General features: G+C 47.3%; 46 protein-coding genes and 1 other RNA gene (1 of these 47 running past the window's edge). 35 read left to right on the top strand and 12 right to left on the bottom strand.

Going from position 1 to position 57,671, the window contains the following annotated elements; all coding sequences use genetic code 11:
• Window positions 1-801 carry the final stretch of a sulfatase gene (locus CBE68_RS15480; protein WP_087507007.1) on the top strand. It extends 849 nt beyond the left edge of the window, so the window shows 801 of its 1,650 coding nt (coding positions 850-1,650); the start codon falls outside the window, past its left edge; its stop codon occupies window positions 799-801.
• A gap of 127 nt (window positions 802-928) precedes the next feature.
• The gene (locus CBE68_RS15475) at window positions 929-1,369 is read left to right on the top strand and encodes a hypothetical protein (protein ID WP_143824591.1); all 441 of its coding nucleotides are present in this window, start codon (window positions 929-931) and stop codon (window positions 1,367-1,369) included.
• 113 nt (window positions 1,370-1,482) lie between these two features.
• Here the strand turns inward: CBE68_RS15475 and CBE68_RS15470 are convergent, their stop codons facing one another.
• Window positions 1,483-2,943 carry a sulfatase-like hydrolase/transferase gene (locus CBE68_RS15470; RefSeq protein ID WP_087507005.1) on the bottom strand — a complete coding sequence of 487 codons (1,461 nt, stop codon included), beginning with the start codon at window positions 2,941-2,943 and terminating at the stop codon, window positions 1,483-1,485.
• 257 nt (window positions 2,944-3,200) lie between these two features.
• Complete coding sequence (locus CBE68_RS15465) at window positions 3,201-5,276, bottom strand: multiheme c-type cytochrome (protein ID WP_087507004.1); 2,076 nt, start codon at window positions 5,274-5,276, stop codon at window positions 3,201-3,203.
• Window positions 5,277-5,487: 211 nt separating this feature from the next.
• On the opposite strand from CBE68_RS15465, the gene CBE68_RS15460 reads away from it, so the two are divergent.
• The 4 genes from CBE68_RS15460 to CBE68_RS15445 all read left to right on the top strand — a co-directional run bounded on the left by CBE68_RS15460 (window position 5,488) and on the right by CBE68_RS15445 (window position 10,285).
• On the top strand, window positions 5,488-6,534 hold the full coding sequence (locus CBE68_RS15460; RefSeq protein ID WP_087507003.1) for a UDP-glucose--hexose-1-phosphate uridylyltransferase: 1,047 nt from the start codon (window positions 5,488-5,490) through the stop codon (window positions 6,532-6,534).
• A gap of 8 nt (window positions 6,535-6,542) precedes the next feature.
• Window positions 6,543-7,706, top strand: coding sequence for a galactokinase (gene galK, locus CBE68_RS15455; protein WP_087507002.1), 1,164 nt, complete (start codon window positions 6,543-6,545; stop codon window positions 7,704-7,706).
• A 10-nt stretch (window positions 7,707-7,716) separates the two neighbouring features.
• Window positions 7,717-8,736 (top strand): UDP-glucose 4-epimerase GalE, encoded by a 1,020-nt coding sequence (gene galE, locus CBE68_RS15450; protein ID WP_087507001.1) that lies wholly within the window; start codon window positions 7,717-7,719, stop codon window positions 8,734-8,736.
• A 100-nt stretch (window positions 8,737-8,836) separates the two neighbouring features.
• Complete coding sequence (locus CBE68_RS15445; RefSeq protein ID WP_087507000.1) at window positions 8,837-10,285, top strand: sulfatase; 1,449 nt, start codon at window positions 8,837-8,839, stop codon at window positions 10,283-10,285.
• Window positions 10,286-10,350: 65 nt separating this feature from the next.
• Here CBE68_RS15445 and CBE68_RS15440 read toward each other — a convergent pair whose 3' ends face one another.
• Entirely contained in the window at window positions 10,351-12,630 is a 2,280-nt protein-coding gene (locus CBE68_RS15440; RefSeq protein WP_087506999.1) for an FdhF/YdeP family oxidoreductase, read from the bottom strand.
• On the bottom strand, window positions 12,620-13,357 hold the full coding sequence (locus CBE68_RS15435; RefSeq protein ID WP_229744776.1) for a formate dehydrogenase accessory sulfurtransferase FdhD: 738 nt from the start codon (window positions 13,355-13,357) through the stop codon (window positions 12,620-12,622). The genes CBE68_RS15440 and CBE68_RS15435 overlap by 11 nt, the downstream gene beginning before the upstream one ends.
• A gap of 368 nt (window positions 13,358-13,725) precedes the next feature.
• Here CBE68_RS15435 and CBE68_RS15430 point away from each other — a divergent pair, with 368 nt between their 5' ends.
• A complete protein-coding gene (locus CBE68_RS15430; protein WP_087506997.1) occupies window positions 13,726-15,309 on the top strand; it encodes a sugar porter family MFS transporter in 1,584 nt (527 codons plus the stop codon).
• Between the two features lie 53 nt (window positions 15,310-15,362).
• Here the strand turns inward: CBE68_RS15430 and yghU are convergent, their stop codons facing one another.
• Entirely contained in the window at window positions 15,363-16,205 is an 843-nt protein-coding gene (yghU, locus tag CBE68_RS15425; RefSeq protein WP_087506996.1) for a glutathione-dependent disulfide-bond oxidoreductase, read from the bottom strand.
• Between the two features lie 280 nt (window positions 16,206-16,485).
• Between yghU and CBE68_RS15420 the strand changes: the two genes are divergently transcribed.
• Genes CBE68_RS15420 through CBE68_RS15390 form a run of 7 tightly spaced genes read left to right on the top strand, consistent with a single transcriptional unit; the run spans window position 16,486 to window position 22,195 of the window.
• Complete coding sequence (locus tag CBE68_RS15420) at window positions 16,486-16,632, top strand: TIGR02808 family protein (protein ID WP_087506995.1); 147 nt, start codon at window positions 16,486-16,488, stop codon at window positions 16,630-16,632.
• A gap of 3 nt (window positions 16,633-16,635) precedes the next feature.
• Window positions 16,636-16,935, top strand: coding sequence for a chaperone NapD (locus CBE68_RS15415; protein ID WP_087506994.1), 300 nt, complete (start codon window positions 16,636-16,638; stop codon window positions 16,933-16,935).
• Window positions 16,932-19,454, top strand: coding sequence for a nitrate reductase catalytic subunit NapA (gene napA, locus CBE68_RS15410; protein ID WP_087506993.1), 2,523 nt, complete (start codon window positions 16,932-16,934; stop codon window positions 19,452-19,454). Before CBE68_RS15415 ends, napA begins: the two co-directional genes overlap by 4 nt.
• A gap of 19 nt (window positions 19,455-19,473) precedes the next feature.
• Window positions 19,474-20,226 carry a ferredoxin-type protein NapG gene (napG, locus tag CBE68_RS15405; protein ID WP_087506992.1) on the top strand — a complete coding sequence of 251 codons (753 nt, stop codon included), beginning with the start codon at window positions 19,474-19,476 and terminating at the stop codon, window positions 20,224-20,226.
• Window positions 20,227-20,228: 2 nt separating this feature from the next.
• Entirely contained in the window at window positions 20,229-21,104 is an 876-nt protein-coding gene (napH, locus tag CBE68_RS15400) for a quinol dehydrogenase ferredoxin subunit NapH (protein WP_087506991.1), read from the top strand.
• On the top strand, window positions 21,105-21,590 hold the full coding sequence (locus CBE68_RS15395) for a nitrate reductase cytochrome c-type subunit (RefSeq protein ID WP_087506990.1): 486 nt from the start codon (window positions 21,105-21,107) through the stop codon (window positions 21,588-21,590).
• 14 nt (window positions 21,591-21,604) lie between these two features.
• Complete coding sequence (locus tag CBE68_RS15390) at window positions 21,605-22,195, top strand: NapC/NirT family cytochrome c (protein WP_087506989.1); 591 nt, start codon at window positions 21,605-21,607, stop codon at window positions 22,193-22,195.
• Window positions 22,196-22,238: 43 nt separating this feature from the next.
• On the opposite strand, the gene CBE68_RS15385 is transcribed toward CBE68_RS15390, so the two are convergent.
• A complete protein-coding gene (locus tag CBE68_RS15385; RefSeq protein ID WP_087506988.1) occupies window positions 22,239-24,098 on the bottom strand; it encodes a GGDEF domain-containing protein in 1,860 nt (619 codons plus the stop codon).
• A gap of 130 nt (window positions 24,099-24,228) precedes the next feature.
• Here CBE68_RS15385 and CBE68_RS15380 point away from each other — a divergent pair, with 130 nt between their 5' ends.
• Entirely contained in the window at window positions 24,229-24,459 is a 231-nt protein-coding gene (locus CBE68_RS15380) for a DUF3820 family protein (RefSeq protein WP_087506987.1), read from the top strand.
• Between the two features lie 29 nt (window positions 24,460-24,488).
• Here CBE68_RS15380 and CBE68_RS15375 read toward each other — a convergent pair whose 3' ends face one another.
• On the bottom strand, window positions 24,489-27,407 hold the full coding sequence (locus CBE68_RS15375) for a putative bifunctional diguanylate cyclase/phosphodiesterase (RefSeq protein WP_143824590.1): 2,919 nt from the start codon (window positions 27,405-27,407) through the stop codon (window positions 24,489-24,491).
• Between the two features lie 179 nt (window positions 27,408-27,586).
• Here CBE68_RS15375 and CBE68_RS15370 point away from each other — a divergent pair, with 179 nt between their 5' ends.
• From CBE68_RS15370 to CBE68_RS15355, 4 genes are all read left to right on the top strand, one after another.
• Window positions 27,587-28,420 (top strand): CvfB family protein, encoded by an 834-nt coding sequence (locus CBE68_RS15370; protein WP_143824589.1) that lies wholly within the window; start codon window positions 27,587-27,589, stop codon window positions 28,418-28,420.
• A 27-nt stretch (window positions 28,421-28,447) separates the two neighbouring features.
• Window positions 28,448-30,244, top strand: a complete 1,797-nt coding sequence (locus CBE68_RS15365; RefSeq protein ID WP_229744775.1) for a DUF885 domain-containing protein — start codon at window positions 28,448-28,450, stop codon at window positions 30,242-30,244.
• Window positions 30,241-31,440 (top strand): BaiN/RdsA family NAD(P)/FAD-dependent oxidoreductase, encoded by a 1,200-nt coding sequence (locus CBE68_RS15360; RefSeq protein WP_087506983.1) that lies wholly within the window; start codon window positions 30,241-30,243, stop codon window positions 31,438-31,440. Before CBE68_RS15365 ends, CBE68_RS15360 begins: the two co-directional genes overlap by 4 nt.
• A 112-nt stretch (window positions 31,441-31,552) precedes the next feature.
• Entirely contained in the window at window positions 31,553-32,911 is a 1,359-nt protein-coding gene (locus CBE68_RS15355) for a class II 3-deoxy-7-phosphoheptulonate synthase (RefSeq protein ID WP_229744774.1), read from the top strand.
• 52 nt (window positions 32,912-32,963) lie between these two features.
• On the opposite strand, the gene CBE68_RS15350 is transcribed toward CBE68_RS15355, so the two are convergent.
• The gene (locus CBE68_RS15350; protein ID WP_087506981.1) at window positions 32,964-33,290 is read right to left on the bottom strand and encodes a hypothetical protein; all 327 of its coding nucleotides are present in this window, start codon (window positions 33,288-33,290) and stop codon (window positions 32,964-32,966) included.
• Between the two features lie 115 nt (window positions 33,291-33,405).
• Between CBE68_RS15350 and CBE68_RS15345 the strand changes: the two genes are divergently transcribed.
• The 5 genes from CBE68_RS15345 (at window position 33,406) to CBE68_RS15325 (ending at window position 39,092) form a co-directional block, all read left to right on the top strand.
• Window positions 33,406-35,238 carry an AsmA family protein gene (locus CBE68_RS15345; protein WP_158100634.1) on the top strand — a complete coding sequence of 611 codons (1,833 nt, stop codon included), beginning with the start codon at window positions 33,406-33,408 and terminating at the stop codon, window positions 35,236-35,238.
• Between the two features lie 77 nt (window positions 35,239-35,315).
• Window positions 35,316-35,412, top strand: an RNA gene (gene ffs / locus CBE68_RS15340) — signal recognition particle sRNA small type.
• A gap of 120 nt (window positions 35,413-35,532) precedes the next feature.
• Window positions 35,533-36,156, top strand: a complete 624-nt coding sequence (locus tag CBE68_RS15335) for a TnsA endonuclease N-terminal domain-containing protein (protein ID WP_087506979.1) — start codon at window positions 35,533-35,535, stop codon at window positions 36,154-36,156.
• 21 nt (window positions 36,157-36,177) lie between these two features.
• On the top strand, window positions 36,178-38,028 hold the full coding sequence (locus CBE68_RS15330; RefSeq protein ID WP_158100633.1) for a Mu transposase C-terminal domain-containing protein: 1,851 nt from the start codon (window positions 36,178-36,180) through the stop codon (window positions 38,026-38,028).
• A gap of 2 nt (window positions 38,029-38,030) precedes the next feature.
• Complete coding sequence (locus CBE68_RS15325) at window positions 38,031-39,092, top strand: TniB family NTP-binding protein (RefSeq protein WP_143824588.1); 1,062 nt, start codon at window positions 38,031-38,033, stop codon at window positions 39,090-39,092.
• Here the strand turns inward: CBE68_RS15325 and CBE68_RS15320 are convergent.
• A complete protein-coding gene (locus CBE68_RS15320) occupies window positions 39,089-39,400 on the bottom strand; it encodes a helix-turn-helix domain-containing protein (RefSeq protein ID WP_087506977.1) in 312 nt (103 codons plus the stop codon). The genes CBE68_RS15325 and CBE68_RS15320 overlap by 4 nt on opposite strands.
• A 101-nt stretch (window positions 39,401-39,501) precedes the next feature.
• Here CBE68_RS15320 and CBE68_RS15315 point away from each other — a divergent pair, with 101 nt between their 5' ends.
• The 9 genes from CBE68_RS15315 (at window position 39,502) to cas6f (ending at window position 49,764) form a co-directional block, all read left to right on the top strand.
• Window positions 39,502-40,035: a hypothetical protein gene (locus tag CBE68_RS15315; protein WP_087506976.1), complete on the top strand. Its 534-nt coding sequence runs from the start codon at window positions 39,502-39,504 to the stop codon at window positions 40,033-40,035.
• On the top strand, window positions 40,029-41,408 hold the full coding sequence (locus tag CBE68_RS15310; protein WP_087506975.1) for a DEAD/DEAH box helicase: 1,380 nt from the start codon (window positions 40,029-40,031) through the stop codon (window positions 41,406-41,408). Before CBE68_RS15315 ends, CBE68_RS15310 begins: the two co-directional genes overlap by 7 nt.
• Before the next feature lie 165 nt (window positions 41,409-41,573).
• Window positions 41,574-42,221 (top strand): hypothetical protein, encoded by a 648-nt coding sequence (locus CBE68_RS15305; protein WP_087506974.1) that lies wholly within the window; start codon window positions 41,574-41,576, stop codon window positions 42,219-42,221.
• Window positions 42,196-43,419 carry a DUF3644 domain-containing protein gene (locus CBE68_RS15300; protein WP_233143592.1) on the top strand — a complete coding sequence of 408 codons (1,224 nt, stop codon included), beginning with the start codon at window positions 42,196-42,198 and terminating at the stop codon, window positions 43,417-43,419. The genes CBE68_RS15305 and CBE68_RS15300 overlap by 26 nt, the downstream gene beginning before the upstream one ends.
• 2 nt (window positions 43,420-43,421) lie before the next feature.
• Entirely contained in the window at window positions 43,422-44,624 is a 1,203-nt protein-coding gene (locus CBE68_RS15295; protein ID WP_087506973.1) for a toll/interleukin-1 receptor domain-containing protein, read from the top strand.
• A gap of 246 nt (window positions 44,625-44,870) precedes the next feature.
• On the top strand, window positions 44,871-46,079 hold the full coding sequence (locus CBE68_RS15290; RefSeq protein WP_087506972.1) for a TniQ family protein: 1,209 nt from the start codon (window positions 44,871-44,873) through the stop codon (window positions 46,077-46,079).
• Window positions 46,076-48,112, top strand: coding sequence for a type I-F CRISPR-associated protein Csy2 (locus CBE68_RS15285; protein ID WP_087506971.1), 2,037 nt, complete (start codon window positions 46,076-46,078; stop codon window positions 48,110-48,112). Before CBE68_RS15290 ends, CBE68_RS15285 begins: the two co-directional genes overlap by 4 nt.
• A 6-nt stretch (window positions 48,113-48,118) precedes the next feature.
• Window positions 48,119-49,159 (top strand): type I-F CRISPR-associated protein Csy3, encoded by a 1,041-nt coding sequence (gene csy3, locus CBE68_RS15280; protein WP_087506970.1) that lies wholly within the window; start codon window positions 48,119-48,121, stop codon window positions 49,157-49,159.
• Window positions 49,156-49,764, top strand: coding sequence for a type I-F CRISPR-associated endoribonuclease Cas6/Csy4 (gene cas6f, locus CBE68_RS15275; RefSeq protein ID WP_087506969.1), 609 nt, complete (start codon window positions 49,156-49,158; stop codon window positions 49,762-49,764). Before csy3 ends, cas6f begins: the two co-directional genes overlap by 4 nt.
• Before the next feature lie 603 nt (window positions 49,765-50,367).
• Here the strand turns inward: cas6f and CBE68_RS15270 are convergent.
• The 3 genes from CBE68_RS15270 to CBE68_RS15260 form a co-directional block, all read right to left on the bottom strand.
• Entirely contained in the window at window positions 50,368-51,330 is a 963-nt protein-coding gene (locus tag CBE68_RS15270) for a magnesium transporter CorA family protein (RefSeq protein WP_087506968.1), read from the bottom strand.
• A gap of 41 nt (window positions 51,331-51,371) precedes the next feature.
• The gene (locus tag CBE68_RS15265; RefSeq protein WP_158100632.1) at window positions 51,372-52,184 is read right to left on the bottom strand and encodes a mechanosensitive ion channel family protein; all 813 of its coding nucleotides are present in this window, start codon (window positions 52,182-52,184) and stop codon (window positions 51,372-51,374) included.
• Between the two features lie 81 nt (window positions 52,185-52,265).
• Window positions 52,266-53,939: a diguanylate cyclase gene (locus CBE68_RS15260; protein ID WP_158100631.1), complete on the bottom strand. Its 1,674-nt coding sequence runs from the start codon at window positions 53,937-53,939 to the stop codon at window positions 52,266-52,268.
• Between the two features lie 171 nt (window positions 53,940-54,110).
• On the opposite strand from CBE68_RS15260, the gene CBE68_RS15255 reads away from it, so the two are divergent.
• Together CBE68_RS15255 and CBE68_RS15250 are read left to right on the top strand one after the other, a co-directional pair.
• Window positions 54,111-55,607 (top strand): GGDEF domain-containing protein, encoded by a 1,497-nt coding sequence (locus CBE68_RS15255; protein ID WP_143824587.1) that lies wholly within the window; start codon window positions 54,111-54,113, stop codon window positions 55,605-55,607.
• A gap of 122 nt (window positions 55,608-55,729) precedes the next feature.
• Window positions 55,730-57,583: a GGDEF domain-containing protein gene (locus CBE68_RS15250; RefSeq protein WP_087506964.1), complete on the top strand. Its 1,854-nt coding sequence runs from the start codon at window positions 55,730-55,732 to the stop codon at window positions 57,581-57,583.
• Window positions 57,584-57,671: the final 88 nt, after the last annotated feature.

The following is a 57,671-nucleotide window of genomic DNA, read 5'->3' as shown; positions in this document are numbered from 1 at the left end:
CGAACCTTTTACGGCATTCCAAAACAAGGGCCACTGGATGATGAACTGGCGAGGACCCTCAAACACGCTTATCTGGCAAGCATCAGTTATGTTGATGCCCAGATTGGCCGCATGATCGAAGCGATCGACAAGGCGGGTATCGCTGATAACACCATCATCATGATTTGGAGTGATCACGGCTGGCATCTGGGGGATATGGGCGTGTGGGGCAAGGCAACCAATTATGAGATTGCCACTCGAGTACCATTGATCGTGGTCACCCCCGATATGACAGCTAGCGTCACAGGCACATCGTCCAAAGCGCTGGTCGAGCTGGTGGATATGTACCCGACCTTAACAGAACTTGCTGGGCTGCCGCTGCCCGAGCACCTCGAGGGGCAAAGCTTTGTACCACTGCTGTCGCAACCTGATCAGCCTTGGAAGGCTGCGGTATTTAGCCAGTTTCCCAACTCTGCACTCAGAGAGTGGGGCGCTTTTCCACTTCGGCCGGGGATGCGCGAAACCTACTTTGGTCCGTTGATCACCGAAGTTGAAGGGCGCATTCAGCAGCAGTTTCCTGAGCGCTGGGACCGTGAGCTGTTTGAACACTATCTAATGGGCTATGCCATGCGCACGGAGCGCTATCGCCTTATTGTTTACCTTGATACGCGTGATGAGCAGCAGCAACCGTTGTTTGTTGAGTTGTACGATCATCAAACCGATCCCAATGAAACGATCAATATCGCTGAACAAAAGCCGAAATTAACCGCAAGACTGATTAAGCAGTTTCAAGCTGGCTGGCAAGGAAATTTGGCAAAGTAGCAAGCAAACAAAACAGTCAGATCTCTTGATTTTTCGAGGGATGTGAAAGGTTAAGTGGACGTTGAGTCTTGGCTTGAAAGTCCGAGGCTTTGAATGTCGTGAAGTATCAAAATAAAAGGAGCTTACGTTGAAAATATCAAACGCTATATTGGCCGTGGGATGTTGTTTATTCCTTGGGACTAAAGCAACTGTTGCAGAGGTTTCACAGGACACTGCAATCGATGCCGCTGTCAATGATTTCCTGGCCATACAGGAGACAGAAGGAAACCAAGTAGCAATAGAACAGTTGCTTCAATGCTACGCATCGGCAGTTGAAAATACTAACGAAGGCAAGCTCAAATACTGTATCGCTTTTGATTCTGCTCTGATTGAGTACTCATACGGTATCTATCTGGCGCTTGGCGACCTTGATTTGCAGCCTGAGCTGTCTCGAAGAGAAGTTGGCGCCAGCCGAATGATTGCCAATGCTAGAGCGGCTCATGTCGATAACCCAAGCCAATATGCCCAAGGCATATACAACCTAGCTGCGCAACGCCTTTTGGCGACTGTTAAAGCCAAATATCAATAAGTTAAGTGTTTGATAGTTATATTTTCTTGCTTGTCGTAAGGAGGTAACTTGCTTTTCGATAGTTAACCCCGCAAGAAGGCATTTGGACCTTTCTTGCGGAGTAACCATTGGCATTACTTTTCTTTCAATTCAAAGGTTTGATCAAATCGAGGCATGCCGTTAAGGCGCCATTGAGCAGCACTTTTGTGATTGTAGAAGAACGCTGGCTGTTGGTGTGACCAGCTCCATACTGACATTTTCGACACCATTTCGCGGATTGTGTCTGGGTACTGTTTGCTCAAGTCATGATCTTCTGCTGGATCGGCATCAACATCATACAAGCGCCATGGACCATTGTCGGTGCGAATGACCTTCAGGTTGTCACGGCGAGCGGCGACGTTGGTGTGGGCGTCCCAGTGGACCATGACATACAGGACATCACCAGGGCGAGCGCTGACGTCTTGTTGCACCGCAGGCAGAATGTCGACGCCATCGAGATCTTTGTCTTCGGCGATTTTAGCCCCTGCGAGTGTTGCCAAAGTTGGGAACATATCGAGCGATGACACCGGATGTTTGTATGTCTTGCCAGCTTTGAGCTGGGCAGGCCAGTGCATGAACATCGGGGTGCGGTAACCGCCTTCCTGAACACTGTTTTTGCCTTCTTTTAACGGGTAGTTGCTGGCACCCTGGTCGGTGCGGCCACCGTTATCGCTCATAAAGACAATCAAGGTATTGTCGTATTGCCCTGTCTCTTTGAGGGTTTTGACGACGTTGCTGATACCTCTATCAAGCGCCCAAACCATTCCCGCATAAGTTTTACGCTTCTTGTCTTTAATCTCAGGGAATAACGCCATGTCTTCTTCTTTCGCTTCTAACGGCGTGTGAGGTGCGTTGTAAGCAAGGTATAAGAAGAACGGCTCATCCTTTTTGCTGGCCTTTTCGATGAAGCTAGAGGCCTCACGCGATAATGCATCGGTTAGATACTCAGTTTCTCGGATCTCTTTGCCGTTGTACTGCATCGGGGCAAGGTATTGCCAAATGGCGCTATCAAGACCACGGTCTCGCGCCGCTTGGTACTTCTTGCGGTACTGTTCTGGGAAGTAGCTGTGGCCGCCAAACAAGAAGCCAAAGAATTCATCAAAGCCTCGTTGATTGGGGTGGTGTTCGTGCATTTCACCTAAGTGCCATTTACCGACGATACCTGTGTAGTAACCGGCATCTTGCAACACTTCACTGATGTAGCTTTCATCGGTCGGCAAACCCAAACCACCCGAATCTTTGGTCGCTGGCAGGTTAAACTGGGAGCCAAATTTGTGCGGGTAACGGCCGGTCATTAAGCCAGCTCGGCTTGGCCCGCAATAGGGGTGAACCACATAGGCAGAGGTAAAGACGGTGCCGTTTTCAGCCAATTCATCAATTGACGGTGTTTTTAAATCGGTTGCGCCGTTAAAGCCAACATCGGCATAACCTTGGTCGTCAGTCAGAATAAAAAGAATGTTCGGTCTTGAATCGGCTTGCCCTGCAACAGCTAGGTTTATACCGCATGACAGCAAACTGAACATGGCCAATAAGCCGAGTGACAAATGGTTTTTCATTAGAACTCCAAAAGTGATTCAGTGACAGCGCTTAAAACTGGAATCAATGTTGATGCAGTGTTGGTGAATGCAAGTTACACCGAGCTGACATCTATTTCAGTGATCATTGTAGATATTATTAATTTAAACATATGATGTTTTGTTTTGGCAACAGCGGGTGTCGTTACTCGATGTTATTTGTCGCGATGAAAATGTTACTCGTTAAAACAACAAAAGCCTCGAATGAGGCTTTTGTAAGGGCTAATTGTTGCTGTTGACTACTGCGCCATAAACCAATTGTAACTGGCTCGGTCACTGACCTTTCTCGACAGGTACAAGCCAAGCTCTTTCAATTGTTGGCTGTTGCGGTAGTTGCTTAAGGTCTGTTTCAACTGACTGAGTGCCTGCTGAGTCTGGCCGACGCTATCGAGTGCGACGTAATAGACGTAACCGAACTGACTATTGTCTGGCTCTAACTCATTGGCGCGCTGCAAATAGCGCAGCGCTTGTTGTTTTTGCTGCACCCGAATCAGCGACAGACCATAGCTGTAATGCAGCAATGCCGACGTTGGATTGGCCTTGATGCCGTTAATGTAGGTGTTCTTCTCTAGCCCAGTGTTGCCAGCGTTGCGATACAGATCAGCCAGGTTGACATAGGAGCCGTCAAAGTAAGGGTCGACCTGAATCGCTTGGGTAAGGGCATCGATTGCTGGCTGAAGTTGGCCAAGCTGCAAGTGGACCAAGCTCGCATTGAGACCGCCTTCACCGCGCCAGCGGCTTACATCATTGGCAGTATTAAGTTCATCGACTGCTTTTTTCAGCGCCGGTTGCTTGCTGATGTCCTTGTGTAGCATTTGCATCGCGGCTTTTACCCGAACCGCTTTGTATTCATCCTCAATCAACGCCGCATAGCTTTTCTCGCGATCAGCTTCAGAGAGCAAGAAGCCGACTTGCGCTGTGGCCAAGCGAATTAATGGATAGCGCGATTCAACCCACGGTTTGATCGTGGCGTCGTCGAGCGTGCGAGTGGTGTTTGGCAGCAGCGCAAGGGCGCTGGCGCGCTTGAGCTCCGGTAATGTTTGGTCATTGATAATGGCAAGGTGCATGGGGAGCGGCAAGCTTAAGCTATGCTGCAGTTCGATGTAGGCCTTTTCGTTAGGAGTTAATGGTCGCTTATTCGGGTAATGATTGGCGACTTGCTCGACTGCCCATTCGGCACTCTCATCTTGGTGACAGCGATTACAGCTATTTGGAATGCCGTATTGCACCGTTAGCTCAGGCCGTGGCACCCGCATGCTGTGATCGCGTCGTGGGTCGACTCCCATGTATGTGGTGTTCGGCATATGACATTCAACGCATTCACTGCCACTGGTACCTGGCTCGTGCATCAAGTGCTGTTTGGTCTCGTATTGGCTAGGCGCATGACACTGGTGACATAGACCGTTGGTTCTGTCGATGATTTTGTAGGTATGTTTGTCGTGGCAGTTAAAGCAAGTCACGCCAAGCTGGTGCATCTTGCTTTGCTGGAATGAGCCATAGACATATACCTCTTCCTTGATTTGGCCATCGGCGTAATAAAGCGGTTGCTGCAGCATCGATGGTGAAAATTGATCAAGAAACGGCTTGGTTGGATCGTAGCCATCGGTTAGTGGCGAGCGCAGCGCGTGGCAGGCGTAGCAACCATCAATTGATTGCAAATTTGCTTTGCTGGTGTGCCAGTCACTGGCCGCTAGGCTATTGGGTTCTTTGTACTCTGCTTTGGCGTGATCTTGGGCCATTTCACCATGGCAAGACTGGCAGCCGACATTGATATGGTCCCAGCCGGTATTAAAGTGATCGGTTTGATGATCAAAACCGCGAACCAGACCATCTGAATGGCAGTCGGCACACATACCATTCCAGTTTTGTGAGGGCTGCAGCCAGTGCAGCCGATCAGCAGGCTTAATGTCTTCGTTGGCATAATTGTGATACCAGCGCTGACCGCCTTGCTCTTTGGGGTGGGCATCCCAAGCATAAGGGAAAAGCTGCAAACGACCTTTGCCGGTATCAACTAAATACTGTTGCAGTGGCCGGTAGCCAAAGGTGTACTGTAGATGATACTCAGTGGTTTCACCGGCTTCGGTCAATGCCGCGTAATAATTACCATCGCGAGTGTAAAAGCGCACCTGTTGACTAAAGTGGCTGAACTCGGCATTGTCAAAGTCACCGATGACTGATTCTGGTGTTGCAACATCCATTGACCGGTAATGGTCTGACTGTTGCCAGTGGTCATTTTCTTGTTGGTGGCAATCGACGCAGTTTTCATTCGAATGGCTGCGAGGCCGATCTTTGGCTTGGACCAGTGTTGCTGCCATTACAAATGGTAGGCATAACACAATCAATTTAAGCTTTTCGACGAGTCTGAACGAATACAACAGCTTTCTCCCAATTAGTTGGCGCACCAACACTACTTCATTCTGCGACCATTAGATAACAACTTGCGATAAAGATTTTGCTTGCGATCAAGTGTTAAAACATTTACCTTTTTATGTAAACATATGATGTATGCAAAGATGAGACAATGCTGTGATCAATGTCACCAATCAATTCGACCCAAAGGAACACCCGCATCGTCGCTTCAACCCTATGACGCGAGAATGGGTGCTGGTGTCTCCACACCGAGCTAAACGTCCCTGGCAAGGGCAGGAAGAATCACCCGATCTGAGTGAGAAACCTGCTTACGATGAATCCTGTTATTTGTGTAAAGGCAACACCCGCGTAAACGGTGAAATCAATCCCGAATACGAAGGGACGTTTGTGTTTACCAATGACTTTGCTGCTTTAAATGAGCAAACACCGGCATTTGAACAAAATGATCCGCTGTTTACTCTGGCCTCAGAACAGGGCACCAGCCGAGTCATTTGCTTTTCGCCTGACCATGGAAGGTCTCTCCCTGAGTTAACTCAGCAGGAGGTTCTCGGTGTGATCGATACCTGGCAAGAGCAGTGCGCAGATCTTGCCCAGCACTACCGTTGGATTCAGGTATTCGAAAACAAAGGCGCAGTGATGGGATGTTCAAACCCCCATCCTCACGGCCAAATTTGGGCACAGAATCAATTGCCCACTCTGGTTCAGAAAAAGCAAGACAGCTTCAGTGCTTACCTAGCCGAGCAGGGCAGTACGCTATTGCTCGACTATGCCAAGCGCGAGTCTGCTGACGGCAGTCGCACTGTTGTCGAAAACGACGACTGGATTGTTGTCGTGCCGTTTTGGGCAGCATGGCCGTTTGAAACATTGCTGCTGCCAAAATTTGCCATTGCCCGTATGACTGAGCTGACTCAGGCACACAAGGACACGTTAGCTGACGCGCTGCGCCGCATCACTGCCAAGTATGACAACTTGTTCCAGTGTTCTTTTCCATACTCGATGGGGTGGCATGGTGCGCCTTACGATGGCGATATTCACGACGAGTGGCAATTGCACGCCCATTTCTTCCCACCACTGTTGCGCTCTGCGACCGTGAAAAAATTCATGGTGGGTTACGAAATGATGGCTGAAGCCCAGCGAGATCTCACTCCAGAACAAGCCGCAGAACGACTGGCTGCGTTGTCGGATGTTCACTATAAAGCGTAGGTAAGACAATGACCCAGCAAGAAAAAGTTACAAGCGGCTTTGAAGTCGCATTTGGCCACCAACCTGATTTTATTGTCCGTGCACCTGGTCGGGTAAATTTGATTGGTGAGCACACCGATTACAACGATGGTTTTGTTCTGCCTTGCGCCATTCAGTATGCAACGTTAGTGGCAGTATCGGCGCGAGCGGATGATAAAGTGGTGGTTTCGGCATTGGATTATGATGGCCAAACCGATGAGTTCGTTTTATCCGAACAAATTGTCCCGCAAGAAAACAAACTTTGGGCCAATTATGTCCGTGGCGTGGTCACCGAACTACAAAAGCGTGGTCATCAACTGAAAGGCTGCAACTTGGCGATCACCGGCAATGTGCCACAAGGTGCCGGCTTGAGTTCTTCAGCTGCGTTGGAAGTGGGTATTGGATATGCCTTTGACCAGCTGTGTCAGCTGAATATCGACAAAGCCGATATCGCCCTGATTGGCCAAGCGGCAGAGAACAACTTTGTCGGTTGCGCTTGCGGCATTATGGATCAGCTCATTTCTGCTTGCGGTCGCGAGCAAATGGCCATTGGTATTGATTGCCGAACGCTTGGCTTGACCGAAGTCAGCATTCCATCTGGCATGACCATCATGATGATTAACTCCAACGTTAAACGTGGCTTGGTTGATAGCGAGTACAACACACGTCGTGCTCAATGTGAGCAGGCCGCAGCCCACTTTGGTGTTTCTCACTTGCGTGATGTCACTGTCGCTGTGTTCGAAATGAAGAAAGACCAGCTGGATCCTGTGGTTGCCAAGCGCGCAGAGCACGTGGTGTATGAAAACAAACGTACCGTCGATGCCATGAAAGCCTTCAACAAGGGTGACATCGTCAAGATTAGCCAGCTGATGGCTGCCAGCCACGCGTCAATGCGCGACCTGTTTGAGATCACTACCAAAGAGATTGATTACTTGGTTGAGCTCATTGATGGTGTGTTGCAAGACAAGGGCGGTGTGCGCATGACCGGCGGCGGTTTTGGTGGCTGTGTGGTTGCGCTGGTACCAGAAGCAATGGTTGATGAGATCAGCAAGCTGATCGAAGACAACTATCAGGCTGACACCGGCTTGAAAGAAACGATTTACATCAGCGGCCCAATGGCTGGTGTCGATACTCTTGCTTTAGAAATGGCCTAGGAGTTATCACATGACCAACGTTCTGGTTACCGGCGGTGCAGGTTACATCGGCAGTCATACTGTACTGGCGTTGTTAAATGCTGGCTACGGCGTGGTGGTTGTCGACAACCTTTGTAATTCCTCGAAAGAATCGTTAGTACGGGTAGAACAACTGGCGGGGAAGTCGGTGACGTTTTACGAAGCTGACATTCTCGACAAGCAAGCGATGGCTTGTGTATTCGTCCGCGAAAGCATCGATGCTGTGATTCATTTTGCTGGCCTCAAAGCTGTCGGCGAGTCGGTGCAAAAGCCATTGGCATACTACAAAAACAATGTTCAGGGGACCGTCGCGTTAGTTGAAGTGATGCTAGAACATGGCGTTAACTCGCTGGTCTTTAGCTCATCAGCGACTGTTTATGGTGAAGCCAATGAGCCGCCATACGTTGAAACTCAGCCGCTTGGCAATCCAGCCAGCCCTTATGGCCAAACGAAGGCCATGGTGGAAAAAATTCTGATGGATGTTGCCCGCGCTAATCCTAGTTTTCAGGTTGCGAACCTGCGTTACTTCAACCCGATTGGCGCCGATGTCAGCGGCAACATCGGTGAAGACCCCAACGGCATTCCCAATAACCTGATGCCGTTTGTCGCTCAAGTTGCTGTCGGTAAACGCGATAAGTTGGCAATTTTTGGTGATGACTACCCAACTAAAGATGGCACTTGTCAGCGCGACTACATCCATGTCACCGACTTGGCTGACGGCCACCTTGATGCCTTGAGCTGGTTACTCAAACAGCCAAGCGGTTGTGCCGAGGCATTTAATTTGGGCACTGGCGATCCTTTGTCAGTGCTCGATATTGTCAATGGCTTTCAGTTGCATTCAGGCCAATCGGTGCCGTTTGAAATCGCTCCCCGGCGCGAAGGTGATTTGCCAGCGTTTTGGGCCAATGCCGATAAAGCGCGACAAACCTTGGGATGGCAACCAAACAAAACACTTGAAGATATGATGGTCGACACCTGGCGTTGGCAATCACAAAACCCCAATGGCTATTAAACAGGGGCGCGGCTTATTAATTTAGCGAACAAGGCTTCATATTGGTTCGCATATAACACCAGAAAACTTTCAATTTCGATTGATATAACAGGACAAAACAATGATAAAACAATCGGTTATTTGTGCTTTGTTAGCAGCGGTCAGCTTAACTGCCTGCGCTCAAAACAAAGCCGACAGCACGGCGTCAGCGCCGGCTGAAAAACCAAACGTTATTTTGATTTTTGCCGATGATGCCGGCTACAACGATTTCGGTTTCCAAGGCAGTCCAACCATGGTCACGCCAAATCTCGACAAAATCGCCGCTCAAGGTGTGGTGTTCAAGCAAGGCTACGTCTCTGATCCTGTGTGTGGTCCATCGCGAGCCGGTTTGATGACTGGCCGTTACCAACAAAAGTTCGGCTACGAAGAAATCAATGTGGTTGGTTTTATGAGCCCTAACTCCGCGTTGTTGGGCGAAGACATGGGGTTGCCGGTGGATGAAGTCACCATGGCCGATTACATGAAATCGCAGGGCTACAAAACTGCTGTCTATGGTAAGTGGCATCTAGGTAACGCCGATCGTTATCACCCTCTTAATCGCGGTTTTGACGAGTTTCTCGGTTTCCGTGGCGGCGACCGCAGCTACTTCCCATACAAGGATGCAGACGAGATTGCTGCTAACCCAATGGTTTCTGATAAATTGTTAGAGCGCGGCATGGGCCACATGGAAGAACATGATGGTTATCTTACTGACGTGTTAGGTGACGAGACGGTCAAGTTCATTGAAAACAACCAAGACTCGCCGTTCTTTATCTATCTTGCATTCAATGCCGTTCACACGCCAATGGAAGCGCTGGAATCAGACAAAGCTAAATTCCCTCACTTAACTGGCAAACGTCAGGAAGTGGCAGCAATGACCTTGGCAATGGACCGCGCCATTGGCCGCGTCACTGACAAGCTTGAAGAGCTCAATTTGGCTGACAACACTATTATCGTGTTTACCAACGATAACGGTGGTCCAACGGATAAGAATGCCTCGAACAACTGGCCTCTAGCTGGTACCAAGTCCAACCATCTTGAAGGTGGAATTCGCATTCCGTACATCATGAGTTGGCCTGCTAAGATCCCTGCTGGTACCGTGTATGACTTGCCGGTCAGCACCATGGATCTATTGCCGACCTTCTACGAAGCTGCTGGTGGTACTGAATACAAGTCAGAAGTTGATGGCGTGAACCTGTTGCCTTATGTACTAGGTGAGAACAAATCGCGCCCACACCAAACCATGTACTGGAAAAAAGATGTACGTGGAGCGATCCGTGACGGTGACTGGAAGCTGATTCGATTTGCTGACCGTCCCGCTGAGTTGTACAACATTGCTGATGATATTGCCGAGCAGAACAATCTCGCCGACAAATATCCGGAACGTGTTCGCGCCATGTACAAGCAGTACTTTGCGTGGGAAATGACCTTGGAGCGTCCACTATGGTTGTTACAACGAAAGTACGAGCAATACGATATTGATCGTATGGATAAGTACCGCGTTCCAACGCCACCAGAGCAAGCGCAGTAATAGCTCATTCATCACTTACATAAAAAAACCGCTGACTTGTCAGCGGTTTTTTTTATCCTCTTCGGCTAGGAGGTTACCAGCGGTATTTTGCTGGTGCTCTTGCTGATTTGAATTGCAATTGATTTCGATGTTGGTGTAAAGGACAAGTCGCCATAGCTATCGATAGGCACTAGTGGGTTGGTTTCAGGGTAGTAGGCTGCGGCATTTCCTTTGGGGATGTCGTAGAACACGACTTGGAAACCGTCGACCTGTCGTTGAGTCTGATCGGGCCATAGTGAAGTGATTTGCACCCAATCTCCTTCTGATAACCCTTGTTGTTCGGCATCCGACTGGTTGATGAACAATACCTGACGCTGATTCTCAATACCCCGATAGCGGTCATTCATGCCGTAAATGGTGGTGTTGTATTGATCGTGCGAACGTAAGGTTTGCAAGGTCAGTGTCGGTTGCTCGCTGGTTGCCAGCTGAGCCGAAAGTGATTGCGGGAAAATGTCCGCAGGTAAGTCAACGGCGTGAAACTGAGCTTTGCCTGAGCGGGTGTTCCATTGCAGCAAGGCCGCTGAGTTCGCTAAGTGGAAGCCGCCTTGCTGTTTAATCTTGTCATTAAAATTGGCAAACGCCGGCAGCACGTCACCGATTAGTGTCCGAATCAAACTGTAATCCTGAGCATAGTCAAGCCAGTTGACTGGCACTGGGCCCAGTGTTGCAGCGGCTATTTCTGCAACGATTCGGGTTTCCGATAAGCAATCGGCACCAACCGGCTCATTGCCGCCCGCGGAAGCGTGAACCATAGAAAAGGTATCTTCAACGGTTATTTGTTGTGGGCCTTTACTAGTTTGGTCAATTTCAGTGCGGCCAAGGCAAGGCAAAATCAGTGCATCTTGACCAACCAACAAGTGCGAGCGATTGAGCTTGGTGCTGATCTGCACGTTCAATTTGGCGTTGGCTATGGCGCGGTAAGTGAACTCAGTATCTGGTGCTGCTGCTGCTAAATTGCCCCCCAAACACACCAGTACTTTGGCTTGCCCTTGATGCAAAGCCTGCAAGGCTTGGTTGACGTTGTGGCCATGGGCGGTTGGTGGTTTAAAGTCCAGTCGTTGCTGCAAGGCGTCGAGAAACGCCTTCGGTGGCTTTTCATTGATCCCCATGGTCCGATTGCCCTGCACATTGCTGTGTCCGCGCACCGGACACAGGCCAGCGCCGGGTCTGCCAATTTGGCCGAACAGCAGGTGCAGATTAACCAGCTCACGAATCGTGTCGACCGAGTGCTTGTGTTGAGTCAGCCCCATGGCCCAAGTACTGATGGCTTGCTTGGATTGAACAAACAACTGAGCCGCTTGTTCAATCTCGCTTTTGTTGACGCCCGATTGCTGCTCGATATCCTGCCAACTGGTCTGTGAAACACGATTTAAATAAGCCTCGGAGTCGACGGTATGGCGGTTGATAAATTGTTGATTGAATGTCGCTCCAGATTGTTGCAGGGCTTTGACCATACCGCGGACGAATGCCATATCGCCGCCGAGCTTTGGCGTGATGTAAAGGCTCGATATTTGGGTTGCGGCAGGGGTCAGTAGTTCGACTGGATCTTGCGGGCTGGCAAAGCGATTGAGCGCCACTTCTTTTAGGTTGTTAATGGCGACAATGGTACAACCGCGTTTGGCTGCTTTTTTTAACGCATTCATCATTCTAGGATGATTAGTACCGGGGTTTTGGCCGTAGACGAAAATAGTATCGGCCTGTTCAAAATCACTCAGCACTACTGTGCCTTTGCCGACACCAACCGATTGGGTCAGTGCCAGACCACTGGCTTCATGGCACATATTGGAGCAATCAGGAAAGTTGTTGGTGCCAAATGCGCGGCCAAACAGCTGGTATAAAAAGCTCGCTTCATTACTGGCTCGACCTGAAGTGTAAAATTCGGCTTCATCGGCCGATGCCAGCGCCTGCAAATGAGTTGCAATCAGGCTAAAGGCGTCTGCCCAGCTTACTGGTTCATAATGGTCGGTTTGGTGGTTGTAGCGCATCGGTTCGGTCAAACGACCTTGAAACTCTAACCAATGATCGGTTTGCTTCATCAACTGAGTAACTGAGTGCTCGGCAAAAAAGCGACGGTCGACAGTGCGAGCCGTCGACTCCCAAGCAACCGCTTTGGCACCATTTTCACAGAACTGGAAGGCGCCATCTTTGCTGTCGCCCCAAGCGCAACCAGGGCAGTCAAAACCGCCATCTTTGTTGACTCGCATGAGGTTCTTAAAGTTGTCTTTGGCGCGCTGAGAGCGAAGTACTTCGTTGAGCGTTGAGCGCAACGATGCTAAGCCGCCCGCTTTATGGGATTTAGAACTCATGCGACTCTCCTTGATAACTAATGGGCGCATCGAATTTGGGAATGTGGATCAGTTGCAAGCCATGTGCTTGGGCGAGGTGAACGGCTTGTTGGCTTGGCGATGCCAGTGAGATCAGACAAGGGCAGTTGATGAGAATCGCTTTTTGCACTAACTCAATGCCGCAACGACTGGTAATGACAATGGCAAACGATTCCGGCCGTTGGTTGTGTCGCAACAAGTGGCCGAGCAACTTGTCCAGTGCGTTGTGGCGGCCAATATCTTCGCGAGCGGCGGCGATACGACCACCCGGTAACAATAAAAATGCGCCGTGCAGGGCACCGGTTTGGGCCGATTTCACTTGTCGGCTCGATACCGCTTGGCGAATGCAATCGAGCTTGGCGTCGCGGTAGTTAAATGTGCTACTGATTTGAGGTAGTGGTGGAAATGCTTGTTCCAGCGCGCTAATGCCGCACAGCCCACACGATGCGGAAGTGCGCACCGAGCGCGCTTGTTGAGAGACTTTTGCTAGACAGCGATTTGCCAGCTGAATGTTGATTTGCCATTGGTCGTCTGATGCAACAATGTCGATGTCGTGGACATCGTGGTTGTGGCTGATGAGTTGTTCAGAGTACAAAAAGCCAACAACGAAGTCGTCGATATCGAAAGGGCTGGCTAGCATCACGGCATAATTAATACCATTGATGTTGAGCGCCAGAGCCACTTCTTCGGGTAAATGTGATAGCTGCATTTGGCGGCTTTTCATTGGTTCAACTGTAATCAAAAAAATGTCTCGAAATGAATGTAAACCTGTCGCCAACAACCGGCGAGATGACACCGTGAATTGACAGCTCAGTATTGAATCTCACTCCAATGTGATTCAATAGCCAAGCGCTGAAGTAATGGAAAAAATCAACGAAGTTTGAACTTACGCACTGTTTTGATAATCAGTTCGATTTTCATGTCTTACCGCTAATTGATGTGTTTTTACCATTGTTTTCATATTGTTAATGATATTTGTTTGCATTGGCTTGGCGCATTGTCAAGATTCATTGCTAGCTTTGACGGAAGCGATTCGTTAGGGTGATTGTATGTTGTTAACAATGAATTGTGTTGTTTATGGATAAGTACACGCTCAGAGCATTCGGCTATGCAGCGATTGTGACCATCGGTGGTTTTGTCTTTGGCCTCGATGCAGCCGTGATTAGTGGAACGCTGAGGTACATCACCCTTGAGTTTGGTCTGACTGATCTGCAAGTTGGAACTGTGGTTAGTGCGCCAGCGTTGGGCGTGCTCATTGCCTTGGTGATCACAGGTGCTATTTGCGACTCGATTGGCCGTAAAAAAACTTTACTGCTTATCGCCATTCTCTACATCCTCTCTGCAGTAGGCTCTGCGTGGGCGACTAGTTATGAAATGCTGGTTGGTGCCCGTTTTATCGGCGGCTTGGCATTTACATCGCTGTCGTTGGCGTCAATGTATATCGGTGAAATTGCGCCTCCAGCCCAGCGTGGCAAGTTGGTGTCGATGAACCAGTTAATGATTGTGTTAGGTCTAACCGCTGCCTATTTCTCTAACTATTGGTTAGTGGGTTTGCTTGAAAGCAATACGGCATGGGTTATCGAATACAACTTGCTGCAGGATATTTGGCGCTGGATGCTGGGTGTTGAAATTATCCCCGCCGTGATTTGGGCGTTGTTGCTGTTGTTGGTGCCATTGAGTCCTCGCTGGTTGGTCGCTAAAGGCCGATATGATGAGGCCAAAGTGTCATTGGCGAAGTTGATGCCGGCGGAGAAAATCGATGATGAGCTGGCAGCTATCATTGAAAGCTCGCAACAAGAGCATCAAAAGCCGATGAAATTGACTGAGCAGTTTCAGGTGATGTTCGAAAAACGCTTTCGCTTAGCCATTATGATTGGCGTGATTTTCGCTGCGGTGCAGCCGCTTACAGGGGTCAATCCGATCTTGTTTTACGCCCCCATGGTGTTCGAACAAACAGGGATTGGCACCAATGCTGCCTTTGCCCAAACCTTGATTATTGGTGTGGTCAGTTTTGTCTTCACTGCTTTGGCTATCGTCTTGGTCGATAGGCTGGGCAGGCGGCCATTGGTCAACTTTGGCCTGATTGCATCCATTGTTTGTTTGGTGTTGTGCGTGACCGCATTTAAACAAGCTAGTTATACCCTGACGGCGGATGATGTCGTGCAAATAGAAACAACCCTTGATAGCGATGTAGCCGAGCAGTTGCAACCGTTAGTCGGGCAAACGTTTGATTCCGATACGGGTTACAAAAACGCGTTGATAGCAGCGATTGGCCAAGATAGTTACAAAGCCCACGAAAGTGAGCTAATTCAAGCGGCGGTTAGTATTAATGCGATGTTGGTGTTGATTGGCATCGTTGGCTTTATTGCTGCCTTTCACGTTTCGATAGGGCCCTTGATGTGGGTGGTATTTTCAGAAATTGTGCCGACCCAAATTCGCGGTGTGGCGATTCCTGGATTTGCCCTGATTTCGAGTGTGATTAGTTACTTCATGCAGAAGTTCTTCCCGTGGCAGCTGGCAAACTTCGGCGCTGCTGACATTTTCACTAGTTATGCAGTTGCAGGACTCATTGGCCTTGTGCTGCTCTACCGTTACTTGCCTGAAACGAAGAATAAATCGATTGAAGAAGTGGAACGTTTACTCAATCCACAAACGGCTTGATAGTTGTTCTCGAAAACCAGAAAGGCGTGCGTAAGCACGCCTTTTTTGGTGATTTAATCTAAATCGCTGGCGTCGTGACGCTCGGCCACTTGTTCTGATTCATCACCCCAAGTGCGGTTCACTTTGCGGCCGCGAATAACAGCAGGGCGCTGATCAATTTCCTCTGCCCAGCGAATAACATGAGGGTATTCGTCGACTGACAGAAATTCAGCGGCGTCATACAAACGACCTAGCACTAATGCTCCATACCAAGGCCAAATCGCGATATCGGCAATGGTGTATTGATCGCCGGCCATGTAGCGACGAGTCGCCAAGTTGCGATTCAGCACATCTAACTGTCGCTTGGTTTCCATAGTGAAGCGATTGATTGGGTATTCAAACTTCTCGGGTGCATAGGCATAAAAATGACCGAAGCCGCCGCCTAAATAGGGTGCTGAGCCCATTTGCCAGAACAGCCAATTCATCGTTTCAGTCTTGCTTGCTGGGTCTTGGGGCAGCAATTGACCGTGTTTTTCTGCCAGATAAAGCAATATTGAAGCAGATTCGAAAACTCGGGTCGGCGGTGTGGTCGAGTGATCAACTAGGGCTGGAATTTTTGAGTTGGGATTGATTTCGACAAAGCCTGATGAAAACTGATCGCCTTCTTGAATTCGAATCAGCCAAGCATCGTATTCGGCCTCGTTAATACCAAGTGCTAACAACTCTTCGAGCATCACCGTGACCTTCACCCCATTTGGGGTTGCCAAAGAGTAAAGTTGCAGGGGGTGCTCGCCAGTGGGCAGTTCCTTGTCATGGGTTGAGCCAGCGATTGGGCGATTGATATTGGCAAATTGACCGCCGCTGGGTTGTTGCCACGTCCAAACTTTAGGTGGCAGATAATCTGACTGTTCGCTCATCTTTGGTATCTCCAAAATTACCGGTAAGAAGTTACGAATTAACTGACCGCATACGTAACCAATCTATTTCAGATCTCAATATGTTGCTTTTCAAATGATAAATATCGTTATTGTCACATTTGTATCAGAAACTCTCGACTATACTCTGCTGACACAAAAAGGACTCGCAAAGAGTTGTAGTTGACTGTAGTAGCTAGATGTAACTCTCTAGTTTTCAACTAGTATTTAAAAATTATAAACGTCAGCGTGACGAAACGTTGGCCAGAATTACGAGATTACTATGAGTCAATTAGAGTCTGTCATTTGGCATGTGCTGGGCTATGCAGCAATGCCTACTATTTTTATATTCGGCTTTATCGGCGTGGCGATAGGCTGCTTACTACTCCTTAATTGGATGGGCGTCGAAACGATCGACACGGACGCTTAGACCATGACTTCTCTACCGCAAAACTCAACTCCAGATTTGGTTAAGCTGGCGGGTGTGCTCGTCCGTTGCCAGCCGTCAAGACGCGCTGTAGTGATCGAACAAATAGAGGCACAAGCTGGTGCTTCGGTCGAGCCAGAAAGCAGTGAAGATGCTTTGATTGTGATTATCGAAGAAACGCCAACCACGCTTTACCTAACTGAACAAATCACTCGAATTCAAAATATTCAAGGTGTGTTGTCTGCTGCCTTGATTTACCACCACAACGATACTGCCGAAACCGGCAACAAGGAGATGGCGTCGTGAAATTAAATCGTCGTGACTTCATTAAAACCCAAGCTGTTGCAGCCACTGCTGCTGCGGCAGGTCTCAGTGCGCCAGTTTTGGCAACCAATGTTGCAACCCAACGAAGCCAGACTCAAGTTGATTGGGATAAGGCTCCCTGTCGTTTTTGCGGTACCGGCTGTAGCGTGTTAGTTGGTACGCAAAACGGTCGCGTAGTGGCTACTCAAGGTGATCCAGATGCGCCTGTGAATAAAGGCTTGAACTGCATTAAGGGCTACTTCCTATCAAAAATTATGTATGGCGAGGATCGCCTCACACAACCGCTGTTGCGGATGAAAAATGGTAAGTACGACAAACAGGGTGACTTCCAGCCGGTGAGCTGGGATCAAGCATTCGACATCATGGCTGAAAAATGGAAAACAGCTATCAAAGCCGACAATGAACGCAATGCCGGTAAGGCGGTGACAGATATCACCTCATCGGTGGGCATGTTTGGTTCTGGCCAGTGGACCGTTTGGGAAGGCTATGCCGCTTCTAAACTGTTTAAAGCCGGCTTCCGCTCCAACAACATCGACCCTAATGCGCGCCATTGCATGGCTTCTGCGGTAGTCGGTTTTGCCCGTACCTTTGGTATGGATGAGCCCATGGGTTGTTATGATGATTTGGAAAATGCCGACGCATTTGTGCTCTGGGGCGCTAACATGGCGGAAATGCATCCCATTCTGTGGTCGCGATTGACCGATCGTCGGTTGAGTGCACCAGATGTGCAAGTGCATGTGCTGTCTACTTTTGAGCATCGCAGCTTTGAGTTAGCCGACAACTCGATCATCTTCACCCCGCAAACCGATCTGGCCATTCTCAACTACATTGCCAATTACATTATTCAGAACGACAAAGTGAACAAAGACTTTGTTGCTAAGCACGTTAACTTCCGCAAAGGTGATACCGATATTGGTTATGGTTTGCGACCAACTCACCCGCTGGAAAAGCAAGCTAAAAATGCTGGCTCAGGTGGTTCTGCGCCCATTAGCATGGACGAGTTTGCCAAGTTCGTGAGTACCTACACCTTAGATTACACCGCCGAGCTGACCGGTGTGCCAAAGGACAACCTGCTGCGCTTGGCCGAAGCTTATGCCGATCCGGACAAGAAAATCGTGTCGTACTGGACGATGGGCTTCAACCAGCACACCCGTGGTGTTTGGGCTAACAATTTGGTTTACAACATTCACCTGCTCACCGGCAAAATTTCTGAACCAGGCAATGGTCCGTTCTCGCTCACAGGTCAACCTTCGGCCTGTGGTACTGCTCGTGAGGTCGGAACCTTCGCCCATCGTCTGCCAGCGGACATGGTTGTGGCGAACAAAAAGCATCGTGATTTTGCTGAAAACGTGTGGAAGGTTCCAGAGGGTACTATTCCTGGCAAAGTCGGGTATCACGCAGTGTTACAAGACCGAATGCTCAAAGATGGCAAGCTCAATGCTTATTGGGTGATGTGTAATAACAATATGCAGGCTGGCCCCAACATTAATGAAGAGCGATTACCGGGCTATCGTGATCCGCGCAACTTTATCGTTGTTTCTGACCCGTACCCAACAGTGACCGCACAGGCTGCGGATTTGATTCTACCAACCGCCATGTGGGTTGAAAAAGAGGGCGCCTACGGCAACGCCGAACGCCGCACCCAATTTTGGCACCAACAAGTATTACCGCCGGGCGAGGCTAAATCGGACCTCTGGCAATTGATGGAATTTTCCAAGCGTTTCAAAGTGGAAGAAGTTTGGCCAGCAGACTTGATTGCGAAAGCGCCAGAGCTGAAAGGCAAAACCTTGTTTGAAGTGCTGTATCAGAACGGCAATGTCGACAAGTTCGAGACTGCTGAGTGCAAAGGCAAGATGAACCTCGAGTCGGAAGATTTTGGCTTCTACTGCCAGAAAGGCTTGTTTGAAGAATATGCTGTGTTTGGTCGTGGCCATCACCATGACTTGGCCGACTTCGATGCTTATCACGCTGCGCGGGGCTTGCGTTGGCCTGTGGTAGACGGCAAAGAAACGTTGTGGCGCTACAAAGAAGGCTATGACCCTTATGTCAAAGCCGGAGCCGATTGGGAGTTTTACGGCAAGCCAGATGGCAAAGCGGTTATTTTTGCTCTGCCTTATGAGCCTGCGGCTGAATCACCAGACGATGAATATCCGTTGTGGCTAAGTACTGGCCGAGTGCTGGAACATTGGCATACCGGCACCATGACGCGTCGCGTTCCAGAGCTGTATCGAGCTTACCCAGATGCGCTGATTTTCTTGCACCCTGCCGATGCCAAAGAATTAGGTGTTCGCCGGGGTGATGAGGTCGTGGTTGAGTCTCGTCGTGGCGAGGTCAAAACCAGGGTCGAAACCCGTGGTCGAAATAAGCCGCCGAAGGGGTTGGTATTTATGCCATTTTTCGATGCCAAACAGCTCGTTAATAAGCTGACGCTGGATGCAACCGATCCGCTCTCGAAGGAAACTGACTTTAAGAAGTGCGCGGTTCGGATCCGCAAAGCCTAGTAGGCCCAGAGAGTAGACGATGGCTCCAAAATCCAAGCATGCGATGTCGCGGCGGCAGTTTCTGCATAACACAGCCAAAGGTGCCTGTGTTGCCAGTGTCACCGTTGCTGCTATGGGATTGGTTGCCAGACCTTCTGGGGCATCATCACCGCAGGCATTAAGGCCGCCGGGGGCTGTTGATGAGGCAGAGTTTCTCGATGCATGTGTGCGTTGTGGTTTGTGTGTTGAGGCGTGTCCTTATGACACCCTCAAATTGGCGACCCTATTTGACGCTGCACCAATGGGAACGCCTTACTTTGAGGCAAGAACAATTCCTTGCGAAATGTGTGATGACATTCCATGTCAGCAGGCTTGCCCTAGTGGTGCGATATCGCCTGAGCTCGACAGCATCGATGATGCCCGTATGGGATTGGCGGTGTTGATCGACCAAGAAACCTGCTTGAACTGGCAGGGCCTCAGGTGTGATGTGTGTTATCGGGTATGCCCGTTGATTGATGAGGCAATCACTCTTGAGGCGCAGCGGAATATGAGAACCGGCCATCACGCCATGTTTATTCCCACGGTTCACTCTGATGCTTGCACTGGTTGTGGCAAGTGTGAGCAGGCCTGCGTGCTTGAAGTGTCTGCTATCAAGGTGCTGTCTCGTGACTTAGCCAAAGGTGAATTAGGGCGACACTATCGTTGGGGATGGAAGGAAAAAGAAAAAGCCGGCCATTCGCTATTGGAGCAGGATGTGTTGGATTTGCCAGATCGTCGTCCTGAAGGCGGCTAACGATGAAAGTACGAGTTGGCGTTGAGGTCATTGACAAGTTTGGTTGGCTTCGAGCTCATCGCTTTTTGTTGTTACGGCGGATTTCTCAGCTCAGCGTTTTAGGGTTGTTTTTACTCGGGCCTTGGTTCGATATTTGGATTATTCGCGGCAACTTAAGCAGTAGTGAACTGCTTGGAACCATACCACTCACTGAGCCTTGGATGTTGTTACAGAGTTTAGTATCAGGGTATTGGCCAGAGCTGACCTTGTTGCTGGGGACGGCCATTGTTGTCGCTTGTTACTGGTTAATCGGTGGCAGAAGCTATTGTGCTTGGGTTTGCCCGATGAATGCGGTGACTGATACGGCTCACTGGCTTCGTCGTCAACTCAGGGTACGTAGCCAGATTAATCCTCCTAGTTCCATTCGCTGGGGCGTGTTTGTCGGTGCTTTGATAGCCACTGCGGTGTTACAAGGATTGGTCTGGGAGATGATCAATCCGGTATCACTGCTACATCGAGGCATATTGTTTGGTATGGGAGCCGGATGGCTGTTAATTGCCGCGGTGTTCTTGTTTGACTTGTTTGTGGTTGAGAAGGGCTGGTGTGCGCATTTGTGCCCGATGGGTGTCTGTTACGGTCTGATTGGCAAAGTCAGCCCCGTCAAGGTGGTCGCCAGCCGAAGAGAAGACTGCAATCAATGTATGGATTGTTACGTGGTTTGCCCTGAACCACATATTTTAAAGGGGCCATTGCGGGAGGCTAAACAAGGAAGCTCCCCCATTGTTTCGACTCAGGATTGTACACGCTGTTTACGCTGTATGGATGTGTGCAGTCAGGATGTATTTGATATTACCGCATCGCTTTCGGGTTCAGCTCGAATAAAAAGTGGAGAGCAATAAATGAAAACTCTAATTTCATCCATGGTAGCGAGTTTGTTGTTGGTGACTAGCTGGGCAACTGCCAATGCTGTTGATAATGAGGACTACGTCAGCAATGGCGGCCTGTCTTCATTGCGTGGCGCGTCTGAGCTGAATGACACAAAACGAGCCGAACAACTTAAAAAGCAAATTAAGGATGATCAGGTGATTGACAGAAACTATGTCCATCAACCGCCACTTATTCCTCATCAGATTCGCGACTACCAAGTCGACTTAAAGAGCAATAAGTGTTTGTCATGCCATGGTTGGAAATTTGCCGGACAAATCGGGGCGACCAAAATCAGTCCAACACACTTTGAGACTGCAGATGGTTTGACCCTTTCAGACGTTGCTCCACGCCGATATTTCTGTCTTCAGTGTCATGTGCCGCAAGCAGATGCACCACCGCTGATTGCTAATGACTTTCAAGCTGTTGAGGCGCTGGATGCCGCCAATTCGTCACGATAAGCGAGGTACTTTAGATGTCTGATAACAAAAAGACTGGCTTCATCGTCCGCTTATGGCAGCTGTTCTCAAAACCAGCCAAAATCGCCACTGGTGCGCTTATTGGTATGGGTTTCATCGGCGGTATTTTATTTTGGGGTGGCTTTAACTGGGGCATGGAAGCAACCAACACCGAGGCTTTTTGCTCCAGTTGCCATGCGCCAATTGTGGAAGAGATACAAACCACAATTCACTTCACCAACCGCTCTGGGGTTCGAGCGATTTGTTCCGATTGTCATGTCCCGCATAAGTGGACTGATAAAATTGTCCGCAAGGTTCAGGCGAGCAAAGAGCTGGTAATGCACTTTATCGGCACCATTGATACGCCAGAGAAATTTGAAGCGCGGCGCAAGCATTTGGCAGAGCGTGAATGGCACCGACTGAAAGAGAATGATTCGCTAGAATGCCGGAATTGTCACGACTTCCAGTACATGGACTTTACCGAACAAGGTAAGCGGGCCGTTACCATGCATTCAACATCGCTAGCGTCAGGCGACAAAACTTGTATTGATTGTCACAAGGGCATTGCTCATTCTCTACCTGATATGTCTGGTGTTGAAGGGTGGTAACTGCCGAGTAAGTTGCTCAGCACGATATTGCTATTCAGTTTTGTTAAAAGGCAGAAGATTCAATCCGATCTCTGCCTTTTTCTTTGGCTATTTTTAACGCGTCATTGGCGCGAGTGAGCAACACGGTTAAAGCAGTTCTCTTGGTCTCCGTGGTAGCAATTCCGATACTGACTGTTGGCTGCATGTCGATGCCTAGATGTTGCAGCGACAATGTACTGAGCTTTTGTTTGAGGGTTAGACACAGTTGCTCGGTGTCTTGTTTGTCGCGACCAGGACAAATAACCATAAACTCATCACCATCAAAACGTCCTATCTGTGCTTGATCGGCCAATAATTGCTGGGCTTGATGCCCCATCTCTTGCAACAGTTGGTCTCCGGCAGGGTGGCCAAAGTTTTCATTGAGCTGATTAAAATGGTCGATGTCGACTAATGCGATGCTGACCGGGTGGCTTGAGCGACAAGCTTTCAGCTGTTGATCGAGCTGCACCGCAATGCTCCGACGGTTGGGCAACTGAGTTAATTGATCAACTCCCATCATGTCTTTCATTCGTCTCGCTCGTTGCCGGATGCTAATGGTTGCCGCAGTCATCACCAGCAGTAGAGTAATTGATGCGGTGATTGCCATCACTTGCCAAGTCTGGGCTTGTTGCAGGTTGGCAATGGTTTGTTCCTGCAATTGAGATTTGAGCTCAGATTGTTGTTCTTTGTGTTGTTGCTTTTCGAGGTTTAACCGAGTATTGGCAATATCGCTGTACTGCGACTTGATATGTTGGGTGTAAGTACTGCTGAGCTCAGCATATTCTTTGAATACTCGGGTCGCATCTTGCCATTGGCCGGTATCCGCTAGTAGCTCAGCATAGCGCAGTGTTGATGTGATTCGATAAGAGCTCGCGTTTGCCTTGGCAAAAAACTGGTAAGCCGTCTGGGCATATACAATGGCTTTTTCGGGTTGACCATTGCCCCGGTAAATATGAGCGAATGCCATGCTCAGATAAGGGTCGCGGCGAGCCCCAGACAAGAATGTATTGTTATTGGGTATCGACTCGATGATTGCCAATGCTTCCTGCAATCGATCCAATTCGCTTAAGTTGATTATTTGTGCAATCAAGCCTGCACTCTCGCCGTACGAGACACCACTATGGCGATAGATCGCTGTAGCTTGTTGAGCATCTTTCAGAGCTTGCTGATGTTGTTTCAGTTGGCGGTAGTAGTACGATCTGACAATGTGGAAATCAGCTCTGATCCAATCGGTAGTCACCTCAGCAAGTAACGCTTCGGCCTCGGTTAGCAATATTTCCGCTTCTGGCAAATCTTGTAAATGAATCAATAAATCTGCCAACCCAGTTTTCACTTCAGCAAGTTGGTTGGGGGTTTCTGCAAGGCTTTGGGCAACGACAAAATCACGGTATGAGTCGGGGGCGATGATCGCACTGGAACGAACGAATGCGAGCAATCGGGTGCGATTGGCAAATGCGAGTTGCTGATAGGCTGGTAAATTTTGTTCTGCCCACTGCGCAATGATGTTGGAGTCTTCAAGCACCTTTTCGATGTCGTCGTGTATGGTATGAGCATAGCTTCGACAATAGCGCGCGAACATCTCAAGTTCTTTTGAACCCCATTCTTGCGCTCGATTAATCATTTCGCTGGCGCGCCTAATCCAGTCTTTATTGAGTAAATTGGATTGAATACCGCACTCACTTAGTTCGAACAGTCGAAGTGTGCGGCTTCTTACGCCGGCCAACAATGGGGCGATTTCATTGCGAATTGCCTGCGCCTCACTCTCGGCATACTCGCCAAGTATGATTAGCTTGAGTTGGTTTTCAATTTGGTGGACAGAGCGCTCAGATGCGCCGTGCACCGACACGCTGAACACAATGAATAGTAAGCAAACAACAGACTTCATCCTGATAAACTCCAGACATCAGGAACTGATGGGGTAACCAGTCAGATGATTGAAGATTTGGCACATACAAGCAAGATTAACCAGCTATTACTGTGGTAACTTTTGCCTAAATCATGATTCGAGTCTAAAAATGGAAGAACTCGCAATAAAGTTGCAGAAATTGGTGGTGCAACGAATGCCATTTGGCAAGTATCAGAATCGCTGGTTGATCGATTTACCGGTGGCCTACCTTGCTTGGTTTGCTGATAAAGGCTTCCCCAAAGGTGAGTTAGGTGAGCAGCTGCAATTGCTCTATCAGTTGAAGATGGATGGTAATGGTGATGTGTTGCGGCAGTTACACCATCGTTACCAGCGGACCTGACGACAAACGTAACCATTAACACGCCCTAATTAAATGGTGTCGTTACCCATATCGAGTTGCTGCCGCTTGTGCTGACTCACCCAAACTTGGAACTGCTGTTCTGGCAAGGGCTTGGCGAAGTAATATCCTTGATAGACGTCGCAGCCTAGTTGTTTAAGCTTGGCAACCTGACTGGCACTTTCTACACCCTCGGCCACTACGTCTAGCGACATATGTTGACCAATCGCAATCATCGATTCGGTGAGTGGAGAAGACTGGTGCAGCTCAAGCTCATCAATGAATGCCTTATCAATTTTCAGTATGTCGATGGGTAAATCTCTCAGGTAAGCCAATGATGAGTAGCCGGTACCAAAATCATCCAAAGCCACCCGAAAACCATATGCTCTGAGCTTATTGAGCTTGGCGATGGTTTCTTTTAAATCTGTCAGCAAGCTCGATTCGGTTAGCTCAATACAAATGTGTTTGGCTTGCAGTCCTTTTACTTGTACCAGCTCAATCAGGCGGTCGGCAAATCCTGATAGGGCAAATTGCCAAGGTGATACGTTGATCGATAAATGGCCAATTTGAAGGCCTTGTTGTTGCCAGTTCATCAAATCTGACAAGCTTTTCTGGATCACCCAATCGCCGAGCTGGTGGATTAGACCGCTCTCTTCAGCGATCGGAATAAATTCAGCCGGAGAGACGAAGCCCAGTTCGGCATCGTGCCATCGAACTAGGGCCTCTGCGCCATAAAGTTGCTCATTGGCGCTCACTTGCGGCTGATAGGCCAAGGTTAGGCCGTCGTTGGCAATGGCTTGTTTTAGCGCTTGGCGAATACTGTTTTTGTGATTGGTTTGTTGTTCCAAGGCCTCTTGATAGTAGCTGTAGCAACCACGGCCAGTATGCTTGGCTTGATAGAGTGCCATTTCAGCCCGGCGAATCACATCCAAGGCCGAAAGTCCGGGAGACAACGATACGATACCAACGCTGGCTGCAATATCGATTAGGTGAGAGCCCAGTTGAAAGGGTTGACGCACAGTGTTGAGAATCAGCTTCGCCAACTCTGCTGCTGACATTGTCTGTTCGCGACCAATGAAGATAAACTCGTCGCCTCCTTGACGGGAGATAAACACCGCTTGGTTGATTTGCTGTCTGAGCTTGTTGGCTGCATGTCGCAGAACATCATCACCAACGTCATGGCCGAGTTGATCATTGATGGTTTTAAAATGGTCGATATCCATCATTAGCAGATAGCCGTCAGATACTGAGGTATCGAGCAACTGTTGCGACAAATACTCATGGGTTTGAGCGCGATTCGGCAATTGAGTTAGGTAGTCTTCATAAGCAACGGCCAGCAGCTTTTGTTCTGCTTGATTGCGTTGAATTTCTGCTGCCGCTCTGGCAGCAAAAATATGAATAATGTGGTTTAACTCTGTGCTTTGGCTGAATGGCTTTGTATCAAATACATTGATAATGCCGATGGTTTCTTGTTTATCAGTGACTAGAGCTGCGCCAATGTAGCCCTCGATTTCCATTTCCTGAAGCAGTTTGTCATTGGGAAACTGCTGTTGAATGGCCGAGGGATAGCAGCAAACCTGATTGCGTTCGAGTGCCTGCTGGCAAGGTGATCCAGCTAGTTCATAGACGATGTTATCGGCTTTTTTGCCATCGACCATCAGTGACAAGGTTTGGATGGCTTGTCGGTTCGAATGAAGCAGGCCGATAATGGCGTATTTGGCATTGAATAACTTGGCCAAGTTCAGTGTCATGCCATCGAAAAAAGACTGCTCTTGTTTACTCGATACGCCTTGTGCGAGGTACTCGTAAGCTTTCTGACTGAAGTAGCTTTCTGTTCGGTCTTTACATTGAGCAACCAACAAATCCACCGAGCCTTCGATATCTCGACTGCAATAAAGCTCAAAGTCCAACCAACCATTGGCGGTTAACTTGGCGTCAATATGGGCCGCTACTTGGTCATTGGCGATGGTCGGCAGTTTCAGCCGCCCGGCGTGATGAATGCTGCGAGCCGTTAGTTCTTGCTTTGGGTATATCTGCCGTAATACTTGGAGTAAGTTGAGTTCAGTGGTTTCAAGAGCAATTCCCCAGAAACTTTTACAGGCGGTGTTGGTTGACAGTACACGCCCCTCGGTATCCATCAGGATCAACTGGGCAGGAGATTGATAAACCACCTGGGCTAATTGATTGGCACGAACTTGTTGATGTTGACGGCGGACTTTTTCTTTTTCCAATGCCGCACTTTTGCTCGACAGTTGCAGACTCGTTCGCTTGGCTTGCAGCATTAGCGAGGCGCTGAACAACATCAGTACCGGAATGATGGCGAAGCCTGCGATGTAGATGAAATCAAGCTGTCCTTGGTCAACGCCATGGCCAACGTATGCGGTAATTAAATAGAGAACAAATATGCCAATCACCGATGGCATGAGTGCTGCGGGCCGTTGCTTTCGTAACCGCCAACAATGGCTCATTCCCCAGTAGGTAATAAACAAGCTATTGAGCAGCAACAGTATCCGCCAGCCGCTGGCGGAGCCACTGAGAATCGAAAACTGTTCACCAAGTACTGAAAAGTGCCGAACCTCTTGGACGTCTTCGAAGCGAATGCTAAACGGCAGTTGATGATTCAACAGCAACAGCAGCAAACTCACGCACGCATGTATCGCAAGAATAAGATTAGGGCGATTCGGAGAGGTGTGTAAGTTGATATTCCACAAGATGAACGAGGTGGCAACGAGCGCCCAACTGGTCTGCATTCGAATATACTCGATCATGGCGTTGGCTTCGCCAGCTTGCATGTATTTGAGCGTTAAATATTGATATCCAATGGCGGCGCAGGTCAGGGCAATAAAAGCGATTTGGCGCTGAGATTGATGATTTAACAGCAGCATGAACGCCGACTGCACAGCGGCGAACCCCATGAAACCGATCGATACGTAAAACAGCAGTTCAATCAATCCTTGTCCTCCACTGGGCTTTTTCCGTGCTTTGCTCGATTCATTGTGGACTTGTCGTAGCGCGTTTTCGAGTTGTTTTTGTAAAAAGTCTGATAATTGTTAACCCTTCATTCGAGGTGCGGTGGTATTATCCGCACCATCAAAGTCATACCCTCTCAACCAACAGCGGAGAACACTAAGTGATTAAACTGGGGCAAATGAATCGACTGGAGCTAGCGGAGCAATCAGCCAACGGCTGGTTGTTGATTGAACCTGAATCTCAGCAGCAGGTGATACTTGCTAGTGACAACGCCCCTGAGCAGTTATCCGTTGGTGATTCGATCTCGGTGTTTGTGTTTGCTGACGCCGAAGGTGACTTGGTTGCTACCACCGCCCGGCCGAAAGTAATGGCCGGTCAGCTGGCTTTGTTAAAAGCCAAGCATGGCAGTCCGTATGGCATGTTTATGGATTGGGGCATGAGTAAAGATCTACTGGTGCCAAACCGAGAGCAGTATGAACGCATGGAAGATGGCGAGTCTTATTTGGTTTACGTCTATGTCGATGACCAACAGCGTCTTGCCGCTAGTAGTCGTTACAAGCGTTACATAGACCAAGAACGCCATGCTTACCGCGATGGCGACAAGGTTCACTTGACGATTACTGAACCAACGCCATTGGGCTACAACTGTGTTGTTGACTATCAGCATTCTGCCCTGTTGTATCAAGACCAAGTTTTTCGCAATGTCAAAATCGGCGATCAGATCAGTGGCTTCATTCGTCAGGTAAGAGAAGACGGCTTGCTCGATGTGTCAACGCAAGAACCGGGTTATGGCAAGGTCTCTGGTCTCTCTGAGCGAATTTTACAACGCTTGGATAAATCTGGCGGCGAGCTCAAGTTATCGGACAAGTCAGCGCCGGAGCTGATTAAAAACGAGTTTCACTGCAGTAAAAAGGCGTTTAAGCAGGCGCTTGGCCTGCTGCGTAAACAACAGCAAATCGATATCTTTCCAGATCACATCAAACGCCGTAGCTAGGCGTTGAGCAACAACAGGTTACCCTTGGTGATTGTCATTCGTTCCGTATCGGCAGCTGTGCTCATTGGCCTATTGTCGGTTTTGGTGTTGTCAGCATGCTGGCCCAATGGTGGCCAGCAAGCGAAAGCTGAGCATGCGCTGAGTGAATTAATCGCCCAAAGCTGGCAGTACCGCATTCAAGCTTCACCGATGAGCGCAGTCTATATGGGGCAGCCAGAGACGATAGGCTTGGATGATCTGTCGGAGCTGACGGTGACAGCACAGCAGCTCAGCTACAAACTGTTCTTGGAACGAGCAGAGGCAATTAATGCCGCCGATTTAGCTGATGAACGGCAGGTCGACCTGGCCATTTTGCGCTACCAACTCGCTGACTTGTATCACTACTACAAGTTCAAGCGGCATTTTGTGCCGATTATGGCGGAAAGTGGTTTTCACAATGATGTCATCCGTCATCTTCAGCATCGGCGACTGACGACTGAGAAGCTAGTCGATGACTATCTAAATGCCTTAAATGACATTCCTCGTTACTTTGATGAGCAGGTAGGGTGGTTGGAAAAAGGTCTGCAATCTGGCATCACTCAGCCGCAAGTTGTGTTGACTGGATTTGAACATTCCATCAGTGCTTATCGCGTCGATGACCCAGCCGACCATGTACTGTTTCAGCCGATGTTGCAATTGCCGACGTCAATGAGTGGCCAACAGCAAGAAGCTGTGCGCAAACAAGCACTGATCGCAATCGAGCAACTGGTGATGCCGGCCTTTGACGACTTGTACCAGTTTTTCGTCGATCGCTACATTCCCAATGCACGGGCGACCTTGGGCGTCAGTTACACGGACAATGGGCAAGCTTTTTATGCTAATCGGGTACGACATTTTACCACCCGTGATATGACCGTGGATGAAGTCCATCAACTCGGTTTAAATGAAGTCGACCGGATCCGAACAGAAATGCAATCAGTCATCGAACAAGTTGAATTCGATGGTGATTTTGCTGATTTTTTGCAGTTCTTGCGCAGCGATCCGCAGTTCTATGCGACAACGCCAGAAGCGTTGCTCAAACAAGCGTCTTACATCGCCAAGCGAGCAGATGCTCAGCTACCGAAGTTTTTTCATCACCTACCACGAACCCCTTATGGGGTTGCGCCAGTGCCAGCCAGTATTGCGCCGAAGTACACCACAGGTCGCTATGTACCGCCTCGAAGCGATACCGACTCCGGTACTTATTGGGTTAATACCCATGGCCTGAGTAAGCGCCCTCTTTATGTTTTGGAAGCGTTGACCCTGCACGAGGCGGTACCTGGCCATCATTTACAAATCGCCTTGAACAACGAGATGACGCATCTGCCGCCATTTCGTAATTACTCATATATCTCGGCTTTTGGTGAAGGATGGGGACTCTACGCTGAGTGGCTGGGGCTTGAAATGGGGTTTTATCAAACCCCTTACGATAATTTCGGTCGTTTAAGTTATGAAATGTGGCGAGCGCTGCGTTTGGTTGTTGATACCGGTATTCATGCCAAGGGCTGGAGCCGCCAACAGGCGATTGATTTTATGGCGCAAAATAGCGCCTTGAGCCTTCACAACATTACCACTGAAGTCGACCGCTATATCTCGTGGCCTGGGCAGGCGCTGTCATACAAAGTCGGTGAAATTACTATTCGCCAATTGCGACAGAAAGCCGAACATCAACTTGGTGCGGCGTTTGATATCAGAGAGTTTCATCATCAAATATTGCGTCATGGTTCAGTGCCGCTGAGCGTACTTGAAAACCAAATCAACCGTTACATTGAGACGACGCTTGCAGCTAGGGAGTCGATACAATGACCGATGGAAAACAGCAGCTCGTTGATGTCGTGATCATCGGCGCCGGCGCTGCTGGTTTGATGTGCGCCGCTGAAGCGGCTGGCAAAGGACTATCTGTAGTGTTGCTCGATCACGCTAAACAAGCGGGAAAGAAAATTCTGATCTCCGGCGGTGGCCGCTGCAATTTTACTAATTACTATGTAGAACCTGCAGCGTACTTGAGCGCTAATCCTCATTTCTGCAAGTCAGCGCTGAGCCGCTACACGCAGTGGGATTTTATCGCGTTAGTCGATAAACATCAGATCCCCTACCATGAGAAAACCTTAGGCCAGCTATTTTGCGATGATAGTGCCAAGGATATCGTCAATATGCTGCTGGCTGAATGCCAGCAAGCCGGTGCCGAAATTCGCTTACGGACCCAAGTTGAACAAGTGAGCTATAGCGATGAACGCTATCAGTTGGCGACATCAACGGGTTTGTTGAGTGCTAAAAAATTAGTGATTGCCACCGGCGGATTATCGATGCCAAAACTTGGTGCTACCGCATTTGGTTTTGATATTGCTAGGCAATTTGGTCTAAAGGTGTTGCCAACCCGCGCCGGTTTAGTGCCTTTTACCTTGCAGCCAAATGACAAAGCATGCTTTGAAGCGATATCCGGAGTCAGTGCGCCGAGCGTGATTGAGTCACTATCGGGTACTAGCTTTGAAGAGAACTTATTGTTCACCCATCGCGGCTTGAGCGGTCCTGCCGTTTTGCAAATTTCGTCGTACTGGCAAGAGGGTGAAGAAGTTCGAATTAACTTACTACCGGAAATCAGCGACGATCAATGGTTGCTCAATGAACGGCAAAAAAATGGTGAACGCACTATTAAAACGGTGCTTAGCGATGTGCTGGCAAAACGCGTTGCTGAGCAGTGGTTGGAACATCAGCAAATCGACAATAAGCCGCTGAAGCAATTTGATGATAAACAGTTGCAGGCATTAGCCCAACGCTTAGCGAGTTGGCCGATTAAACCCTCTGGTACTGAAGGCTATCGAACCGCAGAAGTGACTCTCGGTGGCGTTGATACCGACGAATTATCATCAAAAACTATGGAATCGAAGAAGCAACCTGGGCTTTACTTTATTGGTGAAGTGGTTGATGTCACCGGCTGGCTGGGGGGCTATAATTTCCAATGGGCATGGAGTAGTGGCTGGGCTTGCGCTCAAGCACTATAAGTTAAATGCCGATGCAAAACTGATAAATCTGCAAAGTTAATTCATCCTAGAGCTGACGTCGTGCTGTGAATTCGTATAATGCTCAATCCCTGATAAAAACTGGTGACAAATCATGACCACATGGAGCCCTGACAGCTGGCGTTCAAAGCCGGCTAAGCAACTGCCAACTTACCCCGATGCCGCGCAGTTAAAAGCGGTTGAGCAGCACCTAGCAAACCAGCCACCATTGGTGTTTGCTGGTGAAGCCCGAGCACTGAAACAAGACTTAGCCCGCGTTGCGCGCGGCGAGGCGTTTTTGCTGCAAGGTGGAGACTGTGCTGAGAGCTTTGCTGAGTTTCGCACGGGCCATATCCGCGATACGTTTAAAGTGATGCTACAAATGGCGGTGGCCTTAACCTTTGCTGGTCAGTGCCCAGTGGTAAAAATTGGTCGCATCGCAGGTCAGTTTGCCAAGCCTCGCTCTGCTGATATGGAAACCATTGATGGCGTGACGTTGCCGTCTTACCGCGGTGACATCATCAATGATATTAACTTCACTGAGGCAAGTCGCGTTCCTGATCCTCAGCGTATGGTTGAAGCCTACAATCAAGCGACCTCAACGTTAAACTTGTTGCGAGCATTTGCCCAAGGTGGTTTGGCTGATCTACACCAAGTACACAAATGGAACTTGGACTTCGTTGCCAAAAGCCCATTAGGCGAGCGCTACCAAGTGCTAGCTGACCGTATTGACGAAACGTTGGCCTTTATGAATGCTTGTGGCTTGACGTCGCAAAACACGCCGCAGTTGCATGAAACCACGTTGTACACATCTCATGAGGCTTTGCTACTGCCATATGAGCAAGCTTTAACCCGTTGCGATACCCTTACCGGTGACTGGTATGACTGTGCGTCCCACATGCTGTGGATTGGTGATCGTACTCGTCAGCCAGATGGTGCTCATGTCGAGTTCTGCCGTGGTGTGCACAATCCGATTGGCCTGAAAGTTGGTCCAACAACACAAATGGATGACTTGCGGACGTTGGTCGATACCCTTAACCCGAATAACGAAGCTGGTCGTCTGAATCTGATTGTGCGGATGGGAGCAGACAAAGTTGCCGATCACTTGCCACAGATTATTCGCACAGTAGAGCAAGAAGGCTACAAAGTGGTGTGGAGTTGTGACCCAATGCATGGCAACACCATTAAAGCTGATAACGGCTATAAGACTCGCTCGGTGAACTCAATTCTTCGAGAAGTCACTCAATTTTTCGAGATTCATGGCTCTGAAGGAACCTATGCTGGTGGCGTTCATTTCGAAATGACTGGCCGCGATGTCACTGAGTGCGTTGGTGGCGCGTTTGAAATCACCGAGCATGATTTGGCCGAGCGCTATCATACCCACTGTGACCCGCGCTTAAACGCCGATCAGGCGTTGGAGTTGGCATTCTTGATTGCCGAGCATATCAAACAAGCTCGGGCTGCTACTGCTTAGCCTTGGCATCACAGATTGTTTGAAAAAACCGGCCCGCTGGCCGGTTTTTTATTTAGCGTTTGGGGGCAGGCTGACCGGTTTTTTGTTCTGTTTGATCGAGTATGGTCGGATGCTGTTGCTGTAAACGGGCCACCAATTGCTGCCATGTCGCACAATAGCCTTGCTGCTCACTCAGTTGTTTGATTTCCTCGGCCGATAAACCCACCGCCATGCTAGGGACCCGTGTATCACTTTGTTGGCGAACATGGTTTTGCATGCCAACGAAACGAGCCAATTGTTGCTGACACTGGTGTTCTGTTGATTGTGGCTCATTGGCCTGAGCCAGAAATGCTGTGCTTAGCGCCGCCATGGCAATAAACCCGTTATAAATCTTTATCATGCTTGTTCTGAGCTCAATTATTTCCACATTTATAATAAATTTGACAATGAGTTAGGGTTAAATGCAACTATCCTAATAGGAATATGCTGAGTCGTTGACAAAAAAGGATAGATTCGTGAAAAAGCTGATTTATATCGTCGGTGGTTTGTTTGCAGCGTTGCTGCTGGTTGTGGTGATTATCACGGTTGTGTTTGATCCCAATGATTACAAGGATGAAATCAGTACAGCAGTAAAAGATGCCACAGGAAGAGAGCTGATAATCGGGGGAGATATTGGCTGGAACTTGTTTCCTTCATTTGGTCTGGGGTTGGCCGATGTGTCATTTTCCAACCCGCAAGGATTTCCAGAACCAACCATGGCCTCTTTGAAGTCGCTCGACGTATCGGTGGCAATGTTACCGCTGCTCGGTGGCACGTTAAAAGTAAGTCATATTGCCATTGACGATGTAAAACTAAATCTGATTACCTTGGCGGATGGTACCGACAACCTGAGCGATTTGAAGTCTGGCTCATCAACCGCTAAAAGCACAGAGCCGGAAGCTCAATCATCTGGTCAAAAAGGCTTATCTGGTGTTGAGCTGGGCGCTATTTCAATTACCAATATCGCGGTCAACGTCGATAATCGGCAATTGGGCTCCAAGCAGCTTGCCGAGTTAAAACACTTTAAACTCAATCAGTTCGTGCCAGGCGCTCGGTCAGATGCATCGCTGGCACTGCTGGTGAAAAGCGATGACACTGAAATCGATGTAGCGATTGAAGCTGCGATTACCATCGCCAGCTCCTTTGATGTCATCGAATTGCACGAGCTGGCACTAGATGCCTTGATCGCAGGCCCAAGCATTCCCAATGGACAACTGAAGAAACATGTCAGTGGTAAAGGAAACATCAACTTAGCCGGCCCAACGGTAGATCTGCAAGATATCCAAATTGAGGTAGGTAGTTTAACTGGCTCAGGTTGGTTTAAGTTCCGCCAGCAAGCAGTGCCTGATATTCAAGTGGCGTTGGCATTCGATACTTTGAATGTCGATGAATTTACCCCAGTCAGCAATGGCGAGTCGCCAGAGCAAGCTAAAAAGACGCCATCCGACCCTGATGCAGAACCAGATTTAAGCGCCTTGAAAAGCCTTAACTTTGATGGTGATTTAAGCTTTAACAAAGTTCTTGTTGCTGGATTAACCGTCACCAACGTCAAGCTGCACGCCAATCTAAAAGATGGCGTGCTCGATGCTAATCCAATTCACCTCGATCTCTATGGCGGCAGCGCGGATGCCAGAGCCGTGTTAAATGCGCAGCAGGCAGTTGGTAGCTACCGCAGTGAGTTCGCTTTGAAGTCGGTACAAGCACTGCCATTGCTCACTGATTTAGCGGATCTGAAAATGGTTAGTGGCAATGCTAATTTCGATATGAATATTCGTGGTACCGGCTTGTCCACCAACAAACTGAAATCAGCAAGCGCTGGCAACGGTAAATTCTTGTTTGCCGATGGAGCCCTTGAAGGCGTCAACATTGCCCAGATGATCCGCTCAGCCAAAGCTCTGTTGAAAGGCGAAAAAGCACCCGAAGAAGAAAAGAAAACCGACTTCTCTTCATTAAGCGGTAGTTTCACTCTTGCCAAAGGGGTAGCAACGAATCCAGATTTGAAACTGGCTTCGCCACTGCTTCGCGTTGATGGTGAAGGCTCAATGAATGTGATGGCAAACACCTTGGACTACACTGCCACGACTGAGATTGTTGCAACGTCGAAAGGTCAGGGCGGTGCTGATGCCGAAGATCTCAAGGGCTTAAAAGTGCCATTGAAAGTCAGCGGCCCATTGGATGATTTAAAGTACGGGATCGACTTTGAAGAAGCGATGAAAGGCGAGTACAAAGAAAAATTGGAAAAAGAAAAAGACAAAGGGCTGAAGAAGTTATCCGACAAACTCGGTGACTTTTTAGGCGGAAAAGACTAGAACGGTTCGAACTCAAAGTAATCCCTTGCAACTAAAGCGGCGATTAGTAATAATGCTCGCCGCTTTTATGGTGGCCCTTCGGGTCCTCTCGCATTGATAGCTTGTGAACCTGGTCAGGTCCGGAAGGAAGCAGCCACAGCAAGTGACTCGAGTGCCGGGATGTGGCTGGTAGGGCTGCCACCCTAATGTTTGCATCAAAAGATTGCATAAATTGCAAAGAAGTTTGCAAATTTGCACACTAAGTCTGCATAGACTACGTTTTGTTGTAGGTTTACAACAAAACGGTGGCCTAACATGTACGACCAAACTAAAAAATCCTCTCATGTTCATAACATCTGCAAGTTCATGAGCCTGAAGAATGATGCTGTTGTACGCACTCTATCAATTCTCGAATTTGATTTTTGCTTCCACCTTGAATACGACCCAGAGGTAGCTTCCTACCAGTCGCAGCCCGACGGATTTAAATACCGTTTCAACAACCGCCTTTGTCGCTATACACCAGATTTTCTTGTGGAAGGTAGTAACTCTGAAGCTGCTTTCTTTGAGGTGAAACATTCAAGCCAGATCCTCAAGCCTGATTTTCGAGCGAGATTTGCCGAAAAACAGCGTATTTCGCTAAGCGAATATGGCAAGCGCTTGATTCTCGTTACTGAGAAACAGATCCGCTTAGACCCTGTTATTGGCAACCTTAAGTTGTTGCACCGCTACTCAGGCCTTCAAACAATCACTGCACTACAAAAAGCGGTATTAAAGTTTGTGCAAAAACATCAGCAAGTGACCTTGTTGGACGTTGCACTATCTCTTGGTACTTCTGAACGTGAAACACTAATTTCAGCATTGTCATGGATTTCTAATGGCACGCTAAAAACCAACGTTCGCAATACTGCGTTCGGCTTAGATAGCGTTGTGTGGAGTTAAGTTGATATGGGCGATGGCGGTATGTTTGGCTTCATTGACGAGATGGAAGCCAGCGAACAGCAATTTGATGAGCAACCAGAGTTAACATCGAGTATTACCGCCCCACCTCCTCAGCTTACTGAACCAGCCTTCGATTCAGTTTCCCCAAGTCTGCAACAGGAAGCCATGCGGAGACAGAAAATCATTCAATTTGTCGCAAAGCGTCTTGAAGGAGGCTGGACCGAAAAAAATATCAAACCAGTATTAGAGCTTATTGAAGAGCAATTGGAGGTATCTCCACCAAGTTGGCGAACGCTTGTGAATTGGAAAAAGCTTTATTTTGAATCAGGTAAATCAGTTGATTCACTAGTCCCCAAGCATCGCTCCAAGGGATGCCGTCAAATGGTGCGCGATTCACAATGGCTGGTTGATGAGGCAATTGAAAAGAAGTACCTGACCAAAGAAAGAGTCTCTATTGCCGCGACTTACCGCTATTACAAGAGTCGAGTCACTATTGAAAATCGCTCAATTGTTGAGGGAAAAATCAAACCTCTTAGCCAGCGTGCGTTTTACCACCGGGTTAATAGTCTTCCACCGTATGATGTTGCTGTAGCAAGGTTTGGTAAGCGTTATGCTGACCGTGAATTCAGAACTGTTGGCCAGCAAATTCCTGCGACTAAACCAATGGAGTATGTTGAAATTGACCACACTCCAGCTCCTGTAATCCTCATTGATGATGAACTGGGTATTGCTCTCGGGCGGCCTTACCTCACGATGCTTTATGATCGCTTCAGTAAATGTATTGTTGGTCTGAGCGTTAATTTCAGAGAGCCTAGTTATGACTCAGTCCGGAAAGCTCTGCTCAATACCTTGCTTGATAAATCGTGGTTGCATAACAAATATCCATCAATAAAAAATGATTGGCCTTGCTGCGGTAAAATTGATTATTTAATTGTTGATAATGGTGCGGAGTTTTGGAGCGCCAGTCTTGAAGAATCACTGAAACCCATAGTGACTAACATTCATTACAGCCAAGCAGCAAAACCTTGGCGCAAAACCGGTGTTGAAAAACTATTTGACCAGCTCAACAAAGGGCTCATCAATGAAATGCCGGGTAAAACGTTCACCAACCCCACGCAGCTCGAAGATTACGACCCCAAAAAAGAGTCAGTGGTTCGAGTTTCAACGTTTATGGAGCTTGTTCACAAATGGATTGTCGATCATTACCACATGACGCCAGATGCCCGAGCCCGCGCAATTCCATATCATAAGTGGACAAGTTCAGAGTGGCCACCAATCACATACAGTCATGAAGAAGCCATTCGTTTGCGTATAGAACTTGGTTTACTAAACGTTTCAACTGTTAGGCAAAACGGCATCAATTTACATGGGCTGCGCTATCAGTCGGATGAGTTAAATAATTACCGAAAATACACACCTGCTTCAAACGGCCGCCTTCAGGTGAAAACCAAGACAGATCCGTCAGATATTAGCGCTATCTACGCGTACTTGGATGCAGAGCAACGTTATATCAAGGTTCCTGCTGTTGATGTCACTGGTTACACCAAAGGACTATCTCTTTTTGAACACAAGGTCATTCAACAAGCGAATCGAACTAACACCAGAGCAATGGTTGACGAAGAGGATTTGGCTGATACGAGAATGTATCTAGAGCACCGAATCCAGCAAGAAGCCAAAAGAATTGCAGAGCGACAAACGAACAAAGCTTCCAGAACCAAAACTGGCAATACATCCAAACTAGCCAAAATCCGGGATGTTGGCAGTGATGGGCCAACAACCATCGTTTCTGAAGTCATTCAAACCCCAGACTCGTCGCACGAGGTTCCTTCGAGTTTTCCCGATGATGATCTTGGCGATATTGAGGGCTACTAACATTGAAAAATCTTAGCCCCTCGCAATGTGAGCAGTTATCTACATTTGCCAATTGCTACATTGAGCATCCTCAAATAACCGAAATATATGACATATTGGATCAGCTTCGATTTCAACATTCACTTGGGGCTGACGCTGAGTCATTTCTTTTAACTGGCGAAGCTGGCTCAGGAAAGTCAGCGCTAATAGCCAACTACTTATCTCGTTTTGAAGTCTACGCAGGCTCATTCGCAGCACAGCCGGTTTTGTCCACTCGAGTTCCGAGTAAAGTTTCTGAACGTAACTCTTTAATGCAATTACTCGTTGACTTAGGCCAAAACTCCGGTTCGCGTCCCATTCGAAATCGAAGCGAAATAGCGCTTGCTAAAGGTCTTGTCACTCAGCTCAAACGCAAATCAGTAGAGTTAATCATCGTCAATGAAGTTCAAGAGTTGGTTGAGTATTCATCTCCTCAACAGCGTCAGGAGATCGCCAATACGTTTAAGTACATTAGTGAAGAGGCTAATGTGTCTTTTGTGCTTGCAGGCATGCCATATGCGGACATTTTAGCCGAAGAGCCCCAATGGAATTCCCGTCTAACCTGGCGGCGAGAGTTGGAATACTTCAAATTAATACGCACGATAAGAGAGTCAGGAAAAATCGAATATCGAATCGATACCGAGAAAAAGCGCCACTTTGCAATGTTTGTGGCTGGTTTGGCGTCGAGGATGGGGTTTGAGGATAAGCCAAACCTAACAAGCAATGACGTTCTTTATCCGCTATTTGCAATGTCGAAAGGCGAACCGCGAGCTTTAAAAAACTTCCTGCAATATGCTTTGATGCAGAGCCTTCAACAAGACGCTCCACTCGATAAAGGCATACTTGCCAAAGCATTTGAGCAAAAGTTTAAGCAAGATAAAAATCCCTTTACCATGCAGCTCGATGCTATCGACTTGAGCCAAATTCAAGCCAGTTCTAGCTATAACACCGCAGCAACTAACGATGAGGACAAACTTCTCAAACCTCGGTTTAGTGACCATCTGCCACTGAGTATGCTGCTAAGCAAAAAGCCGCTTAAAGCCTAGTCCGATTGTTTTGCCAAATCTTCGAGTAGCTTGGTTTGTTGTTCAGGGCTTAATTTAGCGATTGCACAGGCTAATTCTGCGCTTAGGTCATCATCACAAAAAAAGTAATTGAGCGGCACATTGAGCTCTTGTGCCATTCGCCGCAACGTTCCTATGTCGGGCATATGTCGCCCTTTTTCATAGTGGTTCATGCGGCCACTCGCTGAGCTCTCCTCCATGCCAATTTTTACCCCAAGTTCCTTTTGCGTGATCTTGGCTTTTTTACGGGCGGCTTTGAGCCTCGCTGGGATCGGGTTTTCGTTGAGCACTTATTCATCATCAAACAACCGTAGGTAACTTAGATTGTCTAAGTTTTGCTGATTTCTGTATACTTAGCAATCCTAAGTTTTAACCAAGGTGTTTGACGTTAGTGAAAGCTGTTCCAAAAATTAATGCCATCATGTTTAAGCTGCTGATTGAAAAGGAGATGAACAATTTTACGGTTGTAGAATTGAGGAATGCAGCGTTAGAAGCGGACTTATTGCCGCAAGACCCCAATGAGGCGAGAAAGAAAATATACCGGCAAATTCTGAGCTTCCAGCGCAAAGGCTGGCTGAATTCGACTGAGGTGGATGGAGCCAAGCGTTATGTCGTTTCAGACGAATTTCTTGCGCAATCGTTTGCCTCATACAAAGCCAAATATCAGCAGCCTAAAGCAAATCAACCGATTCAAAATGAAGATAAAAAGGTATTGGGTGAAGAGTTGAGCCGCCACAAAGGCGAGCTTGAAATTACGCTGGGCGAAATCGAGGAATACCAATCCCTGCTCTGCCGCTTTCCAAGCCTTAGTGTATCGCTAAATAAATTACTGCACGAGGCACAAATTCGCTCTGCAAATTTGTTAGGTAAAGTAAAAGCTGTTTCGGCCACTATCAAGTCGCTGCGGAGTGAATCCAAGTGCTAAGAGGTTGGCAGCAAGAGTGTGCACAACGTGTAGAACAAAAATTCACCTATGATGAAGCTCATTTCTTCCTACAGGCAACGCCAGGCAGCGGCAAAACCTTCCTTGCAGCAGAAGTTGCTAAGCGGCTGCATCAGAACCGCCAAATAGATTTAGTGCTTTGTTTTGCGCCTTCTAAAGAAGTCTGCAACGGTATCACTGCAACATTCTCAAAACACTTAGGTTGCTCCTTTGATGGCGGGCTCGGCACGCTAGGAAAATGCCTTACATATCAAGCCATACAATTCCTTCCTGAAAGCTTCTGGCAGACGTTGTCTCGCTACCGGGTATTTGTGGTTTTTGATGAAATCCATCATTGCTCAACAGGTTCGGTACAGGCCAATATGTGGGGGCAAATGATCATGAGGCGAGTGCAAAGCCTTGCAAGTTACACTCTTGCCATGTCAGGCACGCCATGGCGTTCAGATGAACTTCCTATTGCATTGGCAAAATACACCAATCCGGAAGGTGAACTTGTGGTTGATTACCAATATGGCCTTAAACAAGCCGTTGCGGATGGAGTGTGCCGCATTCCTAAAATTGTTTTAATTGATAATCAGGTTGAAAGTCGCTCGCAAAATGAAGGTGTAAAGCAGTTTTCCAGCCTGCAGCAGATGCTTAAAGAAACCAAACACCCATACCGCAGTGTTGTTGAGGAGCCTACTGCGTTAAAGCACTTGCTAAAACTGGCGTGCGTTAAGCTCGCAGGAATACGTCAACAGTCCCTAAATGCAGGCGGACTGGTCGTGGCATCGTCAGTGGCTCATGCGAATAAAATTGCTCACCTGCTCGCGAGCGAATTTGGTCAGTCAGTTTGCGTCGTCAACTATCAAAAAGAGCGCCCACATCAGCAAATCGAATCGTTTCGCCACAACAAGCTGCAGTGGATTGTTAGCGTTGGCATGATTAGCGAAGGCACGGATATTCCGCGCCTACAGGTCTGTTGCCACGTCAGTACAGTAAGAACGGAGCTCTATTTCAGACAAGTTCTGGGGCGAATCCTTCGAGTGAATCAAGCTCCTAACCAAGAAGCGTGGCTGTATACGTTTGCCGAGCGCCGTTTAATTGAATATGCGCAACGAGTCCAAGACGACCTCCCAGAAAGTTGCTCAGTGGTGACCATTGAACCTCAAAAGGCAGCCTTGTCTGATATTGCGCTAATAGACTGCGAGCATCAATCAGCTGAAGCATTACCGCCGCAAACCACGGAGACGGACTCTCTCCTACACAACGAGCTGACACCTCGTGGCAGCAACTTGAGTTTTGATACGCTGAGTTTTGGCCACTTTCACCATCGCGTGATTAAAGTCTTTCAGAGCAGTGGCGCTCTAACTTAGTCCTAACCGATGAGTTTGGTTAAGCGGTATTTGGACTGTCTGTAGTGCCAGTGAAATGCTTAATAAATCATGTGACGGTTTGTCATACATCATCGAAAACAAATCTCCTTGGATTTAACTTATCGCATAGAACGGATTTCTCGTTGCGAACATGGAGTTGTGATAATGAAGCTGGATGCGGCACTTATTGGGTTATTGGGGGTCTTCGTCGGGGCCATACTGGCAGTTATGAAAGATTGGTGGTTTCACCGAGCTAGGCAAAAAGAAGAGCGCGCTTACCTAGCGATTCAAATTAGCTGCCTGTTAGAGAGATTTGTTTCCGGGTGCCTTGATGTGGTCAATGATGATGGTCTATTTCAGGGCCAACGAGATTCCCAAGGGTGCTTGTCAGTTCAAGTCTCGGCTCCTCAGTTTGAGCCGCTCCAAATTGATGTTAACTGGAAGTGTCTTCCCGCTTCTTTAATGTACAGCGTCTTGAGATTTCCCAGTAAAGTTGATGACGCAAATGCATACATTAGCGCTGTTTGGGAGTTTGCTGCATCTCCTCCAGATTACGACGAACTATTTGAAGCCAGAATAGAAAAATTCTCAGAATTGGGGCTGTTGGCGATTTCCTTGACCGACGAACTTAGGCGACTTGCAAAACTTCCAATAAGCCCTTTAAACGATGAGTGGGATCCAAAAGAAGAACTCGCGAAAGCTAATCACCAAGTAAAAATGGAAATAGAATCTAGGGTTAGGCGTCAGCAGGGAGCTATGCGCCAAATGTCTACTCAAAAGCAAGGGAGTGACTCAAGTGGTACGACAAAATAATCAGCTTGCTCTGGCCGAGGCACTAAGGGAATTTGAAGAAAATGGGACGATTTTTACAGCTGAAATGATTGTTCAGCGCACCCCATACACTAAGAATTCGATTAACAAATACATCAACGAAAAGTTGTTAGATAAGTACGTTTTTCACGATGGGTGTCGAACAAAATATCGCTGCGAAGGAATATCAGCTTTATCCAACGATCAGTTTTTGGCGGTCATGAGCCAATCGACTAAGGCGACAAAGAAAACTCCTGAGCAGCAATTTCACGAAAAGCTAGTTGGGCGCAGTTTGGATGCATTTACGCTTGCACTAGAAGTTTACAACCGACCAAGCATGAAAAATCGAGTAGAAGCTTTCGCAATCCTTATGGTTAATGCTTGGGAGCTATTGCTCAAAGCGGAAATTCTGAAAGTTAGTGGTTATGAAAAAGTTTTCTATGACGGCGAAAGGAGCATATCCATAACTGATGCTGTAAAGCAACGGATACAAGAAAAGGACCCTGTTCGAATAAACCTAGAGACACTAATCGAGCTAAGAGACCAAGCGATTCACTTACTGATACCCGAGCTACAACCTCAGCTATCGAGGTTGTTCCAAGCAACTGTGCTTAATTATCAAACTCGCTATAGAAATGAAATGGGGAATGCCCCACTTGCAGGCCAAAGCGTCGGCATGCTGAGTTTAGTTGTTGATGGTCCTGCTCCCGAAGTTGCACTAATCAAAAAGCATTACGGCAAACATGCGGCTAAATTCGTAGCGAAATTTATTAAGCGTTTTGATGAAACGACACAAGAGTTAGATTCTACTGAGTTTTCGATTCCGATTGACTACCGACTGGCGTTGGTGAAACGAGAAGATGCAAGTGATCTCTCTCTGAGTGCAGGTGAAGGTGGGGAAGGAGCAATCATTATCACGAAAACTCAAGATCCGGACAAAACGCACCCATACCACCAAAAGGAAGCGCTAGAGGAAATAAATAAACGCCAATCTTTCGCCTCAATTAAGAGCGGTGCTTTTCAAGCTGTGCTTCACAAGCACAAGATTAGTAAGCAGAAAAAATCAGACATGCGTTATGAAATCGATGGAAGACCGCGTTACTCGGAAAAGTTTATCCGATGGTTTGTCGAGAATCTCAAGCAACCTAAGTGGCTTGAAGCTGCCAAAGAATTTCGCCGCAAGCAGTTGAGGGAAAACTAACGATGCTCAAATTTAATGGGAAAAAGTTCAACGCGACTGATTTTGAGAAAAGTATCAATAGTGCAATGGTCCAACAGGCCAAAGATGAAATGGCGGAGCGATTTCGGTCTATTTGCCTTCCGGCAACGAAAGAATTCCCAACAGTAGCTTCAATTGGGAATTCTTTGTCTGATTTGTCATTGAGGGTTGAAGGATCAAAAGAGCTTATCGATCACATTAGAAGCAAATTGCCCCCTGAAGAAATCAGTTCTGTGCAATTTGTTGAGCGGAGAAAAGTAGTGCAACCAAAAGTATTTTTAAGTTTCGGCTGGGAAGATCGCCAGCTTGCAGAGCAAATTGCTAGAAAGCTTACAGATGAAGGGATTGATACTTGGTGGGCAGAATGGGAAATTCAGTCTGGCGATAGCTTACGTCAGCGCATAGATGAAGGTCTTGGAGCATGCACCCACTTCGTCGTCCTGCTATCGAAAGAATCAATTAATAAACCTTGGGTAAAACAGGAAATGGATGCTGGTTTAGTTAGGATGCTGGACGAAAAGTGTAAATTCATTCCCCTACGAACAGACTTACCCCACTCAGAATTACCTCCTTTGTTATCGGGCCGCCTAAGCCCTGATGTAAGCGAAGATTGTGATCTGTCGCAGTTAATTAGTGACATTCATGGCATATCAAGAAAGCCAAAGTTAGGTAATGGACCAATTGATCAAGAACTGCCAGATATAGGATTTAGTGTTGCAGCAACATCCATTGCTAAAGTATTCAGCGATAAATCGGAGTTCGGCTCAGCCAGTGATCCACTGCTGACGAATGAAGATATAGCAGGGGCTACGGGGCTTTCTATGGATGATGTCGAGGATGGCTTGTATGAACTCAGATCTTTTCTTAAGGATCAGAACTATCACGTTGGACCCGAAAGTGAGTTTTTTGTCGAGTTTGATAAAGCATTTAAGGCTTGGAACCCTGAAAAAGATGCTTTAAAGCTCGCATCTTCGTTATTTAACGATGACAAATTTCCAAGCAACGTTGAAAAAATAGCCGAACTCTTTGGCTGGGATGCGAGAAGAATGAACCCCGCAATTGGCTATCTCGTTAATAGAGGCATTTGTCGAGAAACTGGTATATGCGGCACTTATCCTTGGGCTGAGCCCTACATTGATGAAAAGCAGAGTGGAGCTATCAGGCGGTTTGTCAAAAGCAGGACTTAAAAGACAGTGATCAATTATTGGGATAGTCATCTATTTTAGCTGCTTTAATCCCGAAAAAGGCCTTTTTAGTCATATCAATACTTGAAACTATCTGAACGATTTATTCAGATTGATACGTCTGGGCAATTGTTTCTCTGAGCCTATGTTGATGCGTGTCACAAGCTTTATAAGTCGCGATAACAGAACATGGCAACTTGGACAAAATATAACACACTAAAACTTAGTTAATCTAAGTTTTAGTGTGTTATGGAAAACCTCAATATCGCCCTATATCCTGATGAGTCGCTGGAAAGCTGCTTGCTACGCCTTGGTCAGCATCAAGGCTATGATCGCTTTGCTCACTTTGCCGAAGAGTGCCTATGCCGCTTTTTGGAAGAGCACGAGGCTGTTTCGGGCGCATTACCCAAACAATTAGACCGCATTAATGTTTATCACGCTCAAAGCAGCCACCAACTGCGTGTGAGAGTCCTGCGCCAACTAGAAACGGATTTGCAGTTAGAGCCTTTTTCCATTCTCAAATTGGCTTTGACACGCTCGGATACTTATTTCTCGCCAGAGCAACGAGCCGTTCACCGAATGGGCGTTGATTTCCCACAAGCAGTGCTCCGTACGAATAACACGCCTATATGCCCTCAATGCCTTCGCCATAGCCCATATATTCGGCAGCGCTGGGAGTTACTTCCGTACACAGCCTGCCATATTCATGAGTGTGAGCTACTGAACCAATGCCCAGAGTGCGGCAAAAGTTGTGACTTCAAATACTCGGAAGATATAACTCATTGTGATTGTGGTTTTGACTTTCGCGATGCCCAAACGAAGCCAGCAAATGAGGCTAGCCTATGGCTGTCAACCATACTGGTGGCAACCGAAGTAGAGGGGAATTGCTTGGGAGCTTTAGATCTCTCGGCAAGATTCGGCTTCTTATCATGGCTTCTTCGTTCCCGAACTGAATCTGATGTCGACATCCAGGGGGTTTATGATTATTGCCGAGAATGGCCCAAAAACTTCAGATCAGAGCTCAAAAAGGCCATAGCTAAAGCAGATCAGACACGGATAAAACCTTGGCAATACACTTCGCTCGATGATGTCTTCGGCACAACCTTACGCGATTGTTCGCGATTACCGTATCAAGATTTCAAACGTAATATCGTGCTTAGTGCTTTGTTTGATGAGCTACTTTCTGCAGTGTCGGTGCTGGGGTCTAAGAGTGGTGGTCTCGGAGACGTTTTGGTGAGTGTACTTGATGCCGCTGCGTTGCTGTCATGCTCAACCAACCGAATTTATCAACTGTATGAGCAAGGCGAGGTCAAGCTTGCAACCAAAGTTAGCCTGCATAGCAAGCTGCCCTCATATCTGCCCGCCTTTACACTTCGCTCGATCGTCGATACGAGGCTCGCCTTGTTGGGGACTGGTCTCAATAGTTCCGCTAATGATTGCGCCCAAGGTGGGTTATGAAGCAATTACGAGAGCTCACCAAAATTGAACCTGTGACAAAGCAGCAAGAGCTTATCAAGCGGGCCTTCATGCCATATAGCGAGCCTGTAGATGTTACCGGAGATGAATTGAATGCGCTGGTGATTTTACTCAACCTGTCGCTAAGCAAACCGGCTTGTAAAGACTATTTGGATGTTAAACGTGCCAAGTCTTACTTTGAGCATGAGAGCTTCTTCGATGATGCGCTTGGAGAATTGGAGTGGGCGCACAGCCATAACCTCAAATACCCTGATTCACGCGTGTTTGGCCAACGCATTATTGCTGAGCATACTGACCCGCAAGAGCTTGGCTGGGCACACAACTCAGGTTACTACCGTCATACGATCTGGTTGTTCAACACTTTTTTGTGGGAAGGCAGAGAAACCTCGTTGATGAAGGAAGTACTGCAGGGTGATAGAGCGTGGCATGCAGTACTCAAAAAGTTAGGTTTGAACAAAGGGCGACGGGAAAAACTAGCTGATGCAATTCGAGAAAGTATCACGGTTCCGACCTACCCAGATGAAGTGAGCCCATACTCTCCTCAGGTGCAGTTTCCTTTTGGACAAGGCTATGTATCTGTCACACCTGTTGTTAGTCACGCTCAGCATATTCAGGTTGAACGTGTAAGCCGCCAGCAAACTGGCCATCGTTTTGTCAGTTCTGCACTTCCACATCCTGCAAGCGTTGGCAATCTCAGCGCCAGTATTGGTGGTAATCACAGGCTACTTTTCTCGCCGCTTCAGGCGACGCATAAGCCCCAGCATGGCCTGTTGCAAAGCCGAAAGAACCGCGCCAAGTATTTTGATGATTATCAGCTAACCAATCGGAGAATTTGCAACGTATTAGCTCATTTGTGCGGTTATGAACCTGCACTTACCCGCCAAGACTATCACCGAGCCCGCAATAGTCAGGTCAAAATTTTACGCAAGCATTTGGCGCTGTGGTTACTTCCAATGATTGAATTGAGGGACCAATACGAAGAGACAACGGTTGATGCAGAGGAACTTACTCCCATTGCTAAGGAGTTCATTCAGCTACCTACCGATGAGATCACCAGGCTTGGCAAAGCGCTGAGCCAGCATGCTCACTTAACTTTGCAGAACAATAAATATTCCAAACGATTTGCGTTTCATGGTCGATTGATCCAGCCTATTCGAACTCAAATCAATTGGATTTTGAAACAGTTTCAAAAAACGTTGTCAACGGCGTCGCCATCGACCGAACAGTATATTTATCTAACTGAAATGCGAGCAGAAGATTGTAATGCACAAAGCAGCCCTTCTGTGGTTGGCCTGCCAAGTTTGACAGCATTTTGGGGCTTTATGCACCAGTTTGAACGAGGCATGAGGGCAAGCCTTAAAGAAAGTGAAGAGCTAAGCTTCATAAGTTTCGCTTTGGTCGTGCGCTCAGAACGTCTTTTTAATGCTGCAAATTTGGCTGAGCCCCAAAGCGTTGCAAAAAAACGAGTGGTTTCGGCGGTCAAGCGACCTACCACTCGATGCAATTGGCGATCTGATTTAGAGTTCGATCTTGTTATCAAAGTCCATACAAATATCGACTTAGCGGCGCGATATCAAAGTCTTCATGCGAACCTTCCTTTAACGCTGGCCGGGGGAAGTGTCTTTCCGCCCGAACTTAAAAAAAACACATCATGGCTTCGAAGTTTTAGCTGCCGGTCGGAGCTGTTTTTTCTTCTTAAGGGTATCGATTGCAGTGCACGTTGGGTTTACGCGACAGGGTTTCATACGGATTCGTTTTACGAACTGTTAAACGAGTTAGAGCGAGATGAGTCTTTCATCGCAACGGCGTCTGGTTATCAACATATGCATATGCCCTGCGAGCGAAGAGGGAGCGTTTCTTCGATGCATTCTTACGCAGATAACTTGCTGGGAATCGCGAAGGCGTTAAATCCCATTGAAGTGCGATTACTTGGCCAATCTCACTTTTTTAGCAGCGCTTTTTGGCGCATGAGGTCAAGTCATGAGTCTATTCTTATAGAAAAGGATCAGGACTAAGCTTCTATGGAATTGTGCTCACAGCTGAATTATTGCCGCTCGCTTTCCCCTGGTAAGGCGTATTTTTATTACCTCATCGATGGCAAAGAACAGCCCATTGGTGTCGACCGAACTCGTATCAGAGCCCCAAAATCAGGTTTTTCAGAGGGCTTTGAATCCAAAGACATGAAACCTAAGGATACGGCACCGCAAGATCTGGCCTATTCAAACCCACAGTTCATTGAAGAGTGTTACGTGCCGCCAAGGGTATCTGAGATTTATTGTGATTTTTCACTGCGCATCAATGCTAATTCCCTGAAGCCCAACGTGTGTGCTGTTGATGAAACAAGGAAAACCTTAACTGCTCTCGCTGAGCTATATAAACAGCGGGGAGGCTACAGAGAGATAGCCGAAAGGATTGCGAAGAACATACTCTTGGGAACATGGCTGTGGCGTAACCGCACCTGCCGCTCTCTTGATATACAGGTTTTGACTAATGACGGCCAAACCTTAGCGGTCTCAAATTCATATTGCCTGCAGTGGGAAAGTGCGTGGGATGGCGGCGCACAAGACGCGCTAGAAAACCTAAAAGCATTTATCGAAAAAGCCCTCACCGATACAGAGTCCCTTTATTACCTCGATGTAAACTCCAAACTCACTGTGGGCGGCGGTGACGAAATTTATCCCAGCCAAGAGTTCGTTGATAAGAAGCAAGATGGTGCGCCCTCAAGACTGTTGGCAAAGACCCTGCTCAACGGACAAGAAACGGTTGCATTTCACGCGCAAAAAGTGGGCGCAGCATTGCAAATGATTGATGACTGGTGGCAGCCAAATGCGGATAAGCGGCTGAGAGTTAATGAGTACGGCGCAGATCGAGAATATGTGATTGCCCGAAGGCACCCTAAGAATGGGAATGATTTTTACCAACTTGTAGAGAGATCTGAGCACTGGATTGAGCAATTGGAACATGGGAAAGAAATCCCAAACGAAGTGCACTTCATCATCGCTGTTTTGGTCAAAGCAGGTGTATTTAACGGTGCAGCGGCTAAAGCTAAGGGAAAGGCATGAATTGCCGTTACGGCTTTGTAGTTGAGTTTATTCCTGAGTCTGTCGACTGCAATTTGCTTGCAGGAAGATGCATCAAAACGCTGCATGGTTTCTTGAGTACGAATAAAATCGCAGCAAATTCGATAGGAGTAGCTTTTCCACTCTGGAGGAACTTGTCGGTTGGTAAGGCAATCGCTTTTGTTGGGCCAACAGAGAAAGAGCTCGTTGGGCTAAGCTACCAGCCGTATTTATCGATGATGAAAGAGGAAGGGCTATTCAATGTGTCTAGCGTGAAAGAGTTACCAAAGCACTTGCCGGAAGTACGCTTCGTGAGAAACCAGGCCATTGCTAAAACCTTTGTTGCATCGAAGCGAAGGCGAATGAGCAGGGCTATTGAGCGGAATGGCTGCAATAACTACATACCTCAAGCTTCAGAAGAGCGAGAGTTCGACTTTTTTCACCGCATACCAATTGAAAGCAAATGCTCACAGCAAGAGTTTGTTTTGCATGTACAAAAGCAAGATGCTCTTGAGGTTAGCGTCGCTGGTTTCAACTCTTATGGATTGGCAACCAATCAGCGATGGCAGGGAAGCGTACCGAATATCGATTTAACCCTTTTTTCGTAACTTTATAAGTTTCTCTGTAAATCAGATTGTTATTTACCTGACAAAATGATTGGTGTTTTATTGGTTTGAGCAATAAACCCTTGCGCTTAATGCCTTTGCTCACTAATTTTTATAGTGACTTGCCGCATAGGCAGCTAAAAAGGTCTGGATGAACCACAAATGGATCGGTTGACCGTGACCTGCCGCATAGGCAGCTAATAAAATATGAGTGATCCCCACGAGTCGGTCATTGGCGTTACCTGCCGCATAGGCAGTTAAAAATAGGTCAGGAAGAAAGCAACCTAACCTGCTGAACAAGCAGAAAATAAGAACCCACCAAATTTGGTGGGTTTCTTTTTATGACATAGCCACGAATGTGGCAGAACCCTCCGGCTATAGCCGGGGATGAATGTTAGAGCAAAATTCATTGCGTAACTTTGGAACATTGAGGAGCTTTGAATTTTGTTTCAGCCCAAAGATTCGTTATGAAAGCCAACACGCACTCGGATATAAAGCTGTCTGATCTTCGTACTTTTACTTGGACTTCGCAGTTTTAATCTATCAATGAAAAATTTGGGAAATACCCTTTACTGATTAGGATAAGAGAAATACCGTGACTTGAATCTAAAGCCAGCGTTTACGCCTAAACAGCACCAATAGCCCTGATGCCGTCAACAGCATAAAGCCCCAAAGTACAAAGTAGCCATACTTGAAAGATAACTCGGGGATATGTTCAAAGTTCATGCCGTAGATACCAGCAATAAACGTCAAGGGCACAAATATAGCCGAGACAACAGTAAGCAATTGCATGGTTTTATTGAGCTGATGAGAGCTGAGGGATATGTAGCCCTCAATCAAGTCGCCACATAAATCATAGTACATGGCGGTTAGGCTCTCTAAGCGTTCAAATTTGTCGAAGACATCGCGAAAGCTGTGTTTTATTTCTGCATTTTCAATAGGTAAATGATTAACGTCGCCGCTTAAAATTTGGCGCACTAGTTTTACGTGATAAGACTTGATTCGATGAAGCTTTCGAAGGTGCGATTTGAGGAGAATGAGTCGATGCATTAATTCATCATTTGAACGAGTTAGCATGGCATCTTCTAAATCACTTATTTCATCCTCCGCCTCAAGGATCGATTCCGTGTAACGAATCGCAGAAGCGTTCATGATTTTGCTCAGCAGTAGCGCTGGTGAGCGAATATAGTGATTGAGCTTTTCATCTTGCCATAATGCCTCGACGCCAAATGATGGTTCGGTTCGTCGGGTGATGAGAATTTGCTCGCCAACAAAGGCGGCCAGGGCCATGGTTTTTACATCCAGAAGCTCTTCGGTCTTGCTAAAGCCCCGATACAAAACCAAACTCAGTTGGTCGAAGCTCTCCACCTTTGGAGGTCTTCTGTCGCGCTGAGCATCTTCGATCGCTAACGAGTGACAGCCTAATTTTTGCAATAAGACACGTTCTTGCTCTTTAGGCTCCTGCATCAAATCAATCCAGATAAATCCGCTTTCGGCTCGCCACTGTTCGACTAATTCGAAACCTCCAACGTTGAACTGCTGATCAGAGAAAAGTGCTACTCGTATCATTATCAGGGCCTCTCAGTCGTAGTGCTTGTCTCGTAGGAGCGTTAAACAGATTCTTCAGGTTGCATTTCATGCCATAAACGAAGGAACGTTCGCGTCGCGTTTTGCTGTAATTCAGCAACCTGCTCGGTAGGGCAAAACATGGTGATTGTCAGCTTGTTTTTGCCCAACTCAGTGGTACTCAAAGATACAGAAGGATCAACTTGGGTTGCTTCGATATCCATCCGTTGGTGGAGAAAACCGGAATACCGATTGGCCGTATCTCTGAACGGTTCAACCAATTGGTCCAGCTCAGCTCGCAGAGGCTCTATAATTGGCTCAATGTTAATATTGGCCTCACGAACCACGCTGAAGCTGTGCATCACATAGCGCCGCATGAAATTTAGGTTTTTGGCTGGGTAGAGCAGCAATGTGTTGTTGGGGATGTAAAGCGTTTTACCTGTATAGCTGTAGTCACCCGATAAATTAACTTCTTGAATCGTTGTTTTGACCCAATCAACATCAACAACTTGACCGGCCATACCATTAATATCAATCCAATCGCCGATGCGAAATTGACGGTTGAGGCTCCAAACGAAAAAGCCCAGCAAACACTGCAAAAACTCTTTGGTTGCTACAACAATGGCCACCATGAATGCAGCCAGAGACAGAGCGACATTTTGCAGTTCAGATAACCAGATAAATCCGATCAGTACGACAATAAGCAATGAACTCGCATTTCTAATGGTGCTAGCTCTATGTTGCTGTTCGCTCGGCTCAATACCTTTGAGAAAGTAGCTAAAAGTAACTTTACGGAGCAAATAAATGCCTATAAGCAAACTAATGCTCAACGCTAATTTGATTAGGGTTTCGGTCACAGGAGGGCTCCTTGGTATAATGAGGCTCTATCGCTAATCGTGCATGTAGTTATTTGAATTGGCGATAAAAACTGCACTAACTCAGTTTGTCTTATACACGACGGTTCGATTTCTTCCCGCTGCTTTCGCTTCATAAAGGGCTTTGTCAGCAAGCTCTAAAGAAGTTTCAATGGTGGAGTCTGGTGACGGAATAGCCGAATATAACCCAATGCTCACAGTGACATAATTCGCAACATCCGAGTATTCATTCGGCAGCTCTAGTTTTTCGATTTGCTGATGAATTCGATCAGCCATTTGCAAGGCTTCAGACTCGATGGTGTTGCCTAGTAAAACAACAAACTCTTCTCCCCCTAAGCGTGCAACAATATCCTCGGCTCGACGGATGGTCTCTTTCAACGCTCCAGCTACTGATTTGAGGTACTTATCACCAGTGGAGTGCCCCATATTGTCGTTAACACGTTTGAAGTAATCGATATCGATAAGCAGAAAACTAAGGTGTGTACTGTTTCTCATATTTCGTCGCCATTCAATTTCTGCCTGGCCGTCAAAATATCCCCGATTCTTGAGCCCAGTTAACGCGTCTGTTTGTGCAAGTTGCTCAAGCTTTGCATTAACCGCCCTAAGCTCTGATGTTTTTGCCTCAACTTTCTCCTCAAGTACTAAGTTCGATTGAATGAGCCGATCTGCCATTGTATTTAATGCCTGAGCGAGTCGGCCTAACTCGTCATCGGTAAAATTTTTGATGCGTTTTTCAAGATGCCCCTCACTGATCATGACTGCTACTTCGGTCAAATTAATGACTGGGCGTGTAATCTTGTGTGCTAATACCAACGAGGCAACAAGAACGACAATCAATAAGAAGAAGATTAGATAGATGATGAGATGTTTCAGGTCTTCATTGATAGACAAAACTTCCTCTTCGTCCATTTTTACGATGATGACAATATCAAATTCAGGGATTAGTCGGCTTATGGCAAACACCGGCTTTCCTCGGTAATCTTCAACACTCTTAAGAATATCTTCGCCCCCACGGAAGTCCTCTGCGATTAACTCCGACATACCTGCGCCAGAACTAAACAGCTGAAGCGAGTCCTCAAAACGCAATGGCGTAAATACTAAAATGTTGTTGCGGTATGTTTTCGTTGCCATGAATACTTCACCCGTTTGCCCTAGGCCAGAATAATCCCGCATGAAGTCATTAAGTCGGTCCATATTGACTTGCATAGCAACAACGCCCAACAGCTCACCGTCCAATAACAGTGGTGACGAAAAAATGAACGTAGGAGCCTGATACTCCTCCTCGGCCAACAACATGGATGTAGTTTGGTGAGAGAGCCCTTGGTCAAATAACTGATGAGAGGCGAACGACTGTCCATCCTTACTTCGCGCTGAAGAAACTATTGCAGTTCCCTTCGAGTTGAGAATGAAAATATCCTTGATGGTCTCACTCTGTCGCACAGCATCTTGAAGAATGCGGCGCACCAGGCTTAGCGACTCATTATCACCGTCTTGCATAAACCGCCGGAAGGAAGTGCGCATTTGAGTGCGACTACTGATCAAGTTGAGCTTGTCCCAGTTGGCCTGAATCATTCCCTTCATGCGTTGGTGCTGAACATTGGCCATAGACACCAAATGATACTTAGCCAAGTCTTTAACGATTTTCTGAGAGCTAAAGTAATACACTGAGGTCACAATGGAATGCGTCGCAAAAGCTAGCAATAGCAACATGATCAGGATCTTATAGCGTATACTCATTTGCATAACCGTTTTTGTTTGCCTAGAAGCTAAAAGGTAGCAAACTTAAAATAACAACGTGGTATTTGTGTATTTGGGAGCCCTTGGTTTGCTCATGGTGATTTGACAGAACTTACCAAACAAAAACAGGTTTTCAGGGCTACGGAGAGTAAAGTTCAGTGGAGGAAGTTGATGAGTCAGCCTAAATCTATTGGTGCCATCGTTGTGGTATCTGTAGTGATTAATTTGATTGTGCTGGTGAGTGTGATTTCTACCATGTCATCAGTAGATGATTTAAACCGGTCTTGGCAGGACATTACGGCTGCAAATTCTAGTAAGGCAGCGGAACTTATCAAATTAGAGCGAACTCTAGGCTATGTTGGCTTTGTTCACCATTTTAAGAACTACATCATTCGTCGAGACAAAAGCTATTTAGAGCAAGCTGTGGAATCTTATGAAGATGCACATTTAGCACTATCCAAATTATTGCTTCATGCCAAAGATGATGAAGAAATCAACCACATCAAAGCGGTAAAAATCACGCTCGACACTTACTATAAAAATTTACAATCAATAAAATCGCTCGAACATGATCTAACCGTAGAGCAAATCGATGCGCTAGTTGCCGTGGATGACCGTCGAGCCGCCGCTGCGTTAGTTGCCTTGCGTGAGCGACTTTCTCCATATATGACACACCAGTACGAGCAAGCGCGAACATCCGCCAACGCTATTCAAAGCAACTTGACGATTGCATCAATTATTATCGTGCCTATTCTCTTGCTGGTAACGGCGGCTTTTATTTTTCAGTTACGAAAGTACTACAAGCTCTCACGCGAATACCAAATGGTGCTCGATTCCTCTCCCGATGGCATTATTTACGCTGAACTCAATGGCGATATCATTCATTGCAACAAAGTTGCTCAAGGCATCTTTGGCTATAGCGAAGAAGAGCTACTCGCTATGAAGGTGGAAGAGTTAGTACCTGTTGACTACCGGGGCGATCACGCAAAACACCGCCACTCGTTTAGCCAAAACGGTGTTGTCAAGAAAATGGGCTCTCGTGATACCAAACTATACGGGTTACAAAAATCAGGAAATTTGGTCGAAATCGATGTCGCTATTAGTGCCCTTAATGTTGATAACAAAATCCGAAACCTTGCAATTGTTCGTGATATTACTAAATTGCGGCACCTAGAAAATTTGGCTGAAACCGACCACTTGACTTGCCTAATGAATCGACGCGCTATTGATGCGGTGCTAGATCGCGAGTATAAGCATGCGGTTCGCTACAATCGCCACCTCTCAATCATGTTGATAGATTTGGATAACTTTAAATCGTTAAACGATACGGAGGGGCACCTCAAAGGTGATGAGGCTTTAAAATTCGTTGCTGAATTTCTAAGTCAAAACATCCGGCCATCGGATTACTTGGCTCGCTGGGGAGGCGATGAGTTTGTATTGTTGTGTCCAGAGCTTACTCAACAAGAAGCAATCGACTTTGCTGAGAGAATACGTCACCGCTTTAGGCAACTACCGCAAACATTTAAAGTCTCGCTAACGATGAGTATCGGTATCTCTGATATTGGCTCGAACGACTCTGTAAAATCGATTCGCCAGTTAACATTAGACGCTGATAAAGCGCTATACGCCGCCAAAGAGGGCGGTAAAGACCGCGTTTGCACATCATGATCTCTACCGTTAAGGCTATCAAAGCCTCCAGTCTTATTGAGTTGTTTCCACTATTCGAATGAAGGGGAGATCTGCATCTACACTTATTACAAAAGCCTGAGCAGAGGAAATATCGACATTTAATGATCGCTTTTTATAGTGTTTTAATTGCCCTTAACGCTCTTTGTGCTGCGCTAATTATGGCATACGGTATTCAACGTAAGCGATACCAGTTCGTGTCGCTTGCGGCTCTCAATGTGTTTAGTGCACTGTTCAATTGGCTAAGTTTGGAACTTCTAAGCTCCAACGATCTAGGTGATGCATTGGAGCTCAGTCGATGGCATTTATCAGTAATAATCGCCGCTTACCCATTTTACATTCATACATTCGGCACTTGGTCAAAATTAAAGCACACCGGCTCGTTAACGATCGGTTTTGCTATCTTCTCGTTTTGTTTGTTAGCGGTTAATTTTATAGCCGACTACCCATTGCGCTACGGGAGTGATGCGGCACTATTCGAGTACACGACGTTATTTAACGAGAGAGCTCGGGTATTGGTGGGGGATACAAATGTATTTTTCCCGCTCCTGCATACCGGATACGCTCTTGTGTCTACTTTTCTGTGTTTTTGTGCCTACAAGTTCTACAAGGAGAAGCGAAGCTTAGAATCCTTTTCCTTACTAGCAACAATATTATTCCAAATCGTCGTCGCTTACATCGGATTTCAAATCGATAGCCAAAATTCGTCTTGGGTTTATGTTGGCGCTCTGCCTATATCCGTATTGTCTTTGGCCACGTTAGTTGTAATCAGCCGAGCATTTAGAAAAACATCTTACGACTTGCAAAAAGAAGTGGGAGAGAGAACTGAGTTTGATCGACTGTTTGCCGAGCTAGCCAAAGTATCCAACGAAGGTAGTGGTGATGGCTTTTTTGAGAATGTCATGAAGCTACTTGCAACATATTGTAATGCTGATTTCGCTATTCTCGGATTACTGGATAATGATGATGAAAAATACATCCAGACCAAATGCGTTTTTAAGCAAGGCGTTGCAGTGGACAATTTCAAATATGCGAGGGGTGGAACGCCCTGTGAAAATGTTTTGAGCCACGATGCATGTATCTATCCACGCGACGTTTGGGCTGAATTTCCTTTAGACAAAATGCTTAAAGATGAATCAATTGAAGGGTATTTGGGCTATCCCATTTTAGATGAGCAACAACGCTCCATCGGCTTGATAGCTCTGTTGTTCCGAGATCGGCTTGTCGACACAAAGAAATTGAAACTAATTACTGATGTATTTGCTACCAGAATTGGTGCAGAGATGCGTCGTAGTAAACTTGAGCAACAACTCACCACGATGGCTTTTACTGACTACCTCACCGGACTGCCTAATAGAACTACGTTGCTCAAACAGACAAACAAGTACCAGATCTCAGCGGGCCGTAAAGACCATGATGGATTACTGATGCTTTTTGACATTGACCACTTCGGTGAAATAAATCGCAAATTCGGTACTGAAACAGGAGACCAAACGTTAAAAATAATCGGCGAGAGGTTGAGTCATTTTGCATCAGAAAGTTGTTTTGTTGCCCGATACGGTGGCGATGAGTTTGTAATCGCATTTCCGAGCTTAAATGGAGAAATGAATGCGCTTGTTAGAACCCACTGGACGGCTCTGAGTGCTGTATTCAAAAGAACTTGTATTGTTGGCAATCGCAAAATCAATTTGACCTGTAGCATGGGCGCTACTGTCTTTCCTTCGCAGTTGCATGAAAGCGTCGACATCATGGGAGCCGCAGAGCACGCATTGGCCAAAGCTAAGCAATCAGGGCGCGACAGTTACTGTGTATTTGAGCCAGCTATCATTGATTACATTGAGCGTTCTAGAAGCCTAGAGCAGGAGTTACTTAACGCATTATCTCAAGCTGGCGAGCTGTTTATGGTTTATCAACCTAAAGTTGACCGTAATCATAAGCTCTGGGGGATCCCCTCATAATTCTGGCATCCCTGTTTGGTGAATTTGCTTGATGTAGTGCCCGATAGCCCACCGTATATCTGCGCTGCTGATAGGGTAATCTCGCCAT

The sequence above is a fragment of the Neiella marina genome (assembly GCF_002165625.1).
In the GTDB taxonomy this organism is placed as follows: Bacteria; Pseudomonadota; Gammaproteobacteria; order Enterobacterales; family Neiellaceae; genus Neiella; species Neiella marina.
Note: the sequence above shows the minus strand (reverse complement) of the source record. Positions and strands in the feature narration are given on the sequence as shown.

Coding starts and splice junctions, on each gene's coding strand:
- CBE68_RS15305 (WP_087506974.1), top strand. CDS start 41,574: ATGAAGCTGGATGCGGCACTTATTGGGTTATTGGGGGTCTTCGTCGGG.
- napG (WP_087506992.1), top strand. CDS start 19,474: ATGGCTCCAAAATCCAAGCATGCGATGTCGCGGCGGCAGTTTCTGCAT.
- CBE68_RS15470 (WP_087507005.1), bottom strand. CDS start 2,943: ATGAAAAACCATTTGTCACTCGGCTTATTGGCCATGTTCAGTTTGCTG.
- CBE68_RS15445 (WP_087507000.1), top strand. CDS start 8,837: ATGATAAAACAATCGGTTATTTGTGCTTTGTTAGCAGCGGTCAGCTTA.
- CBE68_RS15335 (WP_087506979.1), top strand. CDS start 35,533: ATGTACGACCAAACTAAAAAATCCTCTCATGTTCATAACATCTGCAAG.
- CBE68_RS15465 (WP_087507004.1), bottom strand. CDS start 5,276: ATGGCAGCAACACTGGTCCAAGCCAAAGATCGGCCTCGCAGCCATTCG.
- CBE68_RS15415 (WP_087506994.1), top strand. CDS start 16,636: ATGACTTCTCTACCGCAAAACTCAACTCCAGATTTGGTTAAGCTGGCG.
- CBE68_RS15330 (WP_158100633.1), top strand. CDS start 36,178: ATGTTTGGCTTCATTGACGAGATGGAAGCCAGCGAACAGCAATTTGAT.
- CBE68_RS15255 (WP_143824587.1), top strand. CDS start 54,111: ATGAGTCAGCCTAAATCTATTGGTGCCATCGTTGTGGTATCTGTAGTG.
- CBE68_RS15250 (WP_087506964.1), top strand. CDS start 55,730: ATGATCGCTTTTTATAGTGTTTTAATTGCCCTTAACGCTCTTTGTGCT.
- yghU (WP_087506996.1), bottom strand. CDS start 16,205: ATGAGCGAACAGTCAGATTATCTGCCACCTAAAGTTTGGACGTGGCAA.
- CBE68_RS15350 (WP_087506981.1), bottom strand. CDS start 33,290: ATGATAAAGATTTATAACGGGTTTATTGCCATGGCGGCGCTAAGCACA.
- CBE68_RS15295 (WP_087506973.1), top strand. CDS start 43,422: ATGCTCAAATTTAATGGGAAAAAGTTCAACGCGACTGATTTTGAGAAA.
- CBE68_RS15355 (WP_229744774.1), top strand. CDS start 31,553: ATGACCACATGGAGCCCTGACAGCTGGCGTTCAAAGCCGGCTAAGCAA.
- cas6f (WP_087506969.1), top strand. CDS start 49,156: ATGAATTGCCGTTACGGCTTTGTAGTTGAGTTTATTCCTGAGTCTGTC.
- napH (WP_087506991.1), top strand. CDS start 20,229: ATGAAAGTACGAGTTGGCGTTGAGGTCATTGACAAGTTTGGTTGGCTT.
- CBE68_RS15390 (WP_087506989.1), top strand. CDS start 21,605: ATGTCTGATAACAAAAAGACTGGCTTCATCGTCCGCTTATGGCAGCTG.
- CBE68_RS15380 (WP_087506987.1), top strand. CDS start 24,229: ATGGAAGAACTCGCAATAAAGTTGCAGAAATTGGTGGTGCAACGAATG.
- CBE68_RS15440 (WP_087506999.1), bottom strand. CDS start 12,630: ATGAGTTCTAAATCCCATAAAGCGGGCGGCTTAGCATCGTTGCGCTCA.
- CBE68_RS15435 (WP_229744776.1), bottom strand. CDS start 13,357: ATGCAGCTATCACATTTACCCGAAGAAGTGGCTCTGGCGCTCAACATC.
- CBE68_RS15260 (WP_158100631.1), bottom strand. CDS start 53,939: ATGAGTATACGCTATAAGATCCTGATCATGTTGCTATTGCTAGCTTTT.
- CBE68_RS15395 (WP_087506990.1), top strand. CDS start 21,105: ATGAAAACTCTAATTTCATCCATGGTAGCGAGTTTGTTGTTGGTGACT.
- CBE68_RS15360 (WP_087506983.1), top strand. CDS start 30,241: ATGACCGATGGAAAACAGCAGCTCGTTGATGTCGTGATCATCGGCGCC.
- galK (WP_087507002.1), top strand. CDS start 6,543: ATGACCCAGCAAGAAAAAGTTACAAGCGGCTTTGAAGTCGCATTTGGC.
- csy3 (WP_087506970.1), top strand. CDS start 48,119: ATGGAATTGTGCTCACAGCTGAATTATTGCCGCTCGCTTTCCCCTGGT.
- CBE68_RS15290 (WP_087506972.1), top strand. CDS start 44,871: ATGGAAAACCTCAATATCGCCCTATATCCTGATGAGTCGCTGGAAAGC.
- CBE68_RS15430 (WP_087506997.1), top strand. CDS start 13,726: ATGGATAAGTACACGCTCAGAGCATTCGGCTATGCAGCGATTGTGACC.
- galE (WP_087507001.1), top strand. CDS start 7,717: ATGACCAACGTTCTGGTTACCGGCGGTGCAGGTTACATCGGCAGTCAT.
- CBE68_RS15420 (WP_087506995.1), top strand. CDS start 16,486: ATGAGTCAATTAGAGTCTGTCATTTGGCATGTGCTGGGCTATGCAGCA.
- CBE68_RS15285 (WP_087506971.1), top strand. CDS start 46,076: ATGAAGCAATTACGAGAGCTCACCAAAATTGAACCTGTGACAAAGCAG.
- CBE68_RS15385 (WP_087506988.1), bottom strand. CDS start 24,098: ATGAAGTCTGTTGTTTGCTTACTATTCATTGTGTTCAGCGTGTCGGTG.
- CBE68_RS15270 (WP_087506968.1), bottom strand. CDS start 51,330: ATGATACGAGTAGCACTTTTCTCTGATCAGCAGTTCAACGTTGGAGGT.